This is a genomic window from Holtiella tumoricola, from assembly GCF_027857615.1.
Classification (GTDB): domain Bacteria; phylum Bacillota; class Clostridia; order Lachnospirales; family Cellulosilyticaceae; genus Holtiella; species Holtiella tumoricola.
The window spans coordinates 1-57,671 of record NZ_JAQIFT010000074.1 but is presented as its reverse complement, the minus strand read 5'-3'; the positions used below and the strand labels follow the sequence as shown (position 1 = coordinate 57,671).

Annotated in this window: 53 protein-coding genes, 1 riboswitch and 1 other annotated feature (1 of these 55 running past the window's edge); of the genes, 41 read left to right on the top strand and 12 right to left on the bottom strand. The window is 33.8% G+C overall.

Annotated elements, in window-relative coordinates; genetic code table 11:
- Positions 1 to 54, bottom strand: the beginning of a protein-coding gene (locus PBV87_RS22235; RefSeq protein WP_154668752.1) for a hypothetical protein. The gene continues 123 nt to the left of window position 1, outside the view; 54 of the gene's 177 nt are visible here — the first part of the coding sequence; the start codon lies at positions 52 to 54; its stop codon lies beyond the left edge, outside the window.
- Positions 55 to 269: 215 nt separating this feature from the next.
- On the opposite strand from PBV87_RS22235, the gene PBV87_RS22230 reads away from it, so the two are divergent.
- The 3 genes from PBV87_RS22230 (at position 270) to PBV87_RS22220 (ending at position 2,368) form a co-directional block, all read left to right on the top strand.
- Positions 270 to 515 carry a (2Fe-2S) ferredoxin domain-containing protein gene (locus PBV87_RS22230; protein WP_053982685.1) on the top strand — a complete coding sequence of 82 codons (246 nt, stop codon included), beginning with the start codon at positions 270 to 272 and terminating at the stop codon, positions 513 to 515.
- 17 nt (positions 516 to 532) lie between these two features.
- Positions 533 to 1,999, top strand: a complete 1,467-nt coding sequence (locus tag PBV87_RS22225; RefSeq protein WP_271013790.1) for a monomeric [FeFe] hydrogenase — start codon at positions 533 to 535, stop codon at positions 1,997 to 1,999.
- A 132-nt stretch (positions 2,000 to 2,131) separates the two neighbouring features.
- Positions 2,132 to 2,368 (top strand): hypothetical protein, encoded by a 237-nt coding sequence (locus PBV87_RS22220; protein ID WP_053982683.1) that lies wholly within the window; start codon positions 2,132 to 2,134, stop codon positions 2,366 to 2,368.
- A gap of 355 nt (positions 2,369 to 2,723) precedes the next feature.
- Here the strand turns inward: PBV87_RS22220 and PBV87_RS22215 are convergent, their stop codons facing one another.
- Together PBV87_RS22215 and htpG are read right to left on the bottom strand one after the other, a co-directional pair.
- A complete protein-coding gene (locus PBV87_RS22215; protein WP_271013789.1) occupies positions 2,724 to 3,149 on the bottom strand; it encodes a DUF3783 domain-containing protein in 426 nt (141 codons plus the stop codon).
- 25 nt (positions 3,150 to 3,174) lie between these two features.
- On the bottom strand, positions 3,175 to 5,037 hold the full coding sequence (gene htpG, locus PBV87_RS22210) for a molecular chaperone HtpG (protein WP_271013788.1): 1,863 nt from the start codon (positions 5,035 to 5,037) through the stop codon (positions 3,175 to 3,177).
- 274 nt (positions 5,038 to 5,311) lie between these two features.
- Here htpG and PBV87_RS22205 point away from each other — a divergent pair, with 274 nt between their 5' ends.
- Positions 5,312 to 5,488, top strand: coding sequence for an alpha/beta-type small acid-soluble spore protein (locus PBV87_RS22205; protein WP_082238536.1), 177 nt, complete (start codon positions 5,312 to 5,314; stop codon positions 5,486 to 5,488).
- Between the two features lie 89 nt (positions 5,489 to 5,577).
- On the opposite strand, the gene PBV87_RS22200 is transcribed toward PBV87_RS22205, so the two are convergent.
- From PBV87_RS22200 to truA, 3 genes are all read right to left on the bottom strand, one after another.
- A complete protein-coding gene (locus PBV87_RS22200; protein ID WP_053982680.1) occupies positions 5,578 to 5,760 on the bottom strand; it encodes a hypothetical protein in 183 nt (60 codons plus the stop codon).
- 9 nt (positions 5,761 to 5,769) lie between these two features.
- The gene (locus PBV87_RS22195; protein WP_053982679.1) at positions 5,770 to 6,186 is read right to left on the bottom strand and encodes a DUF5721 family protein; all 417 of its coding nucleotides are present in this window, start codon (positions 6,184 to 6,186) and stop codon (positions 5,770 to 5,772) included.
- Positions 6,187 to 6,253: 67 nt separating this feature from the next.
- The gene (gene truA / locus PBV87_RS22190) at positions 6,254 to 6,994 is read right to left on the bottom strand and encodes a tRNA pseudouridine(38-40) synthase TruA (protein WP_053982678.1); all 741 of its coding nucleotides are present in this window, start codon (positions 6,992 to 6,994) and stop codon (positions 6,254 to 6,256) included.
- A 214-nt stretch (positions 6,995 to 7,208) separates the two neighbouring features.
- Here truA and PBV87_RS22185 point away from each other — a divergent pair, with 214 nt between their 5' ends.
- The 15 genes from PBV87_RS22185 (at position 7,209) to PBV87_RS22115 (ending at position 25,581) form a co-directional block, all read left to right on the top strand.
- Positions 7,209 to 9,104: a sensor histidine kinase gene (locus PBV87_RS22185; RefSeq protein ID WP_271013787.1), complete on the top strand. Its 1,896-nt coding sequence runs from the start codon at positions 7,209 to 7,211 to the stop codon at positions 9,102 to 9,104.
- 13 nt (positions 9,105 to 9,117) lie between these two features.
- On the top strand, positions 9,118 to 9,915 hold the full coding sequence (locus PBV87_RS22180) for a response regulator transcription factor (protein ID WP_271013786.1): 798 nt from the start codon (positions 9,118 to 9,120) through the stop codon (positions 9,913 to 9,915).
- A gap of 328 nt (positions 9,916 to 10,243) precedes the next feature.
- Positions 10,244 to 11,113, top strand: coding sequence for a carbohydrate ABC transporter permease (locus tag PBV87_RS22175; RefSeq protein ID WP_271013785.1), 870 nt, complete (start codon positions 10,244 to 10,246; stop codon positions 11,111 to 11,113).
- Positions 11,114 to 11,146: 33 nt separating this feature from the next.
- Positions 11,147 to 12,037: a carbohydrate ABC transporter permease gene (locus tag PBV87_RS22170; protein ID WP_053982674.1), complete on the top strand. Its 891-nt coding sequence runs from the start codon at positions 11,147 to 11,149 to the stop codon at positions 12,035 to 12,037.
- A 57-nt stretch (positions 12,038 to 12,094) separates the two neighbouring features.
- A complete protein-coding gene (locus PBV87_RS22165; protein WP_053982673.1) occupies positions 12,095 to 13,507 on the top strand; it encodes a phosphoglucomutase/phosphomannomutase family protein in 1,413 nt (470 codons plus the stop codon).
- A 143-nt stretch (positions 13,508 to 13,650) separates the two neighbouring features.
- Positions 13,651 to 15,261: a glycoside hydrolase family 3 protein gene (locus PBV87_RS22160; RefSeq protein ID WP_271013784.1), complete on the top strand. Its 1,611-nt coding sequence runs from the start codon at positions 13,651 to 13,653 to the stop codon at positions 15,259 to 15,261.
- An 81-nt stretch (positions 15,262 to 15,342) separates the two neighbouring features.
- Complete coding sequence (locus tag PBV87_RS22155) at positions 15,343 to 17,973, top strand: GH36-type glycosyl hydrolase domain-containing protein (protein ID WP_271013783.1); 2,631 nt, start codon at positions 15,343 to 15,345, stop codon at positions 17,971 to 17,973.
- A gap of 86 nt (positions 17,974 to 18,059) precedes the next feature.
- Entirely contained in the window at positions 18,060 to 19,211 is a 1,152-nt protein-coding gene (gene nagA / locus PBV87_RS22150; protein ID WP_053982670.1) for an N-acetylglucosamine-6-phosphate deacetylase, read from the top strand.
- A gap of 10 nt (positions 19,212 to 19,221) precedes the next feature.
- Positions 19,222 to 19,962 carry a glucosamine-6-phosphate deaminase gene (nagB, locus tag PBV87_RS22145; protein WP_053982792.1) on the top strand — a complete coding sequence of 247 codons (741 nt, stop codon included), beginning with the start codon at positions 19,222 to 19,224 and terminating at the stop codon, positions 19,960 to 19,962.
- A gap of 247 nt (positions 19,963 to 20,209) precedes the next feature.
- Positions 20,210 to 20,467, top strand: coding sequence for an HPr family phosphocarrier protein (locus PBV87_RS22140; protein ID WP_271013782.1), 258 nt, complete (start codon positions 20,210 to 20,212; stop codon positions 20,465 to 20,467).
- A 37-nt stretch (positions 20,468 to 20,504) separates the two neighbouring features.
- Positions 20,505 to 22,154, top strand: a complete 1,650-nt coding sequence (ptsP, locus tag PBV87_RS22135; protein ID WP_271013781.1) for a phosphoenolpyruvate--protein phosphotransferase — start codon at positions 20,505 to 20,507, stop codon at positions 22,152 to 22,154.
- Positions 22,155 to 22,165: 11 nt separating this feature from the next.
- Positions 22,166 to 22,999, top strand: a complete 834-nt coding sequence (locus PBV87_RS22130) for a PRD domain-containing protein (RefSeq protein WP_053982667.1) — start codon at positions 22,166 to 22,168, stop codon at positions 22,997 to 22,999.
- 29 nt (positions 23,000 to 23,028) lie between these two features.
- A complete protein-coding gene (locus tag PBV87_RS22125; RefSeq protein WP_053982666.1) occupies positions 23,029 to 23,514 on the top strand; it encodes a PTS sugar transporter subunit IIA in 486 nt (161 codons plus the stop codon).
- 327 nt (positions 23,515 to 23,841) lie between these two features.
- The gene (locus PBV87_RS22120) at positions 23,842 to 24,675 is read left to right on the top strand and encodes an NlpC/P60 family protein (protein WP_053982665.1); all 834 of its coding nucleotides are present in this window, start codon (positions 23,842 to 23,844) and stop codon (positions 24,673 to 24,675) included.
- 189 nt (positions 24,676 to 24,864) lie between these two features.
- On the top strand, positions 24,865 to 25,581 hold the full coding sequence (locus PBV87_RS22115) for a polysaccharide deacetylase family protein (RefSeq protein WP_271013780.1): 717 nt from the start codon (positions 24,865 to 24,867) through the stop codon (positions 25,579 to 25,581).
- A 59-nt stretch (positions 25,582 to 25,640) separates the two neighbouring features.
- Here PBV87_RS22115 and PBV87_RS22110 read toward each other — a convergent pair whose 3' ends face one another.
- Both PBV87_RS22110 and PBV87_RS22105 read right to left on the bottom strand, forming a co-directional pair.
- The gene (locus tag PBV87_RS22110; RefSeq protein ID WP_053982663.1) at positions 25,641 to 25,847 is read right to left on the bottom strand and encodes an aspartyl-phosphate phosphatase Spo0E family protein; all 207 of its coding nucleotides are present in this window, start codon (positions 25,845 to 25,847) and stop codon (positions 25,641 to 25,643) included.
- Between the two features lie 93 nt (positions 25,848 to 25,940).
- Entirely contained in the window at positions 25,941 to 28,904 is a 2,964-nt protein-coding gene (locus tag PBV87_RS22105; RefSeq protein WP_271013779.1) for a vitamin B12-dependent ribonucleotide reductase, read from the bottom strand.
- A 243-nt stretch (positions 28,905 to 29,147) separates the two neighbouring features.
- Here PBV87_RS22105 and PBV87_RS22100 point away from each other — a divergent pair, with 243 nt between their 5' ends.
- The 5 genes from PBV87_RS22100 to PBV87_RS22080 all read left to right on the top strand — a co-directional run bounded on the left by PBV87_RS22100 (position 29,148) and on the right by PBV87_RS22080 (position 32,847).
- The gene (locus PBV87_RS22100; protein WP_053982661.1) at positions 29,148 to 29,765 is read left to right on the top strand and encodes a hypothetical protein; all 618 of its coding nucleotides are present in this window, start codon (positions 29,148 to 29,150) and stop codon (positions 29,763 to 29,765) included.
- Between the two features lie 108 nt (positions 29,766 to 29,873).
- On the top strand, positions 29,874 to 30,533 hold the full coding sequence (locus PBV87_RS22095; RefSeq protein ID WP_053982660.1) for a single-stranded DNA-binding protein: 660 nt from the start codon (positions 29,874 to 29,876) through the stop codon (positions 30,531 to 30,533).
- A gap of 109 nt (positions 30,534 to 30,642) precedes the next feature.
- Positions 30,643 to 31,311: a M48 family metallopeptidase gene (locus PBV87_RS22090; RefSeq protein WP_271013778.1), complete on the top strand. Its 669-nt coding sequence runs from the start codon at positions 30,643 to 30,645 to the stop codon at positions 31,309 to 31,311.
- A gap of 18 nt (positions 31,312 to 31,329) precedes the next feature.
- The gene (locus tag PBV87_RS22085; RefSeq protein WP_053982658.1) at positions 31,330 to 31,860 is read left to right on the top strand and encodes a cob(I)yrinic acid a,c-diamide adenosyltransferase; all 531 of its coding nucleotides are present in this window, start codon (positions 31,330 to 31,332) and stop codon (positions 31,858 to 31,860) included.
- A 36-nt stretch (positions 31,861 to 31,896) separates the two neighbouring features.
- Positions 31,897 to 32,847 (top strand): hypothetical protein, encoded by a 951-nt coding sequence (locus tag PBV87_RS22080; protein WP_271013777.1) that lies wholly within the window; start codon positions 31,897 to 31,899, stop codon positions 32,845 to 32,847.
- 136 nt (positions 32,848 to 32,983) lie between these two features.
- Here the strand turns inward: PBV87_RS22080 and dapB are convergent, their stop codons facing one another.
- The 3 genes from dapB to PBV87_RS22065 are packed head-to-tail and all read right to left on the bottom strand — an operon-like array spanning position 32,984 to position 35,670.
- Positions 32,984 to 33,742 (bottom strand): 4-hydroxy-tetrahydrodipicolinate reductase, encoded by a 759-nt coding sequence (gene dapB / locus PBV87_RS22075; RefSeq protein WP_053982656.1) that lies wholly within the window; start codon positions 33,740 to 33,742, stop codon positions 32,984 to 32,986.
- A 24-nt stretch (positions 33,743 to 33,766) separates the two neighbouring features.
- Positions 33,767 to 34,651 carry a 4-hydroxy-tetrahydrodipicolinate synthase gene (gene dapA, locus PBV87_RS22070; protein ID WP_053982655.1) on the bottom strand — a complete coding sequence of 295 codons (885 nt, stop codon included), beginning with the start codon at positions 34,649 to 34,651 and terminating at the stop codon, positions 33,767 to 33,769.
- A gap of 20 nt (positions 34,652 to 34,671) precedes the next feature.
- Complete coding sequence (locus tag PBV87_RS22065; protein WP_053982654.1) at positions 34,672 to 35,670, bottom strand: aspartate-semialdehyde dehydrogenase; 999 nt, start codon at positions 35,668 to 35,670, stop codon at positions 34,672 to 34,674.
- Between the two features lie 113 nt (positions 35,671 to 35,783).
- Positions 35,784 to 35,967, bottom strand: a riboswitch (Lysine riboswitch).
- A gap of 228 nt (positions 35,968 to 36,195) precedes the next feature.
- On the opposite strand from PBV87_RS22065, the gene PBV87_RS22060 reads away from it, so the two are divergent.
- The 17 genes from PBV87_RS22060 to PBV87_RS21980 all read left to right on the top strand — a co-directional run bounded on the left by PBV87_RS22060 (position 36,196) and on the right by PBV87_RS21980 (position 56,808).
- On the top strand, positions 36,196 to 36,408 hold the full coding sequence (locus PBV87_RS22060) for a small, acid-soluble spore protein, alpha/beta type (RefSeq protein WP_053982653.1): 213 nt from the start codon (positions 36,196 to 36,198) through the stop codon (positions 36,406 to 36,408).
- 143 nt (positions 36,409 to 36,551) lie between these two features.
- Complete coding sequence (locus PBV87_RS22055; RefSeq protein ID WP_271013776.1) at positions 36,552 to 37,826, top strand: ATP-binding protein; 1,275 nt, start codon at positions 36,552 to 36,554, stop codon at positions 37,824 to 37,826.
- Between the two features lie 61 nt (positions 37,827 to 37,887).
- The gene (gene dinB / locus PBV87_RS22050) at positions 37,888 to 38,976 is read left to right on the top strand and encodes a DNA polymerase IV (protein WP_271013775.1); all 1,089 of its coding nucleotides are present in this window, start codon (positions 37,888 to 37,890) and stop codon (positions 38,974 to 38,976) included.
- Positions 38,977 to 39,189: 213 nt separating this feature from the next.
- Positions 39,190 to 39,972 carry a class I SAM-dependent DNA methyltransferase gene (locus PBV87_RS22045; RefSeq protein ID WP_408633715.1) on the top strand — a complete coding sequence of 261 codons (783 nt, stop codon included), beginning with the start codon at positions 39,190 to 39,192 and terminating at the stop codon, positions 39,970 to 39,972.
- 10 nt (positions 39,973 to 39,982) lie between these two features.
- Entirely contained in the window at positions 39,983 to 40,858 is an 876-nt protein-coding gene (gene hslO / locus PBV87_RS22040; RefSeq protein WP_053982649.1) for an Hsp33 family molecular chaperone HslO, read from the top strand.
- 373 nt (positions 40,859 to 41,231) lie between these two features.
- Positions 41,232 to 42,674: an N-acetylglucosamine-specific PTS transporter subunit IIBC gene (nagE, locus tag PBV87_RS22035; protein WP_271013774.1), complete on the top strand. Its 1,443-nt coding sequence runs from the start codon at positions 41,232 to 41,234 to the stop codon at positions 42,672 to 42,674.
- 1,035 nt (positions 42,675 to 43,709) lie between these two features.
- Positions 43,710 to 44,555 carry a sporulation protein YtxC gene (gene ytxC / locus PBV87_RS22030; protein WP_271013773.1) on the top strand — a complete coding sequence of 282 codons (846 nt, stop codon included), beginning with the start codon at positions 43,710 to 43,712 and terminating at the stop codon, positions 44,553 to 44,555.
- Between the two features lie 66 nt (positions 44,556 to 44,621).
- Positions 44,622 to 44,824 (top strand) — a binding site (T-box leader).
- Positions 44,825 to 44,916: 92 nt separating this feature from the next.
- Entirely contained in the window at positions 44,917 to 46,863 is a 1,947-nt protein-coding gene (thrS, locus tag PBV87_RS22025; RefSeq protein ID WP_271013817.1) for a threonine--tRNA ligase, read from the top strand.
- Positions 46,864 to 46,977: 114 nt separating this feature from the next.
- Positions 46,978 to 48,951, top strand: a complete 1,974-nt coding sequence (gene thrS, locus PBV87_RS22020; RefSeq protein WP_271013772.1) for a threonine--tRNA ligase — start codon at positions 46,978 to 46,980, stop codon at positions 48,949 to 48,951.
- A gap of 268 nt (positions 48,952 to 49,219) precedes the next feature.
- Complete coding sequence (infC, locus tag PBV87_RS22015) at positions 49,220 to 49,711, top strand: translation initiation factor IF-3 (protein ID WP_053982645.1); 492 nt, start codon at positions 49,220 to 49,222, stop codon at positions 49,709 to 49,711.
- A gap of 45 nt (positions 49,712 to 49,756) precedes the next feature.
- Positions 49,757 to 49,954, top strand: coding sequence for a 50S ribosomal protein L35 (gene rpmI, locus PBV87_RS22010; RefSeq protein ID WP_053982644.1), 198 nt, complete (start codon positions 49,757 to 49,759; stop codon positions 49,952 to 49,954).
- A gap of 25 nt (positions 49,955 to 49,979) precedes the next feature.
- On the top strand, positions 49,980 to 50,336 hold the full coding sequence (gene rplT, locus PBV87_RS22005; RefSeq protein WP_053982643.1) for a 50S ribosomal protein L20: 357 nt from the start codon (positions 49,980 to 49,982) through the stop codon (positions 50,334 to 50,336).
- Positions 50,337 to 50,604: 268 nt separating this feature from the next.
- Positions 50,605 to 53,832: an immunoglobulin-like domain-containing protein gene (locus tag PBV87_RS22000; RefSeq protein ID WP_271013771.1), complete on the top strand. Its 3,228-nt coding sequence runs from the start codon at positions 50,605 to 50,607 to the stop codon at positions 53,830 to 53,832.
- A gap of 358 nt (positions 53,833 to 54,190) precedes the next feature.
- The gene (locus tag PBV87_RS21995) at positions 54,191 to 54,457 is read left to right on the top strand and encodes a CD3324 family protein (protein WP_271013770.1); all 267 of its coding nucleotides are present in this window, start codon (positions 54,191 to 54,193) and stop codon (positions 54,455 to 54,457) included.
- A 110-nt stretch (positions 54,458 to 54,567) separates the two neighbouring features.
- Complete coding sequence (locus tag PBV87_RS21990) at positions 54,568 to 55,938, top strand: GNAT family N-acetyltransferase (protein ID WP_271013769.1); 1,371 nt, start codon at positions 54,568 to 54,570, stop codon at positions 55,936 to 55,938.
- A gap of 22 nt (positions 55,939 to 55,960) precedes the next feature.
- A complete protein-coding gene (locus PBV87_RS21985) occupies positions 55,961 to 56,170 on the top strand; it encodes a hypothetical protein (protein ID WP_271013768.1) in 210 nt (69 codons plus the stop codon).
- Positions 56,171 to 56,376: 206 nt separating this feature from the next.
- Positions 56,377 to 56,808 carry a hypothetical protein gene (locus tag PBV87_RS21980; protein ID WP_271013767.1) on the top strand — a complete coding sequence of 144 codons (432 nt, stop codon included), beginning with the start codon at positions 56,377 to 56,379 and terminating at the stop codon, positions 56,806 to 56,808.
- Between the two features lie 107 nt (positions 56,809 to 56,915).
- On the opposite strand, the gene PBV87_RS21975 is transcribed toward PBV87_RS21980, so the two are convergent.
- Positions 56,916 to 57,182: a hypothetical protein gene (locus PBV87_RS21975; RefSeq protein WP_271013766.1), complete on the bottom strand. Its 267-nt coding sequence runs from the start codon at positions 57,180 to 57,182 to the stop codon at positions 56,916 to 56,918.
- Between the last annotated feature and the right edge of the window lie 489 nt (positions 57,183 to 57,671).

The window sequence follows — 57,671 nt, the reverse complement described above, 5'->3', positions numbered from 1 at the left end:
AGGAACTTTGATAGGGGTTTCATCACATGAAACTTTACGATTTTTTGAGTTCATTTCATCAACCTCGCTTTGTGTTTGAAATGTTCTTTTAGTATTTGTAGTTATGAACGGATTATGTAATAAGAAATTTGAAATAAGCATAAGTTTAATTGAAAAATTCAATTCATCTTAGAATTATTTGATAAAAATATAACAAACTTGTTGATTTGAAGTAGGATTGAATATATTATAATATTATATTAAATTTTAAAAATAATAAGGGGGGCACAATGAAAACAATTAGTATTTGTATAGGGAGTGCGTGCCATGTTAAGGGTTCTTATGAAGTCATTGAGGTGTTAAAAAAACTTATTGTTGAGCAAAGCTTACAAAGTGAGTTGGAGATTACAGCAGCTTTTTGTCTTAAAAATTGTGTAGATGCAGTATCAGTAAAACGTTGGGATGGTAAGGTTTTATCTGTATCCAGGGAGAATGTTTCTCAGATCTTTCAAGATGAGATTGTAGCTTATTTATAATAAGGGGGAGAAACATAATGAGAACTTTTGAAACAGATGTGCAGTGGATTAGATATGAGGTACTTAAAAAGGTTATTCAAAAAACAATAGATCAAAGTTTTGATACAACTAAATATCAAATTCCTAATGAAATTTTACCAGGGAATAAGCCGATTTCAAGATGTTGTGTCTATCATGAGAGAGCGATTATAGAAGAGAGGGTTAATTTAGCCTCTAATCTTATGCTACCAGGACAAAATATTATTCATACTATCGAAAGTGCTTGTGACGAATGTTCAAGGGAACATTATACTATTACAGATTCATGTAGAGGATGTTTTGCACAACGCTGTATGCAGGCATGTAAATGTGGTGCCATTGAGAAAATTGATGGCAAAGCCCACATTGATTATAGCAAATGTGTGAGTTGTGGGAAGTGTAAGGAGGTCTGCCCATTCAATGCTATAGTAGATAATTTAAAACCATGTATACGTGCTTGTAAGGGGAAAGCCATTCAAATTTGTGATGATAATAAAGTAAAAATAGAAGATGAAAAATGCATTAGCTGCGGTGCATGTGTTTACCAATGTCCTTTTGGTGCAATAAGTGACCAAAGTGAGATTATACCTATTACCAAGTTGATAGAGCAATCTAGAAAAGATAAAAATGTTAATGTATATGCAGTTATTGCACCAGCAATAGTCACTCAGTATACAGCTAATATTGGTCAGATTGTGGGTGCTATCAAGCAAATAGGATTTACTGATGTAATAGAGGCAGCTTTAGGAGCAGATTTAGTAGCTTATTATGAAGGAAAAGAATTTGTTGAACGTGTCATAGAGGGAGAAGAATCTTGTATGCTGACCTCTTGTTGCCCAGCATTTGTATCCTATGTAGAAAAACAGTATCCTGAGCTTGTGGGGAATATCTCTACAATGGTATCACCCATGATTGCTACGAGAAGATTGATTAAACAAATTGATGACAAGGCGGAGGTAGTATTTATAGGACCATGTATGGCAAATAAAGAAGAAAAGCTACGTTATGAGAAAGCCGGAGAGAAAATTTATGCAATGACATTTGAAGAACTAGAAGCATTAATAGATGCCTATGGCATTAACATGAGTGAGTGCACAGAAGAAGTTTTGAATAATGCTTCATACTTTGGGCGTTCTTTTGCAAGGACGGGAGGCGTATCGGATGCAGTTGCATCCATTATAGAGACAAAAAACTTGCCACCTTCTAGTTATAGACCTCTAGTTTGTAATGGGCTACAGGAGGTAGATAAGGCGTTGAAGATTCTCAAGATGAGGAAGAATACCTTTAATTTTATAGAAGGAATGGCTTGTGTTGGAGGATGTATTGGCGGAGCAGCTTGTCTGACACATGATCCGCGCCAGAACAAGAATGTAGAAATATACGCAAAGAAGGCAGTTGAAAAAAGCATTAATGACTCTCTAAGAGTTATAGATTATACACATTTAGATTTGCATAAACCCTATTAGAGCACAAAAAGTCACCCTAAGACAGTCTTTTCCTCCCTGTGCAGTGCACAAAGACTAGACTTAGGGTGACTTTTCGTATGTGTGGCAAAGTTTGTAACTTTTTTAGACTTCCTAAGGGTGTAGTTATTACAAATGGGGAATAACGGTAGCCGTTGGTGTAGTACTCTTGGACTTACCAGGTTACACGAGCGTCTAGATGGTGTGCCTGCAGTGAAAGGGATCCCTAATGGATGTATCATGCCAGGTGTCCAAGCTGACCTTGTGTACGCTGGATTTACCTCATACGTGACCGTGGGCATAGGTTGTTTGCCATGTGTAAGAAATACATATAAAGGCGGAAGCCATTGTAAAGTTATAAGGAGCCAGTGACCTGTGGTTGCCACCACCTACAGGGCTGGTGTCTAAGAAGAGGAGTAGCAGCAAGTCGAGGGAGGAGGAGGCTTGAGAGCTACTCAGACTTCTTAGGAAGGTATCATAGAGAAAAGGGGCCTAGGACTTGTCCCATCTGATACTATATAAGGCGATTTGTTTTGCCTTATAACTATACATACGCCGCAGAGGAGCTGAATTCGTCGCTATTTTTATAAAAAGATTTGATTTAGTAAAAATTAATAAAGTATGAAGTAGTTGATTATACAATGTTGCTAAGTGATTGATTTTTAGTCTGGGCATATTCATTAAAGAAAAAGGCTGATTTACTTAAAAAGTAAATTAGCCTTTTTCTTTAATGAATATTAATCATATTATTTTTTAATGAATAGCGTTCTGCAGCTAGGTTTTGAACCAGTTCTTCAAATGTCCAGTGGATAGAGGTATCTGTTACAGTAGCCATAAGTGGTCTCGCAATACGGAACTTTTTCAAGCTCTCAATGAAAGCATTGATTCTAGGAGAAGCCACATTATTAAAGACAATTGCCTTGTAAGGAGGTAGTTCTACCGGAGTAGATTCTTGAAGTGGATTATTCTCTAGTAGATCAAGTACAGTAGTAGTAAGTGCTGTTTTGTTTACTAGAATTTGATCACTAAGTCCAGTTAATCTTGCAATATTCTTAAGGGTTTTAAGTTCTTGTGATGTAAAACCATAAAGCATGATACAAGTTCTAGCATGTATAACTGGTCTATCGTTGTCTTGCATTTTTTCAAATGACATGGGTAGTCACCACCTAGCGTTTAAATTATTTGTTAAGTAATGTCATTAAAAGTTCGTTGTTGCGTTGTAAGAATGCTTGCATTGCCTCTGCACTTAAGGTTTGATTTGAAATAAGGGCTAAGTCATAGAGGTGATGACAAACTAAATCTTTTGTATGCGCATCTAAGTCTTTGTCAGCAAGTGTTGTGATGAGTGGGTGATTTTCATTAAGTATTAATGTTGCTTCACTTGGTGCCATGTTTGCTGTATCCATGCCATAGAGTTTCATCATTTCTTGCATACGACGGCTTTCTTCAGAAATAAGTAACATAGATGGTACAGTAGTACTCTTAAGACTTTCAAGTTTTACTTTCAGCTTATCTTGTTTTAAGATCTCACCAAAGAGTTTACCAAGTTTTTCTTCTTTAGCTGTATCAATTGCTGCGTTATCTTGTTTAAGAGCAGAAGAGATATCTGAGTCAATACGCATAAAGTGAACATCTTTGTTCTTCATTTCAGCATGAGAGATAAATGAAGAGTCAATAGGATGATTTAAGTATACAGCAGACATACCATTTTCTTTGAACATACTTACATATTGCGCTTGTTTTTCTTTGTCTGATACATAGAATACTTTGTTTTCATTGGTATCTTTAACTTTTTCAAGATAGTCTTTAAGTGTAGTATACGTATCATCTATTGTTTTATAAAGGATATAGTCGTTCATTTTGTCAGCAAATTTTTCTTCTCTTAAGCAACCGTATTTAACGAATGGTGAGATAGAATCCCAACATGCTTCATAGTGCTCAAGTTCTTTTTTATAAAGAGAAATAAGCTTGTCTGCCACTTTCTTTGTAATGTAGTCAGAGATTTTCTTAACGAAGCCATCATTTTGTAAGAAACTACGTGATACGTTAAGAGGAATATCTGGACAATCAATAATACCTTTAAGAAGTAAGAGGAATTCTGGAATAACTTCTTTGATATTATCTGCAACAAACACTTGATTATTATAAAGTTTGATTTTTCCTTCTACCATTTCATATTCATTATGAAGTTTAGGGAAGTAGAGGATACCTTTTAAATTAAATGGATAATCCATATCTAAATGAATCCAGAATAGTGGTTCATTATAATCCATGAAAGTTTTGCTATAGAATGCTTTGTATTCTTCATCTGTACATTCAGATGGTTTCTTTGTATAAAGTGGAACAGGATCATTTACTGGAGTTGGTACGGTAGGTTCTTTTGTTTCACCTTCTTGAGCTGGCTCTTCTTCTTTATTGGCATCAATCACATAGATTGGTACTGGCATAAAGTTGCAGTATTTTTCAATTATAGAAGAGAGTGTGTAGTAGCTAAGGAACTCTTTGCTTTCTTCGTTTACATGTAAGATGATATCTGTACCGCGTGTTGTACGTTTACCTTCTGAAAGTTCATAAGTTGTACCACCATCGCAGTTCCAGTGAATCGCTTCACCACCTGTATAGGAAAGGGTATCAATTTCTACTGTATCAGCAACCATGAAGCTTGAGTAGAAACCAAGTCCGAAATGACCGATGATTTGATCTTTATCCATTTTATCTTGGTATTTGTTGAGGAAGTCTTCAGCACCAGAAAATGCGATTTGAGTAATGTATTTTTCAACTTCTTCTTCTGTCATACCAATACCGTTATCAGAAACAGTAATCGTACCTTCTTTTTCATTAACAGTTACTTTTACTTCAAAAGGAAGATTAAGTGTATCTGTTGTTTCACCCATATCACAAAGTTTTTTGAATTTTAAAATGGCGTCACATGCGTTGGAGATTATTTCACGAACAAAGATATCGTGATCAGAATAGAGCCATTTTTTAATAATAGGGAAGATGTTCTCACTATGAATTGATAAATTTCCTTGTTTAGACATATATAAAACCTCCTAAAGATAAAATTTGATTAAGTAATTATATAACTCCTTAAACATATCTATAATACTATTAACAAAAATTGATTGTCAACCACCTATAAGCAAGTAATCGAAAGTGTAATGCTACTTATATTTAAAATTGGAAATAAACATGCAAAAATGCCAAAATTTGCTGGTAATAATACAATGCATGTTTGGGTAAAGTATGACTATAACCAGCAACAAAAGCGCTGGTTAATAAAATCTAATTCATATTTTCAAGGAGGCAACTCAAATGAAAAACCAAGCATTAGACGCAATGAAACAAGAAGTAGCATCAGAATTAGGTGTACCATTAAAACAAGGTTACAACGGAGATATCACAGCTAAACAAGCTGGTTCTGTTGGTGGAGAAATGGTTAAACGTATGATCGCTGCTCAAGAAGCTCAAATGGGCGGACAATCAAAATAACAATTAAATAACGCGGTATCTTAACGACTTATGTAGTAGTACGAAACATAAGCAAAAGATATAGGTAGTAAAAAGGAGTAATCTTATGATTACTCCTTTTTATCGTTTATATGCTTATTTGTGTAAAATAATCCACCAATACATAAGAGCATTGCACCTATGGAAAGTAAAGTAATGAGTGTATGATGCAAAATAAAAATAGCTACTAGCAATTGGATAATTGTCATAAGTAAAAGGAGTAGAAAGCTGGTTTTTAATTTACTGTAATCCATAAGATCCCCCTATAAAAATTCATATTTAAAAAGAAAGTTTTTAATCTTAGTATCCCAAATATTTTCTGGTGATTTATCAAGTGTGAAAGTTTTATAGGCTACTCCAGTACTAACTGTAATCTCAGAAGCTTTAAAGGTGATATTAACAAAGAAAGTATCTACTTGATCGGATATGGCTTCTGTTTTTTGTTTATTGGTACATAAAATAATTTTAAAATAAGAAGGAGATTTACTTCCAGTAATAAATTGATAAATATAAGGTCGCATTTCTCCCCAAGTGAGATAGTCACTAAGACCTTCGCGCTCATCTGTATTGTAGAAATCGATATTTCTATGTCCATCTAATACGGATTTGAATGCAGTATGAATGACTGCTTCGCGTAATTGGAAACTATCAAAGAGATCTGATTTGATAAGTTTGTTCATGAATTCTTTTTTATGAGCAATAATATAAGCTTCTATAAAAATCCCTCCTTATACACTTTATATAATCTTAGTAAAGCACTTCTTCAAGGAAAAGTCCATGGCTTGGTGCAGTAGGGCCAGCTAAAGCACGAGATTTGCCTTCTAAAATGGTAAGAATAGCTTCTGGTTCCATATGACCTAGTCCTACTTCTAATAAAGTGCCTGTCATAATACGAACTTGATGTTGCAAGAAGCCATTACCATGATAATAGATAACAATACCACAAGATGTAGGCTGAATGTCAATACTGTGAATATGTTTGATCGTACTCTTCTTTTTATTTTTCATTGATGTAAAGCTTTTAAAATCATGGGTACCAAGAAGATGGGAAGCTGCTTGTTCCATTTTTTCTAAATGAAGTGATTCAGGTACATGATAAGCAAAGCGTACTGAGAAAGGGTCAGCAAAGAAGTTTGTATCAATATAGTAACCATAACGTTTTGTAAGACAGTTGTAACGTGCATGGAAACGTTCAGAAGCGTCTTTAAGACTAGTAATGGCAATATCTTGTGGAAGGTATTGACGTAAATAATGCAGAATCTCTTCTGGATTTTTATAAGTTGTTGTATGGAAGTTAGCAACTTGCATACGTGCATGAACACCTGCATCAGTACGTCCAGATGCAATAACTTGAATAGGTTCATCAAAAAGTTTTCCAAGGACATTTTCAAGTTTTCCTTGAATGGTTTTAAGTGGTTGATTACTTTGAACTTGCCAACCTAAATATTTGCTGCCGTCATAGGCAAGAGAAATTTTATAATTATACATAATAAACTCCTTTTAGGATTTCTATTTTAAGTGTTAACTAACGGATTTAATCTTATACAGTATAGCATAAGATTGAAGCCAACTAAACTAACTTAAAATAGGAGAAAAGTATAAAAAGACAAAAAATTAAAATAAAGATAGAAGTTTTATGAATGTTTAATAAAAAATTATATTATGATACAATAGAGTTACGGCTTAAAATAGGGGGAAAGGGATGAATTTGGCGAAATATAGAATGAAAACCTCTATTAAAACAAAGTGGACTATTTTTGTTTTAATATTAGTAATTTATCCAACGATTTTAATTGGGTATGTAGGTTATAAAAACTATGAAGAAGTCATTACAAAGCATTTTATTAATTCGGTGCAAAAGGATGTGCTGGTAACATCAGATTGGTTTGAAGAGAAGTTGCATGATATAGAAAAGTTTCTTACAGATACTCAATATGATGAAGCTATTTATGATTTTATGCAATATTATTATGGTCGTCTGAAAATGGCAGGGATAGATCCGAAAGATCATACGACTGAGAACATTGAGAAAATAGATAAGATGTTAATGAATGACTATAATATGAAAGAAGAAAAGGTAGGGAAGTACTTAAAGTCATTAGTTTTATCAAGGCAAGATATTACGTTAGCAGCTTATCAGTTTAGGGAACAAAATCAATTTAGTTATATGGAGTTTAGAGATGAGTTTAGGGACCGATCTAAAGCCAATTATGAGCGTGATCAATTTAATAAGTATAATGTCTTTAATAAAATTAATCAAAAGCTTGAAGATGAGGATTTGAATAAAACTTACTACATAGATGAGTTAAATAATATTTATTTTGCTCAGAAGCTTTTTTATAGAGATACTTATGAACATACAGGTACAATCGTTATTAAGCTAGATAAAAAACAACTCATGCACAAGTATGAAGAGCTACTTGAAGGGGCAAAAGAAGCTATTTATATACAAGCTAATGAAGGTTCAGAGCTTGTAGCTATCGGAAATTTAACGGAGAAGAAGAAGTTTAAGTTAAATGATTTTATGGAGATGCAACCAGAAAAAGATATTGTCTATAAAGAAGAAAATAAAAAAGAGGCGATTATCTATAATTTATTTTCTACACAAAACCTAACAGTAGGAACAGCAGTCTATATATCAACAGACATACTATTAGAAGAGATAAGAGCCTTATCAAGATTTATGTTTATGCTTTGTATTAGTACATTACCTATTTTCTTATTAGTTGCCAATAAACTTTATAAAGAGTTGATTTATCCAGTGTACCTGCTAAGTGATAAGATGCAACAGATTGAAAAGGGGGAAATGGGTGTTCAAATCAAGGGAGATTATCAAGATGAGATTGGATATGTTTACGCGTCGTTTAATAGGATGAGTAAGCAGATTCAATATCTGGTGAATTGCGTATATAGAGAACAGATTATATTAAAAAGCTCAGAGCTGAAGGCATTACAATCACAGATTAATCCACATTTTCTATACAATACATTAGAAATGATAAACTGGAAAGCGCGTATGAGTGGAAATGATGATATAGCACAAATGATAGAGGCATTATCAGGAATTATGGAAGTAAATATAGATAGACGGGATAGTCATTATTTAACACTTCAAGAAGAAATAGAGTACTTGAAAAACTATATTTTCTTGATTCAAAAACGTTTTGGAGAACGTATACAGTTTGAAACGAAGGTACCAGAACATCTATTAGATTATAATATACCAAGGTTAGTACTACAACCACTCATTGAAAATGCTATTTCACATGGTATTGAGCCAGTAGGGGAAGGCATTATTAGTATTGAGGTGGTAGATAATGAAGAAGAACTTACAATCTTTATTAAAGATACAGGCGCTGGTATTGAAGCAACTAGACTAGCGTATTTACAGCATGAACTTAATAATTCACAAAAAGTCTTTATTGAAAGTGAATCAGAAGAGAAGGGAAAAGGAAGAAATCATATTGGTGTTATTAATGTGCAAAAACGTATTAAGCTTTTATATGGAGAAGGATATGGGATTAATATAGAAAGTGAAGAAGGAAAAGGCACAGCCATTATTATGAAATTGCCAAAAACATCAAGTGAAACACTTTAAAGGGGGAAGGAAATTGTATAAAGTATTGATTATTGATGATGAAGTATTTATTAGAGAAGGTATGAGACAGGTTATTCCGTGGAAAGAACTAGGGTGTGAATTAATAGGTGAAGCCCAAAATGGTGAGGAGGGCATAGAAAAACTTATTCAATATAATCCAGATATTATTATATCAGACATACGTATGCCGAAGAAAAATGGGTTAGAAATGATAGATGAGATGAAGAGTATTAATCAGGAGGTACAGATTATTATTTTAACAGGATTTCGTGAATTTGAGTATGCACAACAAGCTATTCGCTTAGGTGTATTAAGATTTTTACTTAAACCTTCTAAGTTAGATGAGATTAAAGAAGCAATTACAGCAGCAGTAACCCAAATTAAACAAAATCCACATAAAAGAGATAGAGCTGAAATAGAAGTAGCCGTAGAAGAGGTAGCAGTAACAGAAGTAGTTGAGATAAATAATGAAAATGAAGAGCTAGATAAACCACAATATCTAGTAAAGCAGGCAATAGAATATATTAATAAACATTATAATCAAAAGCTAGATTTACAAACAATAGCAGATGAACTCTTTGTAAGTACATGGCATCTAAGCAAAGTGATTAAGAAACAAACAGGAACTAATTTTGTAGATTTATTAAATAGTGCACGTGTTGAAAATGCCAAAAAACTTTTGGTGGAAAGCAATATGAAAGTTTATGAGATTGCAGAGTATGTAGGATATACAGATACAGCATATTTTTCTAAGATCTTTAAGAAAATTACACAAATTACACCTAATGAATATCGTAACAAAATGTATTAGCAAGAATTAATAAAATAGGGAAAAAGAAAAGGCTAAAGGCACTATCTAATAGATAAGTTGAATTTAGCCTTTTTTATATTTTGTGAAGTATTCTAGTTAAGATATGATGCAATGTATCTAGCTTATCCTTAGATAAAATTATAAGAATAAATAAAACACAAAAGTATGAGCAAATTTAAACAATAAACAGCAAGATAGGCATATTCAAACTGTATATTTATAGTGATATAATTAAATCAAGTTAAGAACTTACTGACATTTCGTACATTTTGTACTAAGGGATAAGTAAGTAACAAGATATATGCAAAATAAGAAAGGGGGCTTTTAAGTGATTTATAAGGACAAGAAAATTATAGTATTATTTTTATTTCCAGCAATCTTATTCTTAGTAGGTTTCTTATACATTCCATTTTTAATGAGTGTAGCAAATAGTGCCTACAATATCACTGACTTGGCAGGAATCAACAAAACATTCATTGGGTGGGGGAATTACGCTGAGTTAATACGTGATGTTAATATTCACACAGCTATTAAGAATACCTTCATCATGATGATACTTTGTGTAGTGTTTGAATTAGGTTTAGGTGCATTGTTTGCACTATTTGTAGATGGTATTAGAAGAGGTGCAAAATTCTATAGAACTGTATTCTTCTTCCCAGTAGTTATCTCTGCAACAGCAATTGGTCTTATGTTCGTACTTTTCTATGATTATAATATTGGGTTATTCAATCAACTAATCATGAAATTTGGCGGAGATAAAGTACTTTGGATGACAGAAGCTTCAGCAATCTATATGATTGCAATTCCAACAATTTGGCAATATGTAGGCTTCTATTTTGTTCTTGTGTTAACAGGTATTTCAGCAATTCCAGAAGATATTTATGAATCTGCTTACCTTGATGGTATTACAGGTATTAAAAAGACAATTTACATTACGATTCCTCTTATTAAAGGAGTACTTAAATCAAGTTTGATTCTTGTTATAACAGGTGCACTAAAGATCTTTGACTTGGCATGGACTATAGCACCTAAAGGGGTACCTAGTGGGAAAAGTTACTTGTTAGGTACTTATCAATACAATATGGTTTATGAAGCGTACCGAGTTGGTTATGGATGTGCTATTGCTGTACTGATTGTAGTACTTGGTCTTGGTATATCTCTTTTAGTTAATAAGTTCTTAAAAGAAGAAGAATTATAGAAAATGAAAATGATAAAGGAGAGGGGTGTGGTTATGGCCAAAGACTTAGCTACCGTTAAGGCAAAGGATCTTAAACTCAAAAAGAGCTCTGGGCCAATAGAACAGTTCTCAATAGGAAAAGTATTTATTCATATTATACTTTTACTTTGGGCGAGTACGACAATTTTCCCATTAGTTTGGGTTCTTAATAACTCTTTTAAATTAAAAGGAACAATCTTAATTGACTCATTTAGTCTTGTAAAAGAACCAGTCATTACAAACTATATAACAGCTTTTGAACGTATGAATATTGGAAGAGCGTATATGAATAGTTTAATTATTTCAGGTACAGTAGTAGTTGGAGTAATGCTATTTGGTGGTCTTGCATCATATATTTTAGCGAGGTACAATTTTAAAGGTAAGTTAGTTATTCATTCAATGGTAATGGCAGCATTATTATTCCCTGCATTTGCAACAATCGTTCCAGTATTTACAATGCTTTATAATGCAGGTCTTACAAATACTCATCTTGGTGTTATCTTACCTCAAATAGCAGGTAACTTAGCATTTGCCATTACGATTATGGTAGGATTCATGTCTACTATACCTATGGAACTTGAAGAAGCAGCAGTAGTAGAAGGCTGTGGAGCATGGCAAATCTTCTGGAAAATTGTTGTTCCAATTTCAAAACCTTCATTTGCAACAGTTGCAATCTTTACATTCCTATGGTCATACAATGACTTATTTATGCAAAAAGTTATTATTCGTAAAACACAAGTACGTCCAATCTGTGCATTACTTGATACAATTAGATCACAATATGGTACAGATTATGGCTTAATGTGTGCTTCAGTAATACTAGTAGTAGTACCGGTACTTATAGTATACTTATTCTTACAAAAGTACATTATCAAAGGGCTTACAGCTGGTGCTGTAAAAGGATGATGTAAAACTTGGGGAAGTGTTACGCAATATTAAGTAACCAAAAAGGAGAGAAACATAATGATTAAATTTGGTACAGGTGGCTGGAGAGCTATCATCGGTGAGGATTTTATTAAAGATAATGTTTTACTTGTAGCGCAAGCTGTAGCTAATATTATGAAGTCAGAAAATGTAACTGAAAAAGGATTAGTAGTGGGATATGATAGACGTTTCCTATCAGAAAGATCTGCAATATGGGTAAGTGAAGTTATGGCAGGAAACAATATACCGGTTCAAATTATTAATAAAATTTCTCCTACTCCTCTAATTATGTACTATGCAAAAACTCGTGGCAATCATTATGGTATGGCTATTACCGCTAGCCATAACCCAGCTGATTATAATGGAATTAAAATCTTTACACTTGGTGGGCGTGACGCAACAGAAGAAGTAACAGAAAAAGTTGAAGCAATCATTGCGACTCTTACAAAAGAAGATGTACAACATATGGATTATGATGAGGCTAAAGAAAAAGGTATTATCAAAGAAGTAAATCCTTTCAATGAGTATATTGATACTATTTTAGGCATGCTGAATGTAGAAGCAATTCGTGAAAAAGAACTTAAGGTACTTGTAGACCCAATGTTTGGAGTATCTAAGAATTCTCTTCAGGCACTTCTTATTAGTTGTCGCTGTGAAGTAGATGTTATCCATGATCGTCATGATACAACATTTGGAGGAAGACTTCCTTCACCAAGTGCAGTAACACTTAGTAGACTTGCAAATATGGTTGTTGAAAAGAAATATGACATTGGTATTGGTACAGATGGTGATGCTGATAGACTTGGTATTATTGATGAAAAGGGTGATTACATACATCCAAATGATATTATGGCATTATTATACTACTATCTTCTTAAGTACAAAGGATGGCAAGGTGGGGTAGTAAGAAATATTGCTACAACACATCTCTTAGATGCTATTGCTGAGCGCTTTGGTGAGAAATGTTATGAGGTTCCAGTAGGGTTTAAACATATTTCAGCTAAAATGGATGAAACAGATGCAGTAATTGGCGGAGAAAGTAGTGGTGGTCTTACAATTCGTGGTCATATTAAAGGTAAGGATGGTATCTTTGCGGCTGGTTTACTTGTAGAAATGATGTGTGTAACAGGTAAACGTCTTGGAGAGATGCTTGATGAAATTCATCATGAATTTGGTGACTTTGTTATGACAGAAGCAGATTGTCGTTTCTCACATGCTAAGAAAGATGAGTTAGTAGAATTATTATTCCATGAAAAGAAACTTCCTACATTCAATACTCCAGTTGCAAAAGTAAGCTATGAAGACGGATGTAAGGTTTACTTTGAAAATGGAGGATGGATTATTGCACGTTTCTCAGGTACAGAACCTCTTATTCGTGTATTTGCAGAAATGTCAACTAAAGCAGAAGCAGAAGCAATTAGTAAAACAATGCTTGATTTCTTAGGATTATAAGTTTTAAGGCAATCCCCTATTACCCCCAGGGGGATTGTCTTAAACTTGTTAAGTAATGTTAGGTAATAAAAAGAAATATATATAGTAATTTTGATAGATATAGTGGTAAAATAGAATATATTTTATCTATTTAGGAGGAAAACATGTTTAACGTACAAGAAGTCTTTAGTCAAATGACACTCCGTGAAAAAATCGGACAAACATTTCTTCAATATTATCAAGGGTATGAGGATCTTCCAGAGTCTCTTATTGAAATGAATAAACGTACAGAATTAGGTGGAATCATCTTTTTCTCCGGAAATAACGTAAGAAGCCTTGAACAATTCCGTGAAATGAACAAACGTATTCAAGCTCATGCACAAGAAAATCGTTTTGGTATACCAATCCTTCTTACTATTGACCAAGAAGGTGGACAACTTACAGCTATTCATCAAGGAACAACCATGTTCCCAGGTAACATGGCAATGGGGTTTGCAAATGATGAAGAGATGGCTTATAAACAAGGTGCACATGTTGCGAAAGAGTTACAATATGCGGGTATCGATGTATGTTATGCACCAGTATTAGATGTAAGCTATGATAGAGTAAATGGTGTACCAGTAGTAGATAATCGTATGTATTCAAGTAAACCAAATGTTGTTGCAGATATGGGAACAGGATTTATTAAAGGTCTTGAAGAAAATGGCATTGCTGCATGTGGTAAACACTTCCCAGGTATGCGTTTAACACAAGAAGATACACACTTTAAGATGGACGTACATCCAGGAGATATGAAACGTCTTGAGGAAGTAGAACTTGCACCATACAAAAAAGCAATTGCTAATGGCCTTGGTTGTGTCATGATGCACCATGGTATTTTCCCACCACTTGATGGGGAGAAACCAGCTTCAATGTCTAAAAAGGTAGTGGATTACTTAAGAAATGACCTTGGATTTAAAGGGCTTATCGTTACAGATGACCTTATTATGAAAGCAGTACTTGATGCATATGGAGAAAGACAGCCATTAGTAGAAGCTATGAATGCTGGTTGTGATCTTCTCATGTCTACATGTGCAGGTGAATGGTATGTTGATTTCATGGAAGAATGTGTACAAAATGGTACAATCTCAGAAGAACGTATTAATGAAGCATGTCTTAAAGTACTAGAATATAAAGCAACATATAACTGTGGAACATTCCCAGAAGAAAAAGAATTTGATAAAGCAAAAGGTGATGAAATCGCTTATGAGATTGCTAAGAAGTCTCTTATTCTTTATAAAGGGGAAAAAGCTGACTTCCCAGTGAAATTAGATGAAAAGCAAAAGTTAGGGATTATCTTTGGAAATCCAGCACGTCTTGTTATGAGTGATGCGATTAACCTTTATGATAAACTCTCTATTGAAGAAACAGTTAAGAAACATGGTTACCACAATAATACAAAAGAAGTAATTATGCCATGGAGACCAACACACATGGAAATGGTATCTGTAGGTGATATTGCAATTATTTCTGACTTTGTCATCTTTACAACAGTAAATGCTTATTGCTTTGAAGAACAAATTGAAACAATTAAATATATCCGTGACTTCTGCCCAACAAAGAAAATTATTGGAGTAGCAACAAGAAGTCCAGAAGATGCAAAACCGTTAGCAGAGTATTGTGACTATGTTATTGTTACCGGTGGGTTAACACAAGTTACACTTAATGCATTAGTAGAAGCAGTCTTCGGTGATGGAGACTTTGAATTTAATCCAGCAAAACAATTATTTGAATAAACTTCTGACAGGGGCCACTTTGTAAACAGGGTTTACAAGTGGCTACTTGTATGTATAAAAAATAGACGAGAGGTGAATAAAATGAGCTTTTTTAATAATGTTAATAAATATGTAGCAGAATATCATACTTTGCAAAATAATCCTATTGTGGCGAAGGAAAAAGCGATGCCAGGGAAGGCTTACTTTATTGAAGATAACAATATTTTAGCTATTCCAAGAGAGGATGGAGATTGTAGATATCCATTTGGACAAAATGGATTTAACTATTGGGTATATGCATCAGGCTATCTTCATTGTAATGAAGGGCTTTTCTCACCTTATTTAAGAGCATCTGAGGGGCAAGAACCCAAAATTGCTTTCTTTGCAGGATTTAAAGGAGAGGAAGGGTATAAAGTTATTCCTATTCTTTCAGTACCAGTTATGGATGAACAAGTCCAAACAGAAAGATATACTGTCTTCACAAAAGCAAGTGCCTATTATGTAACAGAGGCAGAAGGGATTACTTTTGCTATCCGTACTTTTGTAGATGCTGATAAAAAAATGTACTATACAATATCAGCAACAAATAATACAGATGAGAAAAAAGAATTCTTTATATCATCATACTTTAATCCATTCTTGAAGAATGCAGTGATGGAGGGGGCAGAAAACCGTTGGTTTAGACAATGTACAGTACTTCCTGCAAACGAAGGACAAAACCTTGATAACTTCTTGATTGAAGTTTATGAAGAGAGAGATAGAGGGGCAATGGCTCCAAACTATGGTGTATTTACAAGAAACCTTACATTAAGTGAAGGGGCAGCACTTGTAAAAACTGAAGAAACAGCATCACGTAATGATTATGTAGGGGGTGTGAGAAGTTCACTTCATACACCAGCATCACTTTACAGAGGAACATTTGGTGAGAACACTAAGAAAGTTGCAACATTTACAGAAGTATCAGTAGCTGCTGATATGCTGCATTTAGAGTTAGAGGGAAAAGCGCATATACGTGAAGATATAGTTATGACATACTGTTTTGAAGATGAGGATATGGAAGTAGCTATTAAAGAAGTACCAACACCAGAAGTGATTGACAATGCTGAAGCTACAATTATTGATGCCGAGGCAAAACACGGAGAAACGATGAAAGCTGAGTTTGGTAAACGTCTTCATGGTGAAATCAAAGAAGAAGTATTTAACGCATTCTTTGAACATCTCAAAAAACAAGTTGAGTTCTGCTCAGTTATTAAAGGTTATATCCAACTTTCTAGCTTCTCACTTATTGGGATTCGTGATGTATTCCAAGCCCTTGAAGGTCTAGTATTCTATGAACCAGAAGTAGCAAGAGCAAAGATGTTAGAAGCACTTAACTTTGTACAACCAGATGGACGTTGCCCAAGACAATATTCTCTTCCAAGATTTGAAGGGGATACACCTAATATGGACCTTAGACCATTCATTGATCAAGGTGTATGGGTGATTTCAACGATTGCAACTTATCTTCGCTTTACACAAGATTTCAACTTCTTAGATGAAACATGTGGGTATTATGACTTTGTAAATGACAAAGCACATCTAGCTAAAAAATCAGATAAGACAAGTTCAGTCTTAGATCATTTATTTGATATTATGCACTACCTTCTTACAAACCGTGATCATGAATACACAAAATGTGTATGTGCCCTTTATGGTGATTGGAATGATGCTCTTGATGGACTTGGTGTAAGTAAACGTAAGGACCGTGAATATGGTACAGGTGTATCTGTCATGGCTACACTTCAAGTTTACCAAAACTGTCATGAGATGATTGAACTTCTTGAAATCTTAGGAGCAGATAAGTATGCAGATAAAATTGCTGAATACAAACAAGCAATGGCAGAGATTGAAGAAGGTCTTGTTAAATATGCAATTATTCAAAATGAAGCAGGCGAAACCCGTCTAGTGCATGGATGGGGAGATGAAAGAAGCTACTTTGTAGGAAGCTTTGATGACCCTGATCATCAATCACGTGATGGTATTACATCAAATGCATTCTGGGTACTTGCGGGAATGTATGATAAAGATATGAGTATTAAAGATACTATACTTTCTGCATATGATCGTTTAGGCTCTAAATATGGTCTTAAAACATTTGAACCACACTTTGAAAAAGGTACACCAGGTGTAGGACGTATTCCAAACTTACCAAAAGGTACAGCAGAAAATGGTGCAGCGTACATCCATGCAAGTACATTTGGGGTTATGTCACTCTTTAGAATGGGTGAAACAGATCGTGCTTGGGAAGAACTTTCAAAATGCTTACCATTTACACATGAAACAGTGTCTGTATCGCCATACGTTATGCCTAATTCATACGGTTTCAATGAAGAGAAGCAAATTGATGGTGAATCTATGCAAGATTGGCAAACAGGCAGTTCAAACGTTGTTCTTAAAACATTCATTAGATTTGTTTTTGGTATAGAGCCACAGTACAAAGGTATTTGGATTCAACCATCGAAAAATATACCATTTGAAACAACAGAGTTCACTATTAAAGTTAGGGAAAGTTACTTAACAATTAAGTACTCTAATAATCAAAACACTGATAATAAGGCAGCTGGACGTGTCTTTAAAGTTAATGGAGAAGTGCAAGAGGGAATTTATGATGATGTGATGAAGCTTAATAAATTATGGTTATCTAATGACTTTATTACAAATAACAAAGAAATTATTGTAGAAGTTCTTGACTAATTTGATAGTTAGAGTAACAATAATGTTATAGTTACTTTTAGGCACTTATTAATAAGTGCCTAAAAGTATGTAGAAGGAGGGGTACAATGAAAGCTATAGTAAATGGAAAAATTCTATTTGATGGACAAATAATAGAAGGGAAGGCACTGTTATTTGAACAAAAAATAGTAGGTATAGTTGATCTAAATGAAATCCCAGCAGATGCAGAACAAATTGATGCAGAAGGTAGATTTATTGCACCTGGTTTTATTGATGTTCATATCCATGGTTATGATACAAAAGATACTATGGATGGTACAGAAGATGCTATACGTACAATCGCAAAAGGAATTGCTAAAAATGGTGTAACCAGTTTTTTACCTACAACCATGACAATGTCAAGAGAAGAAATTGCAACAGCGCTAGAAGCATGTAGAGTAGTAAAAGCAGAAGGTAGTGAAGGTGCTGAAGTATTAGGTGTACACATGGAAGGTCCTTATATTAATGAAGCTTTTAAAGGAGCCCAAAATGGCAAGTATATTCAACAACCTAACACAGAAGCAATTGAGTTTGTAAAAAGCTATCAAGATATTGTAAGACTTATTACAGTTGCACCAGAGGTAGAAGGAGCAAAAGCATTTATTGAAGAAATTTCTAAGAATACAGGTATTACTTTATCTATGGGACATACAATGGCAGATTTTGATCAAGCAATGGAAGGAATTGATGCAGGTATTACACATACAACACATCTTTTCAACGCAATGACACCATTACACCATCGTAATCCAGGGGTAGTAGGTGCAGCATTAGCATCTGAAAAAGTAAGCTGTGAGATGATTTGTGACACAATCCATGTCAACAAAGGGTTATACCCACTTGTAATCAAGGCTAAAGCTCCAGATAAATTTGTACTTGTTACAGATTGTATGTGTGCAGGTGGTTGCAAAGAAGGACAGTACGCTTTAGGTGGACAAGCTGTATTTGTAAAAGATGGCAGTGCACGTCTTGAAGATGGTACATTAGCAGGTAGTATTCTTCGTCTTAATGTAGCACTTAAAAATGTAATCGAACATACAGAATATGGTGTTGAAAAAGCTATTGAATTTGCAACAATTAATCCAGCGAAAACAATAGGTGTAGATACTTTTAAAGGTACGCTTGATACAGGAAAAGATGCAGATATTATTCTTTTTGATGATGAAATTAACATTTACCATGTAATCAATAGGGGGAAAACAATCTATGAAAACAATTAAGATCAACAACATGACAATCTATGTTACTAAAAACTATGATGAAATGAGTAAAAAAGGTGCTGAGATTATTGCAGAATTTTTAAAAGTAAAACCAGCAGCTAACTTAGGTCTTGCTACAGGTGGTACACCAGTTGGGATGTATAAAGAGCTTATTGAAATGAACAAAAAAGGTGAAATTAGTTTCAAAGAAGTTTCAGCTTATAACTTAGATGAGTACTATCCAATTGAAAAAACAAATGACCAAAGTTATGATTACTTCATGAAAGATAATTTATTCAATCATGTAGATATCAATATCAATAATACTCATATTCCAAATGGAATGGCAGCTAACTGTGAAGCAGAAGGTAAAGCTTATGATGAGCTTGTACGTGCTACAGGTGGTGTAGATATTCAAGTATTAGGTATTGGCGGAAATGGTCATATTGGTTTTAATGAACCAAGTGATATATTTGAACCAATTACACACCAAGTAACATTAGATGAAAGAACAATTCAAGATAATGCTAGATTCTTTAACTCAATTGATGAAGTTCCAACACAAGCTATTACAATGGGAATTGGTACAATTATGACAGCTAAAAGTATCTTACTTTTAGCAAGTGGTAGTGGAAAAGCTACAATTCTTAGAGAAATGCTTTTAGGTAAAGTTGACCCACGTGTACCAGCTTCAATTTTACAATTCCACAAAGATGTTAAAGTTGTTTTAGATGAGGAAGCAGCAGCAGAACTTTTAAGTGAAATTAAATAAAAAAGCAATACTTTAATTATGGTATATAGTAGATGTTGACAGATAAAAAAATGTTAGATATAATCTCTATAGATAATTAATATAGTTTACAAGTGTGTTACTGACTCGATCAGGCATAAACTTTATCTTTTCCTTTTAAATAAGGGAAAATACTGTTTATGCCTTTTTTTAATTTCAGTAATAAATCTCGGTAAAACATAGCAAAATATATAGATAGTAAGTCTAAAATTTGAAGGAGGAATATATTATGAAACAATTAGTTGTAACAATTCAAGGTGAAGCAGGATTACACGCAAGACCAGCAGGAGCAGTAGTTAAAAAAGCAGGTGAATTTGCATCTAAAATTACAATCGAAAAAGATGGTAAATCAGTAGATGCTAAAAGATTATTAGCAGTTCTTTCTTTAGGAGCAAAACAAGGTGATGAACTTACAATCACAGCAGAAGGTGCAGATGAAGAAGCAGCAGCAGCAGCAGTTAAAGAAACAATCGAAACAAATCACTAGAATTCGAATAAATCACTAGAATATAGGAGTGGACAAGATGATATTAGATGGAATTGGGGCTTCTAGCGGTGTAGCTATAGGCAAAGTATTCATAAAAAAACAAGGCACATCAAAAGTTCCAAATACAAAAATTGAGAATGTTGAAGCCGAAATCAAGCGTTTTGAAGAAGCAAAAGAAGAAGCGTTAAAAGAGCTTCAAGTATTATATACAAAAGCAGTTGAAGAAGTTGGTGAAGAACACGCAGGTATTTTTGATGTACATCAAATGCTTGTACAAGACTTAGATTTAAATGATCAAGTTGTAAACTTTATTACTGAAGATAAATATAATGCAGCTTATGCAGTATCTGAAGCAGCAGTAATTATTGCAGCAATGTTTGAAAGCATGGATGATCCTTACCTACAAGAACGTGCAGCAGATATTCGCGATATCTCAAAACGACTTATTGGGATTTTAACAGGAGAAAAAGAAGTATCTTTAGCAGACCTTCAAGAACCTGTCATCTTAGTAGCAAAAGATTTATTCCCATCTGATACCATTCAAATGAACAAAAAATTTGTTTTAGGATTTATAACAGAAGATGGTGGAAAGATGTCTCATTCTGCTATTCTAGCAAGAACAATGCAAATTCCAGCGGTAGTAGGTTTGGAAAATGCATTAACAAAATTCAATAATGATGATATAATTATTCTTGACGGTAAAAACGGTAAAGTATACACAGAACCAACTGAGGAGATGGTAGCTGAGTGGACTTTAGAACAAGAAAAATACAGAAACTATAAAGAAGAGTTACAAAAACTTATTGGAACTCCAAATGTAACAATTGATGGTGTTCATATTGAAGTTAATGCAAATATTGGTAGCCCAGATGACATCGAGAACGTACTTGCAAATGATGCAAAAGGTGTTGGGTTATTTAGAAGTGAATTCCTTTACATGGATGGTAAAGCATTACCAACAGAAGAGATGCAATATGAAGCTTACAAAAAAGTTTTAGAAGCAATGGAAGATCGCGTTATTATTAGAACATTAGACGTAGGTGGGGATAAAGAACTTCCTTACTTAAATATTCCTAAAGAAGAAAATCCATTCTTAGGATATCGTGCAATTCGTGTATGTTTAGATCAACCAGAACTTTTCAAAACACAATTACGTGCCCTTTTAAGAGCAAGTGTACATGGTAAATTAGGTATTATGTTCCCAATGATTGCTACTGTTAATGAAATTAAAGCAGCAAGAAAAGTACTTGAAGAAACAAAACAAGAACTTCTTGCAGAAGGTATTGCAGTAAGTGAAGATATCGAAGTAGGTATGATGATTGAAACACCAGCAGCAGCACTTGTATCAGACTTACTAGCAAAAGAGGTAGACTTCTTTAGTATTGGAACAAATGACCTTACACAATATACAATGGCTGTAGACCGTATGAATGCAAAAATTGCTCATTTATATGATACACATAACTTAGCAATTTTAAGAAGTATTAAAATGGTTGCAGATAATGCTCATAAAGCAGGTATTTGGGTTGGAATTTGTGGAGAATCAGCAGCAGATACTACATTAACAGAAACATATCTAGCTATGGGAATTGATGAACTTTCTGTAAGTGCACCTTCTGTACTTGAAGTAAGAAAGAAAATACAACAAGTTGATACACAGAAAGCTAAGGCATCATTAAATCTGTAGGAGGTAAAGAGATGGAGTACCAGATCATAAAAGTGTTTAATAATAATGTGGTGTTGGCAAGTCAGGAGCAAGATCAAGTTATTTTGGTCAGTAAAGGTATTGGTTTTGGCAAGAAGACAGGTGACACCATAAAAGAAAATGCTAATATTGAAAAAGTATTCCATGAACTTCCAACAGATGCAGAACATCTCGATTTGAAAGAGATGAATGCATTAACACGTAAGATTAAACAAGTTACACATAAAATTATTCAAATTGCAGAAGAAAATCTAGGTTCCTTAAATGAGAATAGTGAAAAGATGCTTAAAGAGCATATAGAATTTGCGATTGAACGTTTAGGGATGGGCCTTACTATAGAGAATCCTTTTATAGAAGAGATTATTGATTTATATAAGAAAGAATTTGAGATTGCTGGAATTGCAAGAGATTATATAAATGAAACAATAGGAATAGACTTAGGTGAAGAAGAACAAGGTTTTATTGCACTCCATTTACGTTCAGCAACAAGAAATAAACCTGTTACTGAAATTATGAAAATGACACGAATTTATAAAGAATGTTTACACATTGTAGGCCAACAATGTAATGTTGATATAAATCATGAAGGTGTAAAAAAAGAATTTCATACTATGCTTAAGTTTTATATAGATAATGGAAATAAATATAATGATATAGAAATGCTTATTAAGAAAGAAGTAGCAAAACATCTTAAGGGTGCATATAAAGCAGCACAGATGGTAACTGTATATCTAGAGAAAGAGAGAAAAGTACAGTTTAAGGAAGGGTTAATAGCTTATATGGCTGTTGATATTCAAAAGCTTATTTCTTTAAGTAAGATTAAATAAAAATAATGGATTAATTTAAGGAGGCTACTATGTTTGGTTTCTTCAGTAAGTTTAAAGGTATTGAATTATGTTCTCCAATGACAGGTGAAGCAATAGATTTATCACAAGTACCAGATCCAGTTTTCTCAGAAAAAATGGTAGGAGACGGTATTGCTATTATTCCAACAGAAAAAGTTGTAGTAGCACCATGTGATGGTAAAGTAGTACAAATCTTCCCAACAAATCATGCCATTGGTATTGAAAGCACATCAGGATTAGATTTACTTATTCATATTGGTATAGACACAGTTGATTTAAAAGGTGAAGGTTTCAAACGACTTGTAGAAGAAGGAGATACAGTTAAACAAGGTGATCCTATTTTAGAGGTTGATATTGAACGTGTTAAAGAACTTGGTAAACCACTTACATCTCCATTTGTTATTACAAATACTGATGAAGTTGAGTTTAAAAACCGTACAACAGGAAAAGTAGAAGCTGGAAAAACTTCTGTAATGACTTTAAAGAAAAATAAATAATCGTAATAAATAAGAAAACAGTAAATGAAAATTTACTGTTTTTTTTATTTATTTTTATAGAGAGGACAAGTCGTTTAATGTGGATATTTAGAGGTGAGATAGAAAGAAATAATTGAAAAGATATGGAAGTGTTGTGTAAATGCACAATAAAACATATAAACACATTGTAAAATAGTAACTAACTTACAATTAAGAGTAAAAAAAGTGTGGATAAAGTAGCCACAATAGCTTGACAAAAATAAATAATACACATATAATAATTATGTAACAATTACTTAATAAATATAACAACTTAAATAGATAAATATAAATTATAGGGGGTAACAAATGACTATCAAACAATTTATGGGTATTACGATGTTATCAATTGTCGGATTAGGAAGTAGTACTTATGCAAATACGGTAGAAAATGTAGCACCTCAGCAAGTTATTACAGAAGAGGGGTTCGTATTAACAAAGAATACAGCAATTAATAGTATGTCAAATGTATCGGCTGTTTTAGGAACTCAAATCATAGAAGAAAATATAATTACTAATGTAGATAAAAAAGAAGGCCTTGTATCATGTGTTGTTGTTGATGAGGCAACAGTAAGAAGAGAACCAAGTCCAGATTCAGATATTATTAACTTTATTGCAAAAGATGTACCAGTATTTGTAACAAAAAGAATTGATAATTGGTACCATATCCAAATTGAAGGTATTGATGGTTACATATATAAGGATCAGCTCAATGAAGATACTCTTGGTTTAATTCCTTATACAAAGACAGCAGTAGAAGAGCCAGAACAAGCAGAAACATATTTAGGTGAAGAAGTTATTGCTTATGCAAAGCAATTTTTAGGAAATCCATATGTATATGGTGGTAATAGTCTTACTAAAGGAGCAGATTGCTCAGGATTCGTACAACAAGTATATAAAAACTTTGATATTAGCTTACAACGTAGCTCAAGATCACAATTTGCAAGTAATGGTACAAAAGTAAGCAAAAATGATTTATTACCAGGAGATCTTATATTCTATGGTTATAATGGAAATATTGATCACGTAGCAATTTATGCAGGTAATGGATCAATCATCCATGCAAGTACTCCTAAAACAGGTATTACAATGGGTGAATTAAATTATGGAAAACCAATCATCGGAATTAAACGAGTAATTTAATAAGTGAGAGTAGAAGAGATCATGGAAATATGGTCTCTTTTTTGTATATATAGTTATTGAGATTTTGGGAGTAAAATAGATAATTTGTGGAGAATTAAAAGTACTTGCATTTAAGAATGTGAATAATTTTATAAGAATAGAAAAAACTAGGAAAGAAAAAGAAAATATAAAATGAGTGGAGGTTGAATAGTGAAACGCAAGCATATTATAACTTTTATACTTATTAGCGTAATGATATTGAGCCAAGTGATAGTACAGGCCAGGTTACTTCCTATTTATTCTGTTTCGACAAATGATAAAAAGGTATCACTAACATTTGATTGTGCATGGGGAGCAGATGATATTGATGATATACTAGCCACATTAAATCAAGAGGGGGTTAAGGCTACATTTTTTATGGTAGGAGATTGGATGAGAAGTAATCCTGAAGCAGTAAAAAAAATAGCAGAATCAGGTCATGATGTAGCTAACCATTCAGATAGACATCCTCATGTGACCAATATGTCTAAAGAGGATATTAAGAAGGATATTCGATTTGCTCATAATATGATTAAGGAATTAACAGGACAAGACTGTATACTATATCGTGCACCTTATGGAGAATATAATGATACAGTAGTAGAAGCAGCTACAGAATGTGGTTATTATACGATTCAATGGGATGTAGATTCTTTAGATTGGAAGAACTACGGCAAGCAAGAGATGATAGATCGTGTATTGAAACATAAGAACTTAGCACCTGGTTCTATTGTGCTATTACACAATGCTACAAAGTATACAAAAGATGCGCTACCTGAAATTATTAAAGGACTTAAGGCGAAAGGGTATGAGATTGTACCTATTTCTGAGTTGATTATAAAAGATGGTTATACAATTGATCATACAGGAAGACAATATAAACAATAAAAAAGGCCTGCTACAAAAGTAGCAGGCTAAATTTATTTTATACCTAAGGGGGTATAAGTTTATGTCGTAAAAGGATGAGAGAAATTTAAATATTCATTATAAAAGTCAAGTTGCGTTTGAAATGCTGGAAGCATAAGTTCATCTAAATGTCTACTAAGTGATAACACTTCTTCTGATTGTAAATTATACTGTCCGTCAATGATAGCTTGCACAAGTTGTTTTTTTGTTTCAAGGATAGATTCTTGGTCTAGCATTCTATTACGCATGCTATTCTCGCCCCATTTCACAAAGTATGTTAACATGATGTCACTTAAGCTGCCTACTATATAAAATATGCAAAAACTGTAAGAATGTTACTATTAACTACAGCCAGTTGTTGTACCACATTCGGCACATACTTTACATGTGCCATTTTTAATGAGTTTGGTACTACCACAGTTTGGGCAAAGCTCACCTTCTAGTGAAAAATCAGAATGGCTAGTAGACGTTCTGATAGTCTCAGCAGTAGGAGGGAAAGATATATTAGCAGATAAGTAGGAACGTGTAGAGATTGATTCTGAGTCTGGTTTAACTTGGCAGTAAGTAAAGTCTCCTAATTCAATATCAATAATCTTGCTAATAAGATCAGAAATAGAATCTACACGTTTAATATAAGGGTGTCCTCCTACAAAGCCACTAGGCTCGAACTTTTGTCCTCGATACATTTTAGCAATATCTTGAGCGGGTACACCATACTGGAGCATTTCTGAAATAGTTGTAGAAATACTATCTAAAAGCCCTTTTACAAGAGAACCTTGTCTACCTGCGGATACATAAATTTCACCAAGTTTTCCATTATCAAAGAAGGATACTGTAATATATAGCTTTAATCCATTAATTTCAGCTTCATGTACATGTGCATTACGAATGCCTGTAGGCTTGGTGCGAATAGGTGTGTAATGCTTTTCAGGATGTTTAACATAGTCTAGAAGCTCATTGTATGATAAATCTTCTAACTTTTTGATACCAGTAGTATTAAGACTTGTGCTAAGAGGTTGAGAGGCTTTACAGCCATCTCGATATAGAGCGATAGCCTTCACACCTAATTCAAAAGAGAGCCTATAAATATTCGAAACATCTTGTTCAGTAGCATCATGTGGTAAGTTTACTGTTTTAGAAATGGCACCTGATACATGTGGTGTAAGGGCAGCCATCATTTTAACATGGGCTTCAGGTGAGATATAACGAACGCCTGAACCACATTTATTAGCGGTATCAAAGATAGCATAATGTTCTTGCTTAAGGTGTGGGGCGCCTTCAATTTTTCCATCAACTAATATGCTATAGCCATCACGTTCTTCTTTTCTCATAATATAGTCAATAATTGCTTGAGCTTCTTGTTGGTTATAACCTAATTTTTTTAGCGTAAGAGGAAGAATGGGATTAACAATTTCCATAAAGCCTCCACCTACTAATTTCTTATAAGTTACATGACTAAAGAAAGGTTCTGATGAAGTTGTAGCACAGTCCATAGCAAAGGCAATTGTACCCGTTGGTGCTAAAACAGATACCTGGGCATTTCTATATCCATTGGTCTCTCCAGATTCAAGGGCTTTATTCCATACCTCTTTTAAGGCATGGCTAAGTGTACTTTGATGTAAGTTCGCTAAAGCTGAATGAGAGATAGTAGGTGGGAGATAGCCCAATCCTTCAAATTGAGGTTGTATAAGTTGTAATCCACTGCAACGTGCATGATTGCGTAGTACACGCATCATATAAGGCTTGTTTTGCTCAAAGTAGGTAAAGGGGCCTATTTCTTGAGCCATTAAGCTAGAAATATAATAAGCCTGACCTGTAAGTAAGCTCATAAGGCTAGCGCCAATAGTACGAGCGGCTTCACTATCATATGGAAGCCCCATAAGCATAAAGAGTGCACCTAGATTAGTTAGCCCTAAACCAGTTGTTCTAAAGTGATAAGAACGTTCAGCAATTTCAGGAGTTGGGAACTGACCATGATGGATAGTAGCCTCTAATACTAGCTGAATAAGCATGATGCAGTGAAGGTAGCTTTCAATATCAAAAGTATCTGTATCAATATCATAGAATTTTAGGATGTTGATACTTGCTAGATTACAAGCTGTATCATCTAAGAACATATACTCAGAACATGGATTACTTGCATGTATACGATTCTTAGGATCATCGGCATTGCCATTTTCGCCAGCAGGACAAGTGTGCCAAGCATTAATTGTATCATCAAACTGAATACCGGGGTCACCACAACGCCAAGCTGCATGAGTGATTTGTTGCCATATATCTTTTGCAGGAAGTGTTTGATGAATAGTGTGGTCTACACGATTAATTTGTGAGAATGTAGCTTCAGGATCATTTAAAGAATTCATAAAACTATCACTAACACGGATGGAGTTGTTAGCATTTTGGCCAGATACAGTAGCGTAGGCTTCTCCATCGAAGTGTGTATCATATCCCATCTTACCTAATGCAATCACTTTATCTTCTTCTTTTGATTTCCAGTTGATAAATTCGAGGGAGTCAGGATGTTCTAAGTCTAGAACATTCATTTTAGCGGCACGTCTTGTTGTCCCACCAGATTTGATAGCACCGGCATTGCGGTCAAAGACTTTTAAGAAACTCATAAGACCAGAAGATTTGCCACCGCCAGAAAGAAGTTCGCCTTCAGCACGAATAGATGACCAATTGGTACCTACTCCAGAGCCATATTTGAATAGTCGTGTTTCAGTAGTAAGTTGATCTGTAAGGGATTTAGGACCAAGTAGAGAATCCTTGATACTTACAATAAAGCAGGCAGAGCCTTGTGTACGTGTATAGGCGTCAGATGCTTTAACGACACATTTTTGTGTTTGGTCAAAGAAGTAGTGGCCTTGGCCTTCACCTTTAATACCGTAGGAAAGAGCTAAACCGGTATTAAACCATTGTGGACTGTTGGGTGCCCACATTTGCATAAGCATCATATAGGCTAGCTCATTATAAAAAGTATTTTTATTTGAATGGTCAATAAGGCCTTCATCTAAAGCAGCATTTACCCAGAAGTTAACCATACGATGGACAAGTTGTTTAAAGGAGGTCTCGTATCCCAAATCAGTTGGAATACCACTTTTACGAAAATATTTGCTTACAATGATGTCACAAGCAGATTGCGAAAAGTGTTCAGGAAAATCTAAGTCTGTCATATGTACGAGCACTTTACCAGTCATATGATCTGTGAGGTGGACATTTACTTTTTTCCATTTAACTAAGTCATAAACAGATTGGTTATCTTTGAGTTGGACTGTGAAGTGGGGTTTTAATAAATTTTTTAACATCATTTTAAACCTCCAATAATTTTATCTTAAAAGAATGATTATTAATTAACTCCTAATCTAACACAAAAAGAAGAAATTAACAAGGAGAAAAAAGTGACATATATAGTATCTAGAAATAAAAAAAATCAATATATATACACTGCATCAAGATTGCCAAAGTTTATAGAACATAAAATAGAATGCTTAGTAAACACTAAAATTACAACATGAAATTATCATTTTTTACATAAGAGGAGGTTACTTATGATTACATTAGCTGTAAACAGTTGCGCGGAAAGTAGTAAAAAGGCTTTACAACTTATTTATGATCAAAGTATGCAAAAAGGATTAAAGCTCTTGCATATAAAACCTCAAGATACGTCTGTATATTTTAATAATAAAAGAATTCCTTTAAGGAATTATATTAATACATTACAGGATAAAGAAGCACCAGACTTATTAGTCGTTGAACTTACTAAAGAGGGAATTGAAAAAGCAATATATGAAAAAATTAAATTTAATGTAGCACTTTTCTTTGATAAACCTCTTACCAAGCATATCTTAAGTAAAAATGGCATTTATACGAGACTTTTTAAGCTTATTCAAGCAACCTATTATATCATTCCTGAAACCTATCATCATAAGAATCAAAAATATATTACCTATGGATGGAGTGAAGCAGCGAATATATCTGCTTCTAGTGCAGAATTACAAGTTGATGGTTCTTTAAGCTTACAGTGTTGTGTTAATCCAAGTGAGGTAATACCAGAAGGTACATTAGATGTACTGCGAGAATTTACAGTAGAGGTACCTTTTAACAACGTAGAGGCAGCTCTAGCGGGTATTGCAACAATGATGATTTATGGAATAGAAATTAATTAGGATAAATGTTAAAAACTGTAATAAACTTGTACCATTGTTAATATAAATGATAGTGACAAAAGAATCAAATCAATACAGAACAATAAGAGGATAAGGGAGAGGTGTAAGATGATAGAACACATTTTAGAAAATAATGAAGTACTTATAATAGGAAAAGCGGTAAGTGAACTCACGTATAGCCATAAAGTATATGGAGAAGGATTTTATAGTTTTAATTTAGAGGTTCCTAGATTAAGTGATTCCGCAGATATTTTACCAGTGACAGTTTCTGAAAGGCTTCTAGCTCCACTTGGAAATATTCAAGGTAAAGTATTAGATATAACAGGACAATTTAGATCTTATAATCAGTATGAAGAAGGAAAGAATCGCTTAATTTTAACTATATTTGCATTAGAAGTAAAAGAAGTATCAGAAGAAGAAATGAAAAAAAATAAAAATACTATTTATTTAAGTGGCTTTGTATGTAAAGATCCTGTTTATCGTACAACACCTTTCGGTAGAGAGATTACAGATTTATTACTTGCAGTAAATCGTTCATATCATAAATCTGACTACATACCATGTATTACGTGGGGAAGAAATGCAAGGTATGCGCAAAATCTTAAAACAGGTGCTCATATTGAATTATGGGGTAGAATTCAAAGTAGATCTTACCAAAAGAAATTAGAGACAGGAGAAGCTATGAGTAAGGTAGCTTATGAAGTTTCTATCTCTAAAATGGAGATATTAGAAGAGGAAACAACTCCAATTGAGGGAGGAGAATCCTAAAAGAAAGTATAGGTGAAGGAATCGGCACAGAAGCTTAGTGACGATTCCTTTTTTAGTGGAAAAATTCTTTATTTTAGAGTATAATCTAGGGATAAGAAAGGGAGAAAATATGTATAAGCTTGTTAGACAAAAGAGAAAAACACTTGCCATTTATATACAAGATGATTTAACAGTTTTAGTAAAAGCTCCATATACAATAAACAGTAAGATGATAGATGAATTTGTAGCTAAACATCAAGAGTGGATTAATAAAACAGTAGAAGAGAAACAGCAACGATTACAAGCAAAGGACTGGCTTGCAAAAAGAGAAATTTTATATTTAGGGGATAAATTAGCAGTTGAGATAGAAGAAAGTTTAACATTAAAATCAACTATTACAACAAGTGATAAGCACTTTATTATTATTACTCCGAATAAAAATGACCTCTTTCTTATAAAAAAACAGGTTGAAATGTACATGAAGAAACAAGCATTAAAGTTGCTGACACAGTTTACACAAGAGTATTGTGACTTATTAGGGTGTAAATATGAAAGAATAACCATCAGAAAACAAAAGACAAGATGGGGAAGTTGTTCTGCAAGAGGAACATTATCGTATAACGTAAGACTAATAGGTGCGCCAATAGAAGTTATTCGATATGTAGCTTTACATGAAGTTGTACATTTAATTCATTTTGATCATAGTAAGGCCTTTTGGCATACTATAGAACAAATTATGCCAGACTATAAGTTAAGGCAAAATTATTTAAAAGAAAATGCAAATATTTTAAACATATAAATTGAAGAGGTGACAAAGATGAAACAAGGACTTACGCAGGTTTATTGTGGACCAGGTAAAGGTAAGAGTACAGCAGCTATTGGGCTAGGAATACGTGCACTAGGCAATAACCTAAAAGTCATTATGATTCAATTCCTTAAAAATGACAATACAGGTGAATGCAAGACATTAAAGTCATTAGAACCTGGATTTAAAGTTTTTCACTTTGAAAAGGAAAGAGGATTTACTTGGACCTTATCAGAGGAGGAAAAAGCAGAGCTTGCTCAAGAGATTCACATGGCACTTAAATTTGCTAAAAAAGTAATGGATACAGGAGAGTGCGATATCCTCATTTTAGATGAAATTTTAGGCGTACTTCAACTTGGATTTGCAGATTTAAAAGAAGTTTTACAGCTTGTAGATGATAAGCCAGAATTTATGGAACTTGTACTTACAGGGCGTCAATTACCAGATGAGCTAAAAGAAAAAGCTGATTATGTAAGTTATATTGATGCAGTAAAACATCCAATGGAAAAAGGGATTCAAGCAAGGGCTGGTATTGAATTTTAAATGTATACCAAAGAGAAGGTTAAAGAGGGGATTAGGATGAAAAATAATTTATTAAGTTTCGGTATTGGGGCTTTGACGTATTTATTACTTATTTTACTAGCTTATTTTAACTTTGAACTATTTAAGTTTGCACCAATCCTTATTGTGCTAGGAACATGTGGAACCTATTTGTTATTAGGGTGTCTATTAGATAAAAAAGGAATATGGGGAAGTAGAATAGCTATCTTCTTAACCTATATAGGAGCAGGTATTATTTATGCAGTAGGAAGAGGGATCCAAAGTACAGAACTTATTACTGTATTTAGAAGAATGGTACCTCAAGTATATCATTCTATCGGTAAACTAGGTGGAGCGATAGGGGTAGAAATCTCAAGAGATGTAGATGTAGCTATTGGGCTTGCTGTATTGTTAATTGTAGCATTAGGAATGTTAGAATTAGGTAGAATCATTAGAGGGAGCAAAGGTCAAGCTTGGGGTGTATGCTATAATTTGATACTCACAGGAACAGGTTACTTCTATCTCTTTATGATAACTCACATTATAGTAATGGCCTTCCCGACACTAATGAACGATTCGAAACAAAAGATGATTTTTGGAGCCATCATGACAATAGTCATTTTTGTAACATGTTTCTTCTTAGGTAAGCTTTGTCGTACACTACAAAGTAGAGTGTTACAATGCTTATCTAGCTGTGGTATAACAGTTATGTTATTTGTGTTATATGGGTTAGGCGTATTTTTAATATGGGATATAGGAATCTATGAACGCTATATGTTACCTGTTGCAACTTCATATATAGGTACATTGTGCAGGTCACTTGGTGTAGTACTTGGAGCCAAGGCTCAAGTGATTAGTCAATATGGAGTAGTCGCAAGTAGTCTTATGATTTTAGCACCTACTTTACTTATTATAGCTGGTAAATTCTCTTCTTTAGATAAAACAAAGACTGAAGAAGTAGAAGTTTTAAAAGAAATAATAATAGAATAGAAGAGGCTGTTGCAAAAGACGTAAATAGCGTATAAAAAGTTTTGATATATGAAAATGAGCTATAAAACTAATTAGAAGTTTAGTTTTATAGCTCATTTATTTGTTAAGACAATAATTATTAATTATATGACAGTCTTTATTGATTTAAAAGATGTTCCATATTATATAGTCCAGGTGTTTTAGGAGCTAAGAAAGCAGCAGCTTTAAGAGAACCTACTGCAAAGACTTCTTTAGATGCTGCAGAATGAGATAAAGTAATCACTTCATCATTTCCAGCAAATAAGATGTCATGTTCGCCTACAATAGTACCACCACGTACTGCGTGAATACCTATTTCGTTTTTAGGACGTTTTTCACGTACACCTGAACGGTCATATCTTAATTCATAATTTTGATCAAGAGTATCTGTAATTGCATTTGCAATAGCAAGTGCAGTACCGCTTGGAGCATCAACTTTTTGATTATGATGTTTTTCAATAATTTCAATGTCAAATCCGCAATCAGCGAGTACTTCTGTTGCACGTTTTGCTAATGTAATAAGAAGATTGACACCAAGAGACATGTTAGCAGAAAAGAAGATAGGAATCTCTTTACTAGCCTCATGTAAGAAGTCTATATCTTCAGGAGAAAGTCCAGTTGTACAAACAACAACAGGAATTTTCTTTGAAATAGCATGCTCAAGAAGAGGTCTAACAGCACTAGCAGTAGAAAAGTCGATAATAACATCTACAGGCATAGTACAGTTTTCGATACGATCGAATACAGGAAAAGCATTTGGTACAGAAAGATTAGGGTCTACACCAGCTACGATGTTTAAGTTTTGATGGTCTTTAACGATACGTGATATGGCTTGCCCGATTCTTCCATTACAACCATGTAATAATATATTGGTCATGTGTGTCACCCTTTCTATAAAGTATTAGTCAATAAGTGAAACTGCACGAAGGGCAGCTTTAACTTTTTCTTCGTTAGTTGGCTCTAAGTTTGTTAGAGGTAATCTACATGGACCAACTTCAAATCCCATATAATTAAGTGCAGCTTTAACCGGAATTGGATTAACTTCACAGAAAAGTGAATCTACAAGAGGAAGATAATCTAATTGAAGGTTAAGAGCCTCACGAGTCTGACCTTGAAGGTATAAATTAACGATATCATGAGTCTCTTTAGGAGCAACGTTTGAAAGTACAGAAATAACACCTTTACCACCAAGTGCAAGTACAGGAATAATCTGATCATCGTTACCAGAGTAGATAGCAAAATCAGGTCCGCATAAACGAGCAATTTGTGCTACTTGTGAGATATTGCCGCTAGCTTCTTTGATACCAACTACATAATCACGTTTTGAAAGCTCATAAGCTGTTTCAGGAGCAATGTTAACACCTGTTCTAGAAGCCACACTATAAAGGATCATAGGAACATCGCAAGCTTTACCAATAGCATCAAAATGTTCAATAAGTCCTTTTTGAGTTGCTTTGTTGTAGTAAGGTGTTACTTGGAGTACTCCATCTACACCGAGAGCTGCAGCACGTTTAGTAAGAGTAATACCGTGGCGTGTATCATTGCTACCAGTTCCAGCAATAACAGGAACGCGACCATTTGTGCGATCTACAGCTATTTTAATACATTCTAGTTGTTCTTCATCTGTCATAGTAGAAGCTTCACCAGTTGTACCACAAATTATAATAGCATCTGTATGATTATTTATTTGAAAATCAATTAATTCTTCTAACTTACCAAAGTTAATACTTCCGTCTTCGTGGAAAGGTGTAACGATAGCTACACCTGCACCTTCAAAAATTGCCATTTATCATCAGTCCTTTCGATTTACATCATATGTTGGATAATCCATTCAGCGATCTGAACCGCATTGCTAGCAGCACCTTTACGAATGTTGTCTGCTACAACCCATAAGTTCACACCGTTATCAACACTTTCATCACGACGAATACGTCCTACAAAGACTTCATCATGACCAGTAGCGTTTATTGCAAGTGGATAAACATTATTAGCAACATCATCTTGAATAATAATGCCTTCACCTTTTGAAATTACATCTTTAAGTTCATTTATCTCAAATGGTTTATTAAGTTCAACATTTATACTTTCGCTGTGGCTGTTGAAAACAGGTACACGTACAGTTGTAGAAGTGATACGAAGAGACTGATTATCAAAAATCTTACGTGTTTCTTCTACCATTTTCATTTCTTCTTTTGTATAACCATTTTCTAAGAATACATCAATGTGAGGTAAGCAGTTATTTGCGATTTGATGAGGGAATTTTTTAGGTGCATTACCTTTAAGTCCTTCTTCAAGATCACTCCATCCCCCCATACCAGCACCTGATACAGCTTGGAAAGTAGTGTAAACTATTCTCTTAATACCATAGTATTCATTGAGTGGTTTAAGTGCAACAACTGCCTGGATAGTTGAGCAGTTAGGATTTGCAATAATACCTTTATGTGATCTAATTGCTTCTGGATTAACTTCAGGTACAACTAGAGGAACATTTGGATCCATACGCCAAGCAGAACTATTATCAATAACAATACAACCGCTTTCGGCAGCAATTGGAGCGAATTTTAAGCTTGTGCCACCACCGGCAGAGAAAAGAGCAATATCAATTTGGTGTTCTTTGAAACTTGTTTCAGTAAGTTCAAGAACAGTGTATTCTTTACCCATGAAAGTAAGTGTTGAACCTGCTGAACGAGCAGATGCAAATACATAGAAGTTTTCAATAGGTAAGTTCTTTTCTTCTAACACCTTTAAGAATGTACGCCCTACCATGCCTGTTGCGCCAACAACAGCTAAATTAATTTTTTTCATAATTAAATCCTCCCTAAAATTGTTAAAATAATAAAAGCCAGCTTAGTGGGTAAGCTGGCTGTGAATCCAAATGATGTAAAGTCATTTATAAAAATCATTTACGAAAATCATTTAAACACAGTAGCACACCACCTATTGTATAGCAAAAGGTGACAGTTGTATAGTTATTAACTATACCCCCAGGAACAAAGTGTGCAAGCGTTTTACTCCTTCGGCGATACGTCCTTTCCTATTTAGTCATTTCTTCTTGCAAAGATCATAAAAAGTACTGATAAGCATCGCGCCTCTACGTGATTGGAAAAATGCGTATTTAATTGTGTCTAATGATAGCATGGGTTAAAAGATGTGTCAAGGTTATAAAAATTAAAAATAATTACAAACAATTATATATAACCATATAAACAATATTATATGCATGATTTGAGAAAAGGTGTAAGAAAAATAAAAAAGTAGGGTAAGGGTGTATATTTTAAGGATAAACTATCCATACTTTAGAACATGAATACAAAAAAGGAAGGGTATATTATGAACAATAATGGAAATTCAAAAGAAAAGTTATTTGATGCACTTTCACCAGATCAAAAAATGAAATTAGAGATTGCAGAAGAACTTGGACTTTTAGAAAAAGTACAAAAAGATGGATGGAAAAGCTTATCACCTAAAGAAACAGGACGTATTGGTGGACTTATGACTAAGAAGAAACGTGAACTTAAAAATAAAGAAAATGAAAATATGTAAAGAATAGTTGAAAGGAAATAGACATTGAAAACAGGAAACTGATTCAATGTCTATTTTTTTATGCGAAAAAAGAATTTTGAATTGAAAGAAATATTGTGATAGGATAGGCATAAGAAAATTTGAAAGAGAAATGATGTGATTGTATGAAAGCAAATTTAAAATTGATGAAGTCCTGGTTTGTAAGATTGTGCGTACTTAGAAATTTAAGACAAAGTGAGTTAATAAGTCAATTAGAAGAGGTCATTGAACATTTTTTAGAAGAGAAGGACTTAGAAATATTAATTGAAGCCTATAATAGCTTTACTTATAAATTTTATACTATACAGCCTTATCAATCTTTAAAAGGTTATATAGAAAATAAGCTTTTATATGGAGAAAATCTTATAACATATTATTTGGAGCAAGAAAAATTAATCCCTCAAACTATTAAGCAAAGTTTAGAAATAGAATTAAATCTTTTAGAACAAATAGGTGGTATAAACTCTAAGATATTTAAACAAATTTTATTAGAACATAAAGATGCAGTTTGTATGCAAGGAGCAATAGAAGGACTTTTAGATTGGGGAAATGAGGAGGAGCGTTGTGTCGAAGTATTAGGAAGAGAGGGATGGGGGGATCAAGCAGAAACTTTACTTGAGTTTTATCATCAGAGAGGTTGTGGTAATTTTGCTAAATACTATGCATTTAAATGGGATGATAGTAAAGGATATAAAGAGATTGTAGGTATTAAGAAACCTGACTCAATAGGACTTAATGATTTAATTGGCTATGAGTTACAAAAACAAGATATATTAAAAAATACGCATGCCTTTTTAAAAGGATATCCAGCCAATAACCTACTTTTATATGGAGCTAGGGGAACAGGTAAATCTTCTATGGTAAAAGCTATACTTAATCATTTTGCAAGTACAACAAAGTTAAGAATGATAGAGATAAGAAAAGACCAGTTAATGCATTTAAAAGAGTTAATGGGGTTAATTCAAAATAAACCTTACTATTTTATTATTTTTATAGATGATCTGGCCTTTGAAGATAAAGAAGAAACTTATACAGCGCTTAAAACCATTTTAGAAGGTGGATTAGAAGAAAAGCCAAAACATATGGTTATTTATGCAACGTCTAATCGTAGACATCTTATTCAAGAACAGATGAGTGAAAATGAGTTACATGGAAACGATACAGTAGAAGAAAAGCTTTCTCTTTCTGATAGATTTGGTATGCGAATTGGTTTTAGTAGTCCTAATAAAAAGGAGTATTTAGATATTGTAAAGGGAATTGTAGCCCAGAGAAATATTCAAATAGATGAGCAGGTTTTAGAAAGAGAAGCATTGAAATGGGAAATGTGGAATAACGGAAAATCAGGACGTACAGCTAAACAATTTGTTAATTACATAGAGGGAGAGTTAGAATCTTTATAGAACATTTGAGGAAAAAATGATACACTAATACGGTTAAACTAGGAACAAAGGGGAGTGGAGTATGCGCAAGATTATACACGTTGATATGGATGCTTTTTTTGCACAAGTAGAAATGCGTGATAATCCACGCCTAAAAGGTAAGCCACTTATTGTAGGTGGTGATCCTAATGAACGTGGTGTTGTAGCAACGTGTTCTTATGAAGCGAGAAAGTATGGGATTCATTCTGCAATGCCAGGAAAAACAGCAAAGGTACTTTGTCCCCATGCTATTTTTGTTAGACCGCGTTTTGAAGTATATAAAGCTGTATCAGCTCAAATAGGTGAAATTTTTAGGCGTTATACAGATAAAGTAGAGTTTTTATCATTAGATGAAGCCTACTTAGATGTAACAGAAAATAAGAAGCAAATGTCCTCTGCTACACAGATTGCTAAGGAAATTAAAGCAGCTATATGGAATGAACTGCATTTAACGGGTTCGGCAGGGGTATCTTATAATAAATTTTTAGCTAAGATTGCATCAGATTATGAAAAACCTAATGGTTTGACAGTTATTACGCCCGATAAGGCACAAGAACTTTTAGATAATCTACCTATTAATAAGTTTTTTTTAGTAGGTAGAGTGACTGCAGAGGAATTGAAGAAAATAGGAGTACATTACGGAAAAGATTTAAGGAACTTAGAGCTGAGTTACTTAGTAAGCGTATTTAAAAAACGAGGTTATCTTTTATATGACTTTGCAAGAGGAATTGATGAGAGAGAAGTGGAATGTAGCAGGGTACGCAAGTCAATAGGAGCAGAGACAACTTTTAATGAAGATATACGTTTAAGTAGTATAGAAGCTAAAGAGGCTTTAGAAGCACTGGCGGAAGAAGTAAGTTTAAGAGTAAAACGTCGAGGTGTATGGGGAAAAAATGTAACCTTAAAAGTTAAGTTTAGTGAATTTAATCAAATTACAAGAAGTATGATGACCAGTTCTTCTATTGTTGAGCCGCAAGAAATTATGAATTATGTGGAACAATTGATGCATAAAGTGGATAACTTAGATGAAAAAGTAAGGCTATTGGGGATTACATTATCTCATCTTATGACTGAAGATGAGCGTAAGCATGAAAATATTTCATTATTTGAATATATGGATAGTTTGAAATGAAAAATAGACCATGAGAACGAGTTTCTCATGGTCTATTTAGTGGATTGAAGGGAGAAAAATTTATGTCTATCATTAATATAACCAAATCAAGTATAATTTATGATAGAAACCAAAAGAATATTTTATTAGAAGGAATTAATATGTAAATTTTAAATTACATTTGCATAGAAAAAACTGCTAGTGTACAATAAAGTTTAGTCGTCAGATAAAGAGGTGGAGAAATTGGACATTTATAATGATTTTGCAATGATTTATGATACTTTTATGGAAGATACACCTTATGTACAATGGGTAGACTTTATACAAAGTGTGATTAAAGAACACGGTATTGAACCTAAACTTATTTGTGATTTAGGTTGTGGCACAGGAACAATGTGTGAACTCTTTGCTGATCGTGGTTTAGACGTTATTGGGATAGATGGGTCAGAAGAAATGTTGATGATTGCTAGGGAAAAGGAATTAGAAGCTGGGCGTGGCATCTTATACCTTATGCAAGATATGACAGAGTTTGAGCTTTATGGAACAGTTGATGTTATTTATAGTAGCTGCGATAGTATTAATTATCTTATGGAAGAAGAAAAAGTACTATCTATGTTTAAATGGGTAAATAATTATCTTGAAAAAGACGGATTATTTATCTTTGATGTGAATTTACCACATAAATATAAAACCCTTCTAGGGGATAAAGTATTTGCAGAGCAGACAGAAGAGGCTGCATATATTTGGGAGAACTTTTATGATGAAAAACAACAAATCAATGAGTTCTATGTAAGCTTCTTTGTACAAGATGAAGATGGACGTTATGATCGTTTTGAAGAAGTCCATTATCAAAAAGCTTATTCAATAGAATGTATTAAACAAATCATCGAAAAAGCAGGCTTAGAACTTGTTGCAATTTATGATGATTATACACATAAATCTTATAATGAAGAGACACTTCGTGCTACTTTTGTAGCAAGAGAAAAACAAGTAGACGGAAAAGTTTACGTGGACTAAGGAGGATACGATGAAAAACTATATTGTAAGAGGAACAGATAGTAGTAGACAATTTAGATTTTTTGGTGCGAATACAACAGAACTTGTGAATGTTGCAACGGCACATCATGGTACATCACCAGTAGTATCAGCAGCACTTGGACGTACAATGACAGGTACACTTATGATGGGTGCTATGTTTAAAAATGACTCTGATAGAGTATGTGTTATGATTAAAGGGGATGGCCCTATCCAAGGTATTACAGTAGAGGCTGATGCAAAAGGTAATGTTAAAGGTTACCCTCATCAAGCGATTGTAGATATTCCTAAAAAGGAAAATGGTAAGTTAGACGTAAGTGGTGCAATAGGAAATGCTGTCATGACAGTAATTAAAGATATTGGTATGAGAGAACCATATACAGGACAAGTACCTATGCTTTCAGGTGAAATTGCAGAAGACTTTAGCCTTTACTTTGCAGACTCAGAACAAACGAATACAGCAGTTATTCTTGGTGTACTTATTGACCGTGACTATAGTATTAAACAAGCTGGTGGAATTATTATTCAAGTACTTCCAGATGCTACAGATGAGGCAATCACACAAATAGAAGAAAGACTTAAGACTTTTACATCTCTTACAAGTTATATGGATGAAGGTAAATCTATTGAGGATATAATTAAAATGCTTCTTGGAGATGATATTGACATCATGGATACGATGGAAGCTAGATTCAAATGTGATTGCTCAAAAGAACAAATGGAACGTGCTCTTATTAGCTTAGGAAAACAAGAACTTACAGATATCGTAAATGATGATCAAGAAGATCTAGAACTTGTATGCCATTTCTGTAGTACAAAATATGAGTTTGATAAAAAAGATTTAAAAGAAATTTTAGATGAACTTTAAAAAAATTTAAATAAAACATTTAAACAATAATAAATGCACAAATGAAAATTGGTGTTTTAGTATAAAACAGACTAAATGCACAAAAAAATGTTTTGAATTGTTGACAACCATGTTGGGATTTGCTAAACTAATTTTAGCAAATATCGAACGGGGTGTTACTGGTAAAGCAGGCAAAACCAAATTTTGCGGACATAAAAATACATATTTTAGTAATTTAAAATATATATTTTTTGTGTGTCCCAAAATTTGGTTTTTTTGTTTTCTAGGAAACGTACGATATTAAGCGGTGAAGGTGGATAAACTGTACATATTATACTTATTAAAACATATCACCTTTAAAAATGAACAAATACAGAATAAGGGGGAAATAATTATGATGAAGTATCTTCAAAAACTGGGTAAATCATTAATGCTCCCAGTAGCATGTTTACCAGTTGCAGGTATCCTTATGGGTATCGGGTATTGGCTTGATCCAACAGGTTGGGGTGCTAACAACATAGTGTCAGCGTTTACAATTAAAGCAGGTTCTGCATTAATTGATAACATGGCTATTTTGTTTGCAATAGGTGTTGGTGTTGGTATGTCTGATGATAAAGATGGTACATCAGGACTTGCAGCCTTAGTATCATGGTTAATGATTCAAACATTATTATCAACAGGTGCAGTTGCAATGTTTACAGGCGTAGACGTAGCAGCAGTAAATCCAGCATTCGGAAAAGTTAACAATCAATTCATTGGTATTCTTTCAGGTATTATTGGTGCAACTTGTTATAACAAATTTAAAAATACTAAGTTGCCAGATTTCTTATCATTCTTTAGTGGTAAACGTTGTGTAGCAATTGTAACAGCAGGTGTTACAATTGTTGCAACAATTATTTTATTCTTTGTATGGCCTATTCTTTATACAGGCCTTGTAACATTAGGAAAAAGTATCTTAAGTACTGGTGCAATAGGTGCAGGTATCTATGCATTCCTTAACCGTTTACTTATTCCAGTTGGCCTTCACCATGCACTCAACTCAGTATTCTGGTTTGACGTTGCAGGAATCAATGACTTAGGTAACTTCTGGGCAGGTACAGGTACACTTGGTCAAACAGGTATGTACATGGCAGGGTTCTTCCCAGTTATGATGTTTGGTTTACCAGCAGCAGCTTTGGCTATGTATCATACAGCTAAAGATAACAAGAAAAAAGTAGCATTTGGTTTATTAAGTGCTGCAGCAGTTTGTTCATTCTTTACAGGGGTTACAGAACCACTTGAGTTTGCATTCATGTTCTTAGCTCCAGTATTATACTTAATCCATGCTATCTTAACAGGTATTTCAGCATTTGTTGTAGCTTTATTACCAGTAAGAGCTGGTTTCAACTTTAGTGCAGGTCTTGTTGACTTAATACTTAGTTTAAAAGCACCAATGGCACTTAACCCATTATGGTTAGTTCCAATTGGCTTAGGTTTTGGTGTAGTTTACTATGCAGTATTTAGATTTGTAATCACAACATTCAATCTTAAAACACCAGGTAGAGAAGATGATGACATTGATGGAGATGAAATGCAAGTAACTCTTGCAAATAATGACTACACAGCAGTAGCTAAAACAATCTTAGAAGGTCTTGGTGGAAAAGGTAACGTTGCATCTATTGATAACTGTATCACACGTTTAAGACTTGAAATCAAAGATTACACATTAATTGATGAAAAGAAAATTAAATCATCAGGTGCTCGTGGTGTTATGAGACCAAGCAAAACAAGTATCCAAATTATTATTGGAACACAAGTACAATTTGTTGCTGATGAACTAGCAAAACTTTGTAAATAAAAAAGACTATATAGAAGGGCTACTACGCAAAATGCGTAGTAGCCCTTCTTATACGTTGAATTATAGAATAAATATTTTATAGAGTGAGGGTGTGCTTATATTTAGTCTACTTGCGTGAGTTAGCTAGGTGGATTCTCCTCCACCTGCTACACTCCGCTTTCAGAGAAATGTAACTCATTCAAAATAATAACGGTGTGAACTCGCTACGCTCAAACAGCACACCTAAAACCATTATTTTTTTATTTCGTACATTTCTTATCTGAAAGCTACGTAGGCAGATTCCGGAGAACGCACCTATCCAGCTCACTGAATCAAGTCTACGAATATGCCTCCCTCACTTTGTGGACTGCGCCAGCGAAGAGATTACTAAACTGTATGTAGCTTATATTCTAAGTCCATCCTCGAAAAAGCTTCAGTGAGGTTACCCACGTATTACCGCCCTTTTCTACTCACGAAGGTAAGTTTTCACTTCCAGTGACACCCCGTGGTGAAGAGATAGGAGTAAATGTTTCTTCTTCGGAAGGCAAAATCTTGCAGGTATCAATACCTTTTGCTACTGGGTTAAGTAAGACACGCTTTGTAGAATTGATAGTGCTTTTGATTTAAACTTCTAAATGATTAAGCACTTTCACATGAAAGATGTTTAGAAAATACATCATGTAGTTTAGCTATTTTTCTATCGGAAGGGGCTATTATGTGATGGGCTGTAAGGTAAGTTGTTGTATGGAAACTTCCTCCGCAGAGTTTTTAGAGAGGCTTAGTGAATGGAATCAAACTGGTTTTAGGGGAATGTTTGAAGAAAAGTGAACTTGTTTTCTGAGTTTTGACCGTTAGTTTGATGAAATGAACTTAGCCTGTCTTAAAAGTTGAGGACTAAAAGTTGGAATATAATAAGCTTGCCTACATGCCCTCACACTTAACCAAATATTTATTTTATCCTCACATTAAAAATATTCAAAAAGAACATTTAATATTGGGGAAAGTGAACAAGTGGTCACTCATATATTGAATTAGAGGAGTCAGAGGAGGCATACAATGATTCAATATAAAGTCTGGACACAAAAGTATGGAGAACCTTTTAAGACGAAACTAGAGAGTGCTTTAATAGAGCAAAAGTTTCAAGGAGAGAAATGGGAAGAAGATCACTTTGCGCATATAGATAGTTTTAAATTTACTCCGAATAAAAAAGATAAAGAGCAAAGCTTGAATAATATGGTAACTTTAATAGGAGATTTTATTCAAGAGGAACTTTTAAAGGGATTTGCAAAAACTTATTTAAGGGCTCGTAAAGACTTAGATAAAATGGAGAAAAGAGAAATAGAAAAATTATTTATCCATAATAACTATATAGCTAAGGAAGATGGTGTATCTTATATTTCTTATTATGTAATTTATACTCCTATATATAAAGAATTAGAGAAATATAAGGAAATTAACATAGATGGCTGGATTACTTTTAGAAGTGAAAAATATAAAGTAATCCTTGAAGATGTAATAGAACAGACCATATATGACTATGAGATGCAAAAAGACTATATACAATTTATAAATTTTTTGCTACAAATGAAGGGATTACAGGAAGAGCAAATAGAGCTTGTTCATTTAGTGCCTAGACAGGATGGTACTATTTTATTGTTTGATGAAGAAGAAAAAGATCAAACGGATTATTGGACCAAATTGTATTGTGAAGACTTGGAAGATGAAGCACTTACTATAGAAGATCGCGTGTTGCATATGCTTATCACTTTATCTCCAAAAGAGATTGTATTACATGATTTCTATGAAAAATTAAATAAACCATTTTTAGAAACACTCAAGACTCTTTTTAGAGATCAACTTATATGTTGTAAAGGCTGTGAGTTTTGTCAAAAACAGCTGTAAAAAACTACTATGTTAAGAATGGTGTTGACAGTGATGGGGAATTTGAATAGAATGAGTATAGAATATTTAAAAACGTTGAAGAGACAAGTAGCTTATAGAACTTTTTCAGAGAGAAGATGCGTTGGTGGGAGCATTTTTAAAGCAATATAGGTGAAGACCAGCTCTGAGTGATTGAGAACCAATCCGTTGACTACGTTATAGTCGAAACAAGAGGTTTCTAAAAGAAACAATAAGGGTGGAACCGCGGGAAATGTACTCTCGTCCCTTTTCTAGTTTTTGTGGCTAGAAAAGGACGAGAGTTTTTTGATGCCCAAATTCTAGAAATAGTACACACTATATTGAAAAGGGAGGGAATGTTATGATTAACATTACTTTAAAAGATGGTGTTGTAAAACAATACGAAGCAGGTATTAGTGTACTAGATGTAGCAAAAGACTTAAGCGAAGGCTTAGCAAGAATGGCTTGTTGTGGTCTAGTAAATGGTGAAAGAGTAGATCTTAGAGATACTTTAGATCAAGATTGTGAGTTAGAAATTGTAACTTTCAAAGATGCAGATGGTAGATGGGCATTCCGTCATACAGGTGCTCATATTTTAGCTCAAGCAGTTAAAAGACTTTATCCAGATACAAAACTTGCAATTGGACCAGCTATAGAAGATGGTTTCTATTATGACTTTGATAGCGCAAGACCTTTCACAGAAGAAGATTTTGTAGCCATTGAAGCTGAAATGAAAAAAATCGTAAAAGAAAAACTTGCTATTGAAAGATTTGAGCTTCCTCGTGAAGAAGCTATTAAAATGATGGAAGAAGCAGGTGAACCTTATAAGGTAGAGTTAATTCAAGATCTTCCAGAAGGTGAAGTGATTTCCTTCTATAAACAAGGTGAATTTGTAGACCTTTGTGCAGGCCCTCACCTTATGACTACAAAACCAGTAGAAGCTATTAAACTTCTTTCTGTTGCAGGTGCATACTGGAGAGGTAGTGAAAAGAATAAAATGCTTTCTCGTATTTATGCAACAGCATTTGCAAAAAAATCAGAGTTAGCAGATCACTTAGCTAAAATCGAAGAAGCTAAAAAACGTGATCATCGTAAATTAGGGCGTGAACTTGAATTATTCACAATCCTTGATGAAGGTCCTGGTTTCCCATTCTTCTTACCAAAAGGAATGGAACTTAGAAACACACTTATTAATTATTGGAGAGAAATTCACAAAAAAGCGGGTTATCAAGAAATCTCTACTCCAATTATTTTAAATAAAGATTTATGGCTTACAAGTGGACACTGGGATCACTACCGTGAAAACATGTACACAACAGTCATTGATGAAATGGATTATGCGATCAAGCCTATGAACTGTCCAGGCGGTATGTTAGTGTATAAGACAAAGATGCGTTCTTATCGTGACCTTCCACTTCGTATGGGTGAATTAGGACTTGTACACAGACATGAGCTTTCAGGTGCGTTACATGGTCTTATGCGTGTACGTAACTTTACTCAAGATGATGCACATATCTTTATGCTTCCAGAACAAATTAAGAGTGAGATCAAAGGTGTTGTAACACTTATTGATGAAGTCTATAAAGCATTTGGTTTCAAATATAAAGTAGAAGTTTCTACAAGACCAGAAGATAGTATGGGTAGTGATGAAGCTTGGGAAACAGCAACAGAAGCTTTAAAAGAAGCTTTAACAGATTTAGGCTATGATTACAAAATCAACGAAGGTGATGGCGCATTCTATGGTCCAAAGATTGACTTCAAACTTGAAGACTGCTTAGGTAGAACATGGCAATGTGGTACAATCCAATTAGACTTCCAACTTCCAGAACGCTTCGAACTTGAATATGTTGGAGCAGATGGTGAAAAACACAGACCAGTTATGATTCACCGTGTTATCTTAGGAAGTATTGAACGTTTCATTGGGGTTATTACAGAACACTTTGCAGGTGCATTCCCAACATGGCTTGCTCCAGTACAAGTAAAAGTACTTCCTATCTCAGAAAAATACCATGAGTATGCTGAAAAAGTTCAAGCAAGCTTATTAGATGCAGGTGTAAAAGTTGAAATTGATGAACGTGCAGAGAAGATTGGTTACAAGATTCGTGAAGCACGTATGGAACGTGTACCATACATCTTAGTTGTAGGTGCTGAAGAAGAAGCAGAAGGTAAGGTAGCTGTTAGAAGTCGTGAAAATGGTGAAGAAGGCAAGATGCCACTTCAAGATTTCATTGGCAAAATTACAGAAGAAATTAAAACTAAGTATAACTACTTAGTTTCAGGCAATAAAACAGAAGAAACTACAGAAGAATAAACTTAAAAGTTTAGAAGACTAAAACAGTATCTAAGTAAGGGCTGAAGTTTATTTGTAATATAAACTTTAGCTCTTCTTAATATAAAGAAACTATACAATATATAGAGGTGAAAAATGATTAATATTACTTTAAAAGATGGTACTAAGAAGCAGTATGAAGCAGGTATCACTATTTTAGATATTGCTAAAGACCTTAGTGAAGGTTTAGCACGTGCTGCTTGTGCAGGTAAATTAAACGGTGAAATGGTAGACCTTAGAACACCAGTTACAGAAGATGCGAGTATTGAAATTCTTACATTCAATGATAAAGAAGGGAAATGGGCATTCCGCCATACAGCAGCTCATATTTTAGCTCAAGCAGTTAAGAATCTCTATCCAGATGTAAAACTTGCTATTGGACCAGCTATAGAAGATGGTTTCTACTATGATTTTGATCGTGAAACAGCATTTACAGAGGAAGAATTTAAAGCCATTGAAGCTGAAATGAAAAAAATTGTAAAAGCAAAACTTCCTATTGAAAGATTTGAACTTCCTCGTGAAGAAGCTATTAAAATGATGGAAGAAGCAGGTGAACCATATAAAGTAGAACTTATTCGTGACCTTCCAGAAGGTGAAATTATTTCTTTCTATAAACAAGGCGAATTTGTAGACCTTTGTGCAGGTCCTCACCTTATGAGTACAAAACCAGTAGATGCTTTTAAAATTCTTTATGCTGCAGGTGCGTACTGGAAAGGTAATGAGAAAAACAAAATGCTTGCTCGTATCTATGCAACAGCATTCCCTAAAAAAGCTGAGCTTAATGAGCATTTAGAAAAACTTGAAGAAGCTAAAAAACGTGATCATAATAAACTTGGTCGTGAACTTAAACTCTTCACAACAGATGAAGCAGTAGGACAAGGGCTTCCACTTATGATGCCAAAAGGTGCACGTGTTATCCAAACACTTCAAAGATGGGTAGAAGATGAGGAAGAAAGACGTGGCTATGTACTTACAAAAACACCAAGTATGGCTAAAAATGACCTTTACAAAATTTCAGGTCACTGGGATCACTACAAAGATGGTATGTTTGTAATGGGAGAAGAAGAAACAGATAATGAAATTATTGCACTTCGTCCAATGACATGCCCATTCCAATTCTGTATCTATAACTCAGAGCAACACAGCTATCGTGATCTTCCTATCCGTTATGCTGAAACAGCTACCCTTGCAAGAAATGAATCTTCAGGAGAAATGCATGGACTTATTCGTGTAAGACAATTTACACTTGCAGATGGACATATTGTATGTACACCAGAGCAACTTGAAGATGAATTTAAAGGATGTCTTGACCTTATCAAATACATTATGAATACACTTGGTATTGATAAAGATATTTCTTACAGATTCTCTAAATGGGATCCATCAAATACAGAGAAATATATTGATAACCCAGCAGCTTGGGAAGAAACTCAAGTTATCATGAAAAATATCTTAGATCATCTTGATATTGACTATACAGAAGCAGAGGGTGAAGCTGCATTCTATGGTCCAAAACTTGATATTCAATTTAAAAATGTACATGGTAAAGAAGATACAATTATCACAATCCAAATTGACTTTGCATTAGCAGAACGTTTTGGTATGACTTATGTAGATTCAAATGGAGAGAAGAAACGTCCATACATTATCCATCGTTCATCAATTGGATGTTATGAAAGAACACTTGCTATGCTTATTGAAAAATATGCAGGGGCGTTCCCAGCATGGCTTGCACCAACAGCAGTTAAAGTACTTCCTATTTCAGATAAATATGCTGATTATGCAGCAGAAGTTACTAAAGCACTTAAAGATAACGGCATAAAAGTTGAAGCAGATTACAGAACAGAAAAAATCGGTTACAAAATCCGTGAAGCACGTATGGAACGTGTACCATACATCTTAGTTGTAGGTATGGATGAAGAAGCGAATAGAACTGTATCTGTAAGAAGCAGACAAAATGGTGATGAAGGTGCTGTAGCACTAGACACATTTGTAAGCCGTGTTTCAAACGAAATTAAAACTAGATATAATTACCATCTAGAAATGAAGGATCAAAACGAGAACAACTAGTTGACAAACCTAATTGTCTATGGTAAGATTTCATATGTTATCAGATGCAAGTAGAAGCTATCTCTTCTCACCTTACAACGACTTAAGTTCGTAAGGTCATACTAATTGAATTTTAAATCGACAGATTTAGTATGATATAGAAAAGAAGTGGGTAGGTTGAATGCATCTATCCACTTCTTTATTTTAGTGCGTTCACATCAACGCAAAAAGAGATGTTTAAATTCATACAGGCAAACAAATTTAGGAGGTGCCCATTATTAACGAATTAATGATTAACGAACAAATTCGTGACAAAGAAGTAAGACTTATTGGTGCAGATGGAGAGCAAATTGGTATTGTATCAATTAGAGACGCTCAACAAATGGCCAGTGAAAAAAATCTTGATCTTGTCAAAATTGCTCCACAAGCAAAACCACCAGTATGTAAGGTGATGGATTACGGTAAATACAAATTTGATGCAGCTAAGAAAGAAAAAGAAGCTCGTAAAAATCAAAAAACAGTTAGTGTTAAAGAAGTTAGATTTTCAGCAAGTATTGATAAACATGACTTCGAAACTAAAGTCCGTAATGCTCAAAAATTCTTAAAAGCAGGGGACAAAGTTAAAGTATCAGTTATGTTCCGTGGACGTGAGATGATGCATACACAAAAAGGTGTTGAGATATTAGATCAAGCAATGTCACTTCTCGAAGAGTATGGCGTAGCTGAAAACAGACCTAAATTAGAAGGTAGAAACATGGCTATCGTGGTAGCACCAAAATAGTTACCTTAAGATAAAAATTAAATTATTAAAAGGAGGATCCTACTCATGGCTAAATTAAAAACAAATAGAGCAGCAGCAAAACGCTTCAAAGTAACAGGATCAGGAAAACTTAAAAGATCAAAAGCATACACAAGTCACATCTTAACAAAAAAATCTCCTAAGAGAAAACGTAACTTAAGACATGCTGGACTTGTTGATTCAACAAACGAAAAACAAATGAAACGTTTATTACCACATTTATAAGAAAAAGCAGTAGGAGGTTAGGAACATGGCGAGAGTAAAAGGTGGCATGGCTACTAAAAAAAGACGTAACAGAGTATTAAAATTAGCTAAAGGCTATAGAGGCGCGAAATCTAAACAATTCAGAACAGCTAAACAAGCTGTAATGAAATCATTAAGCTACTCATATGCTGGTAGAAAACAAAGAAAACGCGAATTCAGAACATTATGGATTGCTCGTATTAACGCAGCAAGCAGAATGAACGGTTTATCATACAGCCGTTTCATGAATGGTCTTAAAAACGCTAACATCACAATCAACAGAAAAATGTTAGCTGATATGGCTATCAATGATGCAGCAGCTTTCACAACATTAGTTGAAACAGCTAAAGCTAACTTAAAATAATTTAAGCTAATTTAAAATATTTCAAGTTAATATAAAAAGAGGTCTAGGCAATTATGCCTAGGCCTTTTTTGGTATATAAAATCTATTTTTTATAGAACGTAAGGGATAGTAGAAAGTTTTAAGTAAAGTAAGGACATTAAGAGGACAAATAAGGGACAAGTAGGATGTTGACCTAGGGACATAAGTTGCGAAATAATGTAGATGACCAATATAAGTAATAAATGGAGATAAATATAAAAATATTTAAATATATAAGAAGGAGCTTAATATGAAATTAGGTAAGATAAGAAAACTTATGGCAGTTGTTCTTGGTATGACTATGGTATATGGTGCTATCCCAACTTTTGGGACAGTATTGGCAGTTGAACAAGATAGAATAGCAAGTAGACCGGAAGATTTAGAAAGAAAAATTGTAGGTTATTTTCCAGAATGGGCATATAAGTCAGCAGAGCATAATTATTTTAATGTAACAGATTTACAATGGGAAGAACTAACACATATTCAGTATTCTTTTGCATTTGTAGATGAAAAAACAAATCAAATTACTTTCTCTGATCGTGAAGCAGCGATAGAGGAAACATTTGAAGGCATGGATTTAAGTTATAATGGAAAACCTGTAACACTTGATCCAAACTTACCTTATCAAGGACATTTTAATATTCTTCAACAAATGAAAAAGCAGTTTCCAGATGTAACATTATTAATGTCAGTAGGTGGATGGGCTGGTTCACGTGGATTCTACACAATGATGGATACAGACCAAGGTATTGATACATTTGTACAATCATGTGTTGACTTTATTAGAACATATGGATTTGATGGTATTGATATTGACTTTGAATTCCCATCATCAACAAGCCAATCAGGGAATCCAGATGATTTTGATGTATCTGAGCCACGTCGTCAAACAATTAATAAACGTTACAATGTGATGATGAAGAAATTAAGAGAAGGACTTGATAAAGCTGGTAGAGAAGATGGCAAATACTATATGCTAACAGCTGCTGTGTCAGCATCTTCATGGGTGTTAGGTGGTGTTGAGTCTAATGAATATGCTAACTACTTAGATTTCTTAAGCATTATGTCTTATGACTATCATGGTGGATGGAATCAATATGTTGAAAACCAAGCTAATATTTATCCAGATCCAGCAGATACAGAAACAAAAGGAATGATTATGCCAGTATTAGGTATGGATTGGTCATACAATTACTATCGTGGTGTACTACCTCCGGAAAAAATTCTTATGGGGATTCCTTACTACACAAGAGGTTGGGAGAATGTACAAGGCGGAGATGGTACAGGTTTACATGGTAGCAGTAAAACACCAGCAACAGGTAAGTACAATATCTGGGGAGATTATGATACAACAGGCTATCAGATACCAGCAGGTGCAAACCCATTATGGCATGTACTTAACTTAATGGAAGAAGATCCAAATTTACAAGTATATTGGGATAATGTTGGGAAAGTTCCACATTTATGGCAACCAGATGAACGTGTATTCTTAAGCTATGAAAATGAAAGGTCAATAGATGAACGCTTAAAATATATTGAAGAGAAAAACTTAGGTGGTGCATTAATCTGGGTTATGGATGGTGACTATGGTTTAAATCCAAACTATGTACCAGGTTCAACAGATATTAATGAAGGTAAGTACACCTATGGAAATACACTTACTAAGAGATTAAGTGATGGTCTTGAAGCAATGGGGCCAGCTAACAAAACAGATGAGAGTTTAAAAGGAACATCAGAAATTGGTGTTGAAGTAGAGCTAAAAGGTAACTATGATCATCCAAACTATACATATGAATTTATTATTACAAACCATACAGATGAAGAAATTAAAGGTGGATGGGAAATTGCTTTTGATTTACCAAAGTCAGCTGAATTCAAATCTACTTGGGGTGGAACAGTAACAAAACAAGATAATGGTGAATTCACAAGAATAACTATTCAATCTTCAGGATGGCAAAACTTAGCACCAGGTGCAACAACTAATCTTCAAGGAATGATCGGTTTATGCTTTAGTGGTGTAAGAAATATTACATTTAATGGTATGATACCAGCAGGAAAAGATGCAAATGTTAATCAAGCTCCAGTATTTACAGGTGTAGAAGATGTTGCTTTAACAGTAGGGGATACATTTGATCCTATGGCAAATGTAGTAGCAACAGATAAAGAAGATGGAGATTTAACAGAAACAATTACAGTAGAAGGTATAGTGGATACAACAACTGTAGGTCACTATACATTAACTTATACAGTGTCAGATAGCCAGGGGGTTATTACAACAGTTGCACGTAATGTCATTGTAAAAGAAAATATAGCTCCAGTTATTACAGGTGCAGATAATATTGAAATTAACCTAGGACAAGATTTTGATGTGATGGCTGGTGTAAGCGCGCATGATGAGGAAGATGGTGACTTAACAACAGCAATCCAAGTAGCAGGAAATGTAGATACAAACAAAGAAGGTACTTATGTATTAACTTATAAAGTTGTAGATTCAAAAGGCTTAGTAGCAGAAGTAGAGCGTCAAGTAGTCGTTACAAAATTACCCAATACAGCACCTGTTATTAGTGGTGTAGTAGATGTAGAGATTAATGTAGGTGAAGACTTTAATGTTATGCATGGTATTAGTGCATATGATAAAGAAGATGGTAACTTAACAGGAGCAATTCAAGTAACAGGTCAAGTAGATACAAGTAAAGAAGGAACGTATACTTTAATCTATACTGTAGAAGATAAAGATGGTGCACTCACATCAGTAGAGCGTCGTATAGTGGTAACTAAATTACCAAATACAGCACCTGTTATTCGCGGAGCAGAAGATATTGTACTTGAAGTAGGGGATGCTTTTGATGTAATGGCTAATGTAAGTGCCTATGATAAAGAAGATGGTGATTTAACACATGCAATCAAACTAGATGGTTTTGTAGATGTAAATGTACCAGGTAGCTATGAAGTCATGTATACAGTAACAGATAGTGAAGGTTTAACAACGATTGTTGTAAGAAATATCACAGTTAAAGAAGTACCAACAACACCAGAACCAGGTGATACATATAATCCAGAAAGAATTTATAATACTGGAGATAAGGTTATCTACAAAGGTGAAGAGTATACTGCAAAATGGTGGGTACAAGGTGAAGCACCAGATAACAGTAGTGCATGGGAGAAAGCACCTCAAGTTAATGAAGACGGTACACAAGTTTATATTCCAGGTAAAGCTTATGTAGAAGGGGACCGCGTAAGCTATAATGGACAAGTATATAAAGCAAAATGGTGGACAAATTCAACTCCAGGTAGTGATAGTAGTTGGGAGCTAGAAAATGCTGGTAACAGTGATGAAGATCAATCAAATGATAATAATTATGTACAAGGCGGAACATATGTAGGGGGCGATATTGTAACTTACAATGGAGAAACATATAAAGCGAAATGGTGGACAACATCAACTCCAGGCAGTGATGAAAGTTGGGAAAAACTATAATAGCTAAGATATAGAAATGCTATATAGAATGAATAATTAAATTATCAATAAAGGTCTATGGAACGAGTTATAATTTTCTAGTTTCATAGACCTTTATTTGTTTATGGGATTATGCAATAGACTTAAAAAGATATTGAAAAGTATGAAGATAATATAATATGATAAGAACATATTAATAAATTTTAAAGCGAGGAGGAAGAAGTATGATTTGTACAACAAGAGTTAGTAGTTGCTCAGCAGGATCTATTAATAGATAAAGGCGATTGCCTGAACTGAGCTTAGTTTAAAGTCGCCTGCTCTATTTCATAGATACTGCACCTTGGAGAATGACAGCATACTTTCTAGGGAGAGCGATATTATGAAATATAGAAAAGCAGAAGATATATTACCACAAGAATTATTAGAACAAATACAATACTATATACAGGGTGAAATACTTTATATACCCAATAAAAAGGGACATAAAAAGAAATGGGGAGAATGCTCAGGGGGAAGAAGTTATTTAGCTATGCGCAATGCTGCGATTAAGGAAGCATATGCAAGTGGAGAAAGTTGTGAAGCTTTAGCAAGTTCTTATCATCTGAGCTTAGCAAGTATTAGAAAGATTGTATATGGTAGTAGATAAAAAATACATGATAGACATTTTATAGATTGCATTATAGACAGTAGAGTCATTATGATAAAAGTAATGGCTCTACTGTTTTTTCTTTAGGACAGAATAAAGGAGAGAAGAAAATGCAATTGATTGATATTACAAAGGGATTAAGATTGAGAAGATATGATGGCAACTATGATTTTGCATTAAGCTGGTATCAGGATGAAGAAATGTTACGCCTAGTAGATGGAAAAGATGCAAGCGTATATGATGCATTAAAGCTTACAAGAATGTATAACTATTTAAATGAACAAGGAGAACTTTATTTTATAGAAATACAGGAACAAGATGAATTTAAGCCTATAGGTGATGTTACATTATGCAAAGATGATTTGCCTATCGTAATAGGGGAAAGTAAATATCGTGGAAAAGGAATAGGTAAGCAAGTTATAGAAGTTTTAAAAGAAAGGGCACGAGAGTTGGGGTACACTACTCTAGGTGTAAGAGAAATTTATAATTATAATAATGCTTCAATAAGATTATTTGAAAACGTAGGTTTTATAAAATATAAGTCAACTGTAGATGGATTTAGCTATAGATATGATTTGATAATGAAAAGGGGGAGTGAAGAAATGAAATGTTGTTATTTAGGTGAAGAATATACTGAGGAAATTGTACAACTTATGAGTAAGTACAATAAGTTACTTCAATATAGGATAGGGTATTGTTCAGTAAAACCGGAGAGTATTAGAGCGGATGTCAAAGAATCTTTTGCTGATCCTGAGAATAAAACTGTAGGTATTTTACAGGATTCAAAACTTGTAGCAGTGATTGGTCTAGAGATTGATGAGGCCAAGCAAGTAGTAGAAATGGTAGGTCCTTTTGTAGAGGGGAAGGAAAAACAAATGTGGCTAGAACTTAGTGAACAGCTTATAAGTTTTGTGTTAAAAGAACTAGGGAATGCCTATACCTATAAGTTTTTTATTCATAAAGAGCATGAGTGGTGTAAATCATTACTTCGTTCAATGCATACGCATTTTATGGGGGATGAATATACTTTGAGAATTTATCCTAGTAACATAGGTGCATTAGAAGAATACTTAGTAGAAGTACCATCGGTTGAAGAATATGAAGAGGTAAAAGCACTTCATGATCTAACGTGGCCAGGGGTGTATTATAGTGGAGAAGAAATAGTCACAATGTTAGATAAAGGTCATCAAGTGTTTATTGTAAAGCAAGGTCAAGAAATAGTAGGATATACGTTTATTGAGCAGCAGCTTTCAGGTAAAAGAGGGTATATACATTTTCTAGCAGTAAAAGAAGCTTATAGAGGGAAAGGCATAGGAAGAGCACTTTTACAGTATGCTATTAAATGGTCTATGCAAGATGCAGAAGTTGAGAAGGTTTGTTTATGTGTAGAAGTAGAAAATGAGAATGCTTTAAAACTATACTATGGGATAGGGTTTGAAATAGAAGAAGCATATGAGGCTTATCATATAGATAAAAGTTGAAATTAATAGATGAGGTAGAACAATGAAAATAATTGATACATATGAAGAAATAAAAAAGTTAGAATCAAGCATGCGATTAAATACTACGGCATTTTTAGAAGAATGGAAAAGATATATAGCAAATATATCTCCATTATTAGTAGAAAAGCGGATTCAAGATAGTAATAATTATAATCTAAAAAAAGAAGTAATACCTGTTATTGAACAAGCTTTTAGTGGGAGGATATTTTAAGACAAGTTCATGAAATTTTTTTAGAGGTAACTAAAAATTTATCTAAAAAGGTAGAAAATAATTTAAAATACCAGTTAGATATAGATATTATCTTTTATTTAGGACTATGTAATGGAGCAGGTTGGGCAACTAATATAGGAAACAGAAAAGTTATTCTATTAGGCATTGAAAAGATAATAGAACTTAAGTGGTATAATACAAAAAGTATGATTGCATTAATCTATCATGAAATTGGACATATATGGCATGATCACATAGTAGAAAATAGTCCTCAACTAGATACCCAGTGGGAACATTCATTATGGCAACTTTATAGAGAAGGAATGGCGATGTATTGTGAGCAATTACTATATAACGATCATTCATTTTATCATCAAGATATTAATGGATGGCTTATATGGTGCAAAGAAAATAAAAAACAATTAATAAAAGAATATAAGTTAAGGGTTGATAAGAATGAGGATACACAGGAGTTTTTCGGAGATTGGCATAGCTATAAAGGACATTCTGATATAGGTTATTACATAGGATGTGAATTTGTAAAGTGGCTTATTGCTAAATATAGTATCGTAGAAAGTTGCCATATGGATATGAAAAGTATGTTGTATGAACTAGAAGAGTATATGATAGCAGAGTAGAATTCATATTTTTAGGTATTTTAATTTTAATTTTAATGAATTAAAGTGAAACCATAAAAAATTAAAATTAACTAAATGGAAATAGAAGACAAAGGTAGGTTTGTCTTCTATTTTTGTATGTAAATAAAATAAATATTACTAAGTAGACAAAGAATACAACATATAAAAGAGGTAACAAGAAAAGGATTGACTTTAAAGATTAAATGTAAAATCAAAAAGATAATACTTGAAAATAAAAGGAATACAGATAGAAAATGACTCATGCTTAAAAAGAAAGCAATAATTACATAGCTTAAGAAACAAATGGCTGCAATAGCACATACTTGATAAATACGTTCGTAATTAATAGCATGGCTCTTCTTTTTTGTGATCATGGCAATAACCTCCTTGATAAAAACCCTACTATAAAATATGATAGAGTTGTCTTAAAAATAACCGAAACAAGCAGATTTATTAATTAAGTAGTATTTTATTAATATAAGGATATAAAAATAGATGTTTAGAAAACTTATAGTATAAGTTAGTAGAGCATTTAAAGAAAATAGATCAAGGGGAAAGGGGTAGTGTGATAGATATTAAAAAGAGTAAACAAGTATAATGCAGGATATAAAATAAGGTTTACTTAAAACAATAAAAAGTAATAAAATAGGTATTAAAAACAAAATAAAAGGCATAATACAATATAAAATACAAGAAAATTTCTTCTTTACAAGATGGCTTGACAAAAGTAAACACATCTTGTAATATATCTACTTGTGAGGCGGACATAATCTGATAAGAATAGATAAAAGATGAAAAAAAGTCTTGACAAAATGAAACGCTTCAGATAAAATAGTAAAAGTCGCCGCTAAGAGGTGACAACA

Coding starts and splice junctions, on each gene's coding strand:
- PBV87_RS22230 (WP_053982685.1), top strand. CDS start 270: ATGAAAACAATTAGTATTTGTATAGGGAGTGCGTGCCATGTTAAGGGT.
- PBV87_RS22225 (WP_271013790.1), top strand. CDS start 533: ATGAGAACTTTTGAAACAGATGTGCAGTGGATTAGATATGAGGTACTT.
- PBV87_RS22220 (WP_053982683.1), top strand. CDS start 2,132: ATGGGGAATAACGGTAGCCGTTGGTGTAGTACTCTTGGACTTACCAGG.
- PBV87_RS22215 (WP_271013789.1), bottom strand. CDS start 3,149: ATGTCATTTGAAAAAATGCAAGACAACGATAGACCAGTTATACATGCT.
- htpG (WP_271013788.1), bottom strand. CDS start 5,037: ATGTCTAAACAAGGAAATTTATCAATTCATAGTGAGAACATCTTCCCT.
- PBV87_RS22205 (WP_082238536.1), top strand. CDS start 5,312: ATGAAAAACCAAGCATTAGACGCAATGAAACAAGAAGTAGCATCAGAA.
- PBV87_RS22200 (WP_053982680.1), bottom strand. CDS start 5,760: ATGGATTACAGTAAATTAAAAACCAGCTTTCTACTCCTTTTACTTATG.
- PBV87_RS22195 (WP_053982679.1), bottom strand. CDS start 6,186: ATGAACAAACTTATCAAATCAGATCTCTTTGATAGTTTCCAATTACGC.
- truA (WP_053982678.1), bottom strand. CDS start 6,994: ATGTATAATTATAAAATTTCTCTTGCCTATGACGGCAGCAAATATTTA.
- PBV87_RS22185 (WP_271013787.1), top strand. CDS start 7,209: ATGAATTTGGCGAAATATAGAATGAAAACCTCTATTAAAACAAAGTGG.
- PBV87_RS22170 (WP_053982674.1), top strand. CDS start 11,147: ATGGCCAAAGACTTAGCTACCGTTAAGGCAAAGGATCTTAAACTCAAA.
- PBV87_RS22165 (WP_053982673.1), top strand. CDS start 12,095: ATGATTAAATTTGGTACAGGTGGCTGGAGAGCTATCATCGGTGAGGAT.
- PBV87_RS22160 (WP_271013784.1), top strand. CDS start 13,651: ATGTTTAACGTACAAGAAGTCTTTAGTCAAATGACACTCCGTGAAAAA.
- PBV87_RS22155 (WP_271013783.1), top strand. CDS start 15,343: ATGAGCTTTTTTAATAATGTTAATAAATATGTAGCAGAATATCATACT.
- nagA (WP_053982670.1), top strand. CDS start 18,060: ATGAAAGCTATAGTAAATGGAAAAATTCTATTTGATGGACAAATAATA.
- nagB (WP_053982792.1), top strand. CDS start 19,222: ATGACAATCTATGTTACTAAAAACTATGATGAAATGAGTAAAAAAGGT.
- PBV87_RS22140 (WP_271013782.1), top strand. CDS start 20,210: ATGAAACAATTAGTTGTAACAATTCAAGGTGAAGCAGGATTACACGCA.
- ptsP (WP_271013781.1), top strand. CDS start 20,505: ATGATATTAGATGGAATTGGGGCTTCTAGCGGTGTAGCTATAGGCAAA.
- PBV87_RS22130 (WP_053982667.1), top strand. CDS start 22,166: ATGGAGTACCAGATCATAAAAGTGTTTAATAATAATGTGGTGTTGGCA.
- PBV87_RS22125 (WP_053982666.1), top strand. CDS start 23,029: ATGTTTGGTTTCTTCAGTAAGTTTAAAGGTATTGAATTATGTTCTCCA.
- PBV87_RS22120 (WP_053982665.1), top strand. CDS start 23,842: ATGACTATCAAACAATTTATGGGTATTACGATGTTATCAATTGTCGGA.
- PBV87_RS22110 (WP_053982663.1), bottom strand. CDS start 25,847: ATGCGTAATAGAATGCTAGACCAAGAATCTATCCTTGAAACAAAAAAA.
- PBV87_RS22105 (WP_271013779.1), bottom strand. CDS start 28,904: ATGTTAAAAAATTTATTAAAACCCCACTTCACAGTCCAACTCAAAGAT.
- PBV87_RS22100 (WP_053982661.1), top strand. CDS start 29,148: ATGATTACATTAGCTGTAAACAGTTGCGCGGAAAGTAGTAAAAAGGCT.
- PBV87_RS22095 (WP_053982660.1), top strand. CDS start 29,874: ATGATAGAACACATTTTAGAAAATAATGAAGTACTTATAATAGGAAAA.
- PBV87_RS22090 (WP_271013778.1), top strand. CDS start 30,643: ATGTATAAGCTTGTTAGACAAAAGAGAAAAACACTTGCCATTTATATA.
- PBV87_RS22085 (WP_053982658.1), top strand. CDS start 31,330: ATGAAACAAGGACTTACGCAGGTTTATTGTGGACCAGGTAAAGGTAAG.
- PBV87_RS22080 (WP_271013777.1), top strand. CDS start 31,897: ATGAAAAATAATTTATTAAGTTTCGGTATTGGGGCTTTGACGTATTTA.
- dapB (WP_053982656.1), bottom strand. CDS start 33,742: ATGACCAATATATTATTACATGGTTGTAATGGAAGAATCGGGCAAGCC.
- dapA (WP_053982655.1), bottom strand. CDS start 34,651: ATGGCAATTTTTGAAGGTGCAGGTGTAGCTATCGTTACACCTTTCCAC.
- PBV87_RS22065 (WP_053982654.1), bottom strand. CDS start 35,670: ATGAAAAAAATTAATTTAGCTGTTGTTGGCGCAACAGGCATGGTAGGG.
- PBV87_RS22060 (WP_053982653.1), top strand. CDS start 36,196: ATGAACAATAATGGAAATTCAAAAGAAAAGTTATTTGATGCACTTTCA.
- PBV87_RS22055 (WP_271013776.1), top strand. CDS start 36,552: ATGAAAGCAAATTTAAAATTGATGAAGTCCTGGTTTGTAAGATTGTGC.
- dinB (WP_271013775.1), top strand. CDS start 37,888: ATGCGCAAGATTATACACGTTGATATGGATGCTTTTTTTGCACAAGTA.
- hslO (WP_053982649.1), top strand. CDS start 39,983: ATGAAAAACTATATTGTAAGAGGAACAGATAGTAGTAGACAATTTAGA.
- nagE (WP_271013774.1), top strand. CDS start 41,232: ATGATGAAGTATCTTCAAAAACTGGGTAAATCATTAATGCTCCCAGTA.
- ytxC (WP_271013773.1), top strand. CDS start 43,710: ATGATTCAATATAAAGTCTGGACACAAAAGTATGGAGAACCTTTTAAG.
- thrS (WP_271013772.1), top strand. CDS start 46,978: ATGATTAATATTACTTTAAAAGATGGTACTAAGAAGCAGTATGAAGCA.
- infC (WP_053982645.1), top strand. CDS start 49,220: ATGATTAACGAACAAATTCGTGACAAAGAAGTAAGACTTATTGGTGCA.
- rpmI (WP_053982644.1), top strand. CDS start 49,757: ATGGCTAAATTAAAAACAAATAGAGCAGCAGCAAAACGCTTCAAAGTA.
- rplT (WP_053982643.1), top strand. CDS start 49,980: ATGGCGAGAGTAAAAGGTGGCATGGCTACTAAAAAAAGACGTAACAGA.
- PBV87_RS22000 (WP_271013771.1), top strand. CDS start 50,605: ATGAAATTAGGTAAGATAAGAAAACTTATGGCAGTTGTTCTTGGTATG.
- PBV87_RS21995 (WP_271013770.1), top strand. CDS start 54,191: ATGAAATATAGAAAAGCAGAAGATATATTACCACAAGAATTATTAGAA.
- PBV87_RS21990 (WP_271013769.1), top strand. CDS start 54,568: ATGCAATTGATTGATATTACAAAGGGATTAAGATTGAGAAGATATGAT.
- PBV87_RS21985 (WP_271013768.1), top strand. CDS start 55,961: ATGAAAATAATTGATACATATGAAGAAATAAAAAAGTTAGAATCAAGC.
- PBV87_RS21980 (WP_271013767.1), top strand. CDS start 56,377: ATGATTGCATTAATCTATCATGAAATTGGACATATATGGCATGATCAC.
- PBV87_RS21975 (WP_271013766.1), bottom strand. CDS start 57,182: ATGATCACAAAAAAGAAGAGCCATGCTATTAATTACGAACGTATTTAT.